Source organism: Delftia sp. DLF01, assembly GCF_014852125.1.
Lineage (GTDB): Bacteria > Pseudomonadota > Gammaproteobacteria > Burkholderiales > Burkholderiaceae_C > Comamonas > Comamonas acidovorans.
The window spans coordinates 736374-794044 of the sequence record NZ_JACVAZ010000003.1 but is presented as its reverse complement, the minus strand read 5'-3'; the positions used below and the strand labels follow the sequence as shown (position 1 = coordinate 794044).

The 57671-nt window shown below is 68.2% G+C and carries 45 protein-coding genes (2 of these 45 cut by a window edge); 21 read left to right on the top strand and 24 right to left on the bottom strand.

From position 1 onward, the window contains the following. Positions 1 to 1507, bottom strand: the 5' portion of a protein-coding gene (locus IB269_RS18785) for a 4-hydroxyphenylacetate 3-hydroxylase family protein (RefSeq protein WP_192367961.1). 8 nt of this gene lie to the left of the window's left edge; 1507 of the gene's 1515 nt are visible here — the first part of the coding sequence; the start codon lies at positions 1505 to 1507; its stop codon lies off the left edge, out of view. Then, positions 1507 to 2655 carry a branched-chain amino acid ABC transporter substrate-binding protein gene (locus tag IB269_RS18780; RefSeq protein ID WP_192367960.1) on the bottom strand — a complete coding sequence of 383 codons (1149 nt, stop codon included), beginning with the start codon at positions 2653 to 2655 and terminating at the stop codon, positions 1507 to 1509. The genes IB269_RS18785 and IB269_RS18780 overlap by 1 nt, the downstream gene beginning before the upstream one ends. Positions 2656 to 2941: 286 nt before the next feature. Between IB269_RS18780 and IB269_RS18775 the strand changes: the two genes are divergently transcribed. The 7 genes from IB269_RS18775 to IB269_RS18745 all read left to right on the top strand — a co-directional run bounded on the left by IB269_RS18775 (position 2942) and on the right by IB269_RS18745 (position 9166). After that, positions 2942 to 3859, top strand: coding sequence for a branched-chain amino acid ABC transporter permease (locus tag IB269_RS18775; protein WP_013802992.1), 918 nt, complete (start codon positions 2942 to 2944; stop codon positions 3857 to 3859). Beyond that, entirely contained in the window at positions 3859 to 5040 is a 1182-nt protein-coding gene (locus IB269_RS18770; protein ID WP_192367959.1) for a branched-chain amino acid ABC transporter permease, read from the top strand. Before IB269_RS18775 ends, IB269_RS18770 begins: the two co-directional genes overlap by 1 nt. Next, a complete protein-coding gene (locus tag IB269_RS18765) occupies positions 5030 to 5857 on the top strand; it encodes an ABC transporter ATP-binding protein (RefSeq protein ID WP_192367958.1) in 828 nt (275 codons plus the stop codon). Before IB269_RS18770 ends, IB269_RS18765 begins: the two co-directional genes overlap by 11 nt. Beyond that, a complete protein-coding gene (locus tag IB269_RS18760; protein WP_016448200.1) occupies positions 5850 to 6548 on the top strand; it encodes an ABC transporter ATP-binding protein in 699 nt (232 codons plus the stop codon). The genes IB269_RS18765 and IB269_RS18760 overlap by 8 nt, the downstream gene beginning before the upstream one ends. A 115-nt stretch (positions 6549 to 6663) precedes the next feature. Beyond that, the gene (locus tag IB269_RS18755) at positions 6664 to 7947 is read left to right on the top strand and encodes a flavin-containing monooxygenase (RefSeq protein ID WP_192367957.1); all 1284 of its coding nucleotides are present in this window, start codon (positions 6664 to 6666) and stop codon (positions 7945 to 7947) included. A 53-nt stretch (positions 7948 to 8000) separates the two neighbouring features. Continuing rightward, positions 8001 to 8435: a RidA family protein gene (locus IB269_RS18750; protein ID WP_012204875.1), complete on the top strand. Its 435-nt coding sequence runs from the start codon at positions 8001 to 8003 to the stop codon at positions 8433 to 8435. 53 nt (positions 8436 to 8488) lie between these two features. Continuing rightward, positions 8489 to 9166 carry a DUF1028 domain-containing protein gene (locus IB269_RS18745; protein ID WP_192367956.1) on the top strand — a complete coding sequence of 226 codons (678 nt, stop codon included), beginning with the start codon at positions 8489 to 8491 and terminating at the stop codon, positions 9164 to 9166. A gap of 67 nt (positions 9167 to 9233) precedes the next feature. On the opposite strand, the gene IB269_RS18740 is transcribed toward IB269_RS18745, so the two are convergent. Continuing rightward, positions 9234 to 12203: a diguanylate cyclase gene (locus IB269_RS18740; protein ID WP_192367955.1), complete on the bottom strand. Its 2970-nt coding sequence runs from the start codon at positions 12201 to 12203 to the stop codon at positions 9234 to 9236. Positions 12204 to 12536: 333 nt separating this feature from the next. After that, entirely contained in the window at positions 12537 to 13508 is a 972-nt protein-coding gene (locus IB269_RS18735; protein ID WP_192367954.1) for a LysR family transcriptional regulator, read from the bottom strand. 118 nt (positions 13509 to 13626) lie between these two features. Between IB269_RS18735 and IB269_RS18730 the strand changes: the two genes are divergently transcribed. Together IB269_RS18730 and IB269_RS18725 are read left to right on the top strand one after the other, a co-directional pair. Further along, entirely contained in the window at positions 13627 to 14895 is a 1269-nt protein-coding gene (locus tag IB269_RS18730; protein WP_225614189.1) for a serine hydrolase domain-containing protein, read from the top strand. After that, on the top strand, positions 14892 to 16064 hold the full coding sequence (locus IB269_RS18725) for an MFS transporter (RefSeq protein WP_192367953.1): 1173 nt from the start codon (positions 14892 to 14894) through the stop codon (positions 16062 to 16064). The genes IB269_RS18730 and IB269_RS18725 overlap by 4 nt, the downstream gene beginning before the upstream one ends. Positions 16065 to 16118: 54 nt before the next feature. Here IB269_RS18725 and aspA read toward each other — a convergent pair whose 3' ends face one another. From aspA to IB269_RS18685, 8 genes are all read right to left on the bottom strand, one after another. After that, positions 16119 to 17537, bottom strand: a complete 1419-nt coding sequence (gene aspA, locus IB269_RS18720; protein WP_192367952.1) for an aspartate ammonia-lyase — start codon at positions 17535 to 17537, stop codon at positions 16119 to 16121. Between the two features lie 14 nt (positions 17538 to 17551). Next, on the bottom strand, positions 17552 to 18982 hold the full coding sequence (locus tag IB269_RS18715; RefSeq protein ID WP_192367951.1) for an amino acid permease: 1431 nt from the start codon (positions 18980 to 18982) through the stop codon (positions 17552 to 17554). 120 nt (positions 18983 to 19102) lie between these two features. After that, a complete protein-coding gene (locus tag IB269_RS18710) occupies positions 19103 to 20122 on the bottom strand; it encodes an amino acid ABC transporter substrate-binding protein (protein WP_192367950.1) in 1020 nt (339 codons plus the stop codon). A 22-nt stretch (positions 20123 to 20144) separates the two neighbouring features. After that, positions 20145 to 21461: a dicarboxylate/amino acid:cation symporter gene (locus IB269_RS18705; RefSeq protein ID WP_013802979.1), complete on the bottom strand. Its 1317-nt coding sequence runs from the start codon at positions 21459 to 21461 to the stop codon at positions 20145 to 20147. A gap of 114 nt (positions 21462 to 21575) precedes the next feature. Continuing rightward, positions 21576 to 22577 (bottom strand): C45 family autoproteolytic acyltransferase/hydolase, encoded by a 1002-nt coding sequence (locus IB269_RS18700; protein WP_192367949.1) that lies wholly within the window; start codon positions 22575 to 22577, stop codon positions 21576 to 21578. 9 nt (positions 22578 to 22586) lie between these two features. Beyond that, positions 22587 to 24044, bottom strand: a complete 1458-nt coding sequence (locus IB269_RS18695) for a biotin carboxylase (RefSeq protein ID WP_013802977.1) — start codon at positions 24042 to 24044, stop codon at positions 22587 to 22589. Further along, positions 24041 to 26944: an aminotransferase class I/II-fold pyridoxal phosphate-dependent enzyme gene (locus tag IB269_RS18690; RefSeq protein ID WP_192367948.1), complete on the bottom strand. Its 2904-nt coding sequence runs from the start codon at positions 26942 to 26944 to the stop codon at positions 24041 to 24043. Before IB269_RS18690 ends, IB269_RS18695 begins: the two co-directional genes overlap by 4 nt. Positions 26945 to 27035: 91 nt before the next feature. Then, positions 27036 to 27908: a carbon-nitrogen hydrolase family protein gene (locus tag IB269_RS18685; protein WP_013802975.1), complete on the bottom strand. Its 873-nt coding sequence runs from the start codon at positions 27906 to 27908 to the stop codon at positions 27036 to 27038. A gap of 232 nt (positions 27909 to 28140) precedes the next feature. On the opposite strand from IB269_RS18685, the gene IB269_RS18680 reads away from it, so the two are divergent. Further along, a complete protein-coding gene (locus tag IB269_RS18680; RefSeq protein ID WP_353175103.1) occupies positions 28141 to 29628 on the top strand; it encodes a PLP-dependent aminotransferase family protein in 1488 nt (495 codons plus the stop codon). A 35-nt stretch (positions 29629 to 29663) separates the two neighbouring features. On the opposite strand, the gene IB269_RS18675 is transcribed toward IB269_RS18680, so the two are convergent. From IB269_RS18675 to IB269_RS18655, 5 genes are all read right to left on the bottom strand, one after another. Further along, positions 29664 to 31913, bottom strand: coding sequence for a putative bifunctional diguanylate cyclase/phosphodiesterase (locus IB269_RS18675; RefSeq protein WP_013802973.1), 2250 nt, complete (start codon positions 31911 to 31913; stop codon positions 29664 to 29666). Positions 31914 to 31935: 22 nt separating this feature from the next. Further along, positions 31936 to 32676, bottom strand: coding sequence for a GGDEF domain-containing protein (locus IB269_RS18670; protein ID WP_192367947.1), 741 nt, complete (start codon positions 32674 to 32676; stop codon positions 31936 to 31938). Further along, on the bottom strand, positions 32676 to 33077 hold the full coding sequence (locus tag IB269_RS18665) for a DUF1987 domain-containing protein (protein WP_192367946.1): 402 nt from the start codon (positions 33075 to 33077) through the stop codon (positions 32676 to 32678). Before IB269_RS18665 ends, IB269_RS18670 begins: the two co-directional genes overlap by 1 nt. 68 nt (positions 33078 to 33145) lie before the next feature. After that, positions 33146 to 33718 carry a SiaB family protein kinase gene (locus IB269_RS18660; RefSeq protein WP_013802972.1) on the bottom strand — a complete coding sequence of 191 codons (573 nt, stop codon included), beginning with the start codon at positions 33716 to 33718 and terminating at the stop codon, positions 33146 to 33148. A 9-nt stretch (positions 33719 to 33727) separates the two neighbouring features. Continuing rightward, complete coding sequence (locus IB269_RS18655; RefSeq protein WP_192367945.1) at positions 33728 to 34960, bottom strand: SpoIIE family protein phosphatase; 1233 nt, start codon at positions 34958 to 34960, stop codon at positions 33728 to 33730. A 186-nt stretch (positions 34961 to 35146) separates the two neighbouring features. On the opposite strand from IB269_RS18655, the gene IB269_RS18650 reads away from it, so the two are divergent. Next, on the top strand, positions 35147 to 36109 hold the full coding sequence (locus IB269_RS18650; RefSeq protein ID WP_063326491.1) for a TauD/TfdA dioxygenase family protein: 963 nt from the start codon (positions 35147 to 35149) through the stop codon (positions 36107 to 36109). A gap of 9 nt (positions 36110 to 36118) precedes the next feature. Here IB269_RS18650 and IB269_RS18645 read toward each other — a convergent pair whose 3' ends face one another. Further along, the gene (locus IB269_RS18645; protein ID WP_012204886.1) at positions 36119 to 36376 is read right to left on the bottom strand and encodes a DUF2789 domain-containing protein; all 258 of its coding nucleotides are present in this window, start codon (positions 36374 to 36376) and stop codon (positions 36119 to 36121) included. Between the two features lie 209 nt (positions 36377 to 36585). On the opposite strand from IB269_RS18645, the gene IB269_RS18640 reads away from it, so the two are divergent. The 7 genes from IB269_RS18640 to IB269_RS18610 all read left to right on the top strand — a co-directional run bounded on the left by IB269_RS18640 (position 36586) and on the right by IB269_RS18610 (position 46189). After that, positions 36586 to 37626 carry a ligase-associated DNA damage response exonuclease gene (locus IB269_RS18640; RefSeq protein ID WP_192367944.1) on the top strand — a complete coding sequence of 347 codons (1041 nt, stop codon included), beginning with the start codon at positions 36586 to 36588 and terminating at the stop codon, positions 37624 to 37626. Further along, positions 37623 to 39314, top strand: coding sequence for an ATP-dependent DNA ligase (locus tag IB269_RS18635; protein ID WP_192367943.1), 1692 nt, complete (start codon positions 37623 to 37625; stop codon positions 39312 to 39314). Before IB269_RS18640 ends, IB269_RS18635 begins: the two co-directional genes overlap by 4 nt. A gap of 11 nt (positions 39315 to 39325) precedes the next feature. Next, a complete protein-coding gene (locus IB269_RS18630) occupies positions 39326 to 42226 on the top strand; it encodes a ligase-associated DNA damage response DEXH box helicase (RefSeq protein WP_192367942.1) in 2901 nt (966 codons plus the stop codon). A 16-nt stretch (positions 42227 to 42242) separates the two neighbouring features. Further along, positions 42243 to 42962 carry a ligase-associated DNA damage response endonuclease PdeM gene (pdeM, locus tag IB269_RS18625; protein WP_192367941.1) on the top strand — a complete coding sequence of 240 codons (720 nt, stop codon included), beginning with the start codon at positions 42243 to 42245 and terminating at the stop codon, positions 42960 to 42962. Positions 42963 to 43070: 108 nt separating this feature from the next. Next, positions 43071 to 43688, top strand: a complete 618-nt coding sequence (locus tag IB269_RS18620; protein ID WP_192367940.1) for a hypothetical protein — start codon at positions 43071 to 43073, stop codon at positions 43686 to 43688. A 145-nt stretch (positions 43689 to 43833) separates the two neighbouring features. After that, positions 43834 to 44877, top strand: a complete 1044-nt coding sequence (locus IB269_RS18615; RefSeq protein ID WP_012204892.1) for a transporter — start codon at positions 43834 to 43836, stop codon at positions 44875 to 44877. Between the two features lie 94 nt (positions 44878 to 44971). Further along, positions 44972 to 46189: a Fic family protein gene (locus tag IB269_RS18610; RefSeq protein ID WP_016453711.1), complete on the top strand. Its 1218-nt coding sequence runs from the start codon at positions 44972 to 44974 to the stop codon at positions 46187 to 46189. 10 nt (positions 46190 to 46199) lie between these two features. On the opposite strand, the gene IB269_RS18605 is transcribed toward IB269_RS18610, so the two are convergent. The 4 genes from IB269_RS18605 to IB269_RS18590 form a co-directional block, all read right to left on the bottom strand. Further along, complete coding sequence (locus IB269_RS18605) at positions 46200 to 47708, bottom strand: tripartite tricarboxylate transporter permease (protein ID WP_192367939.1); 1509 nt, start codon at positions 47706 to 47708, stop codon at positions 46200 to 46202. 27 nt (positions 47709 to 47735) lie between these two features. Then, positions 47736 to 48323, bottom strand: coding sequence for a tripartite tricarboxylate transporter TctB family protein (locus IB269_RS18600; RefSeq protein ID WP_192367938.1), 588 nt, complete (start codon positions 48321 to 48323; stop codon positions 47736 to 47738). Between the two features lie 11 nt (positions 48324 to 48334). Next, positions 48335 to 49372: a Bug family tripartite tricarboxylate transporter substrate binding protein gene (locus IB269_RS18595; RefSeq protein WP_034392278.1), complete on the bottom strand. Its 1038-nt coding sequence runs from the start codon at positions 49370 to 49372 to the stop codon at positions 48335 to 48337. 105 nt (positions 49373 to 49477) lie between these two features. Beyond that, positions 49478 to 50719, bottom strand: coding sequence for a pyridoxal-phosphate-dependent aminotransferase family protein (locus IB269_RS18590; protein ID WP_012204896.1), 1242 nt, complete (start codon positions 50717 to 50719; stop codon positions 49478 to 49480). A gap of 158 nt (positions 50720 to 50877) precedes the next feature. Between IB269_RS18590 and IB269_RS18585 the strand changes: the two genes are divergently transcribed. From IB269_RS18585 to IB269_RS18575, 3 genes are read left to right on the top strand one after another with little or no spacing between them, the layout of a single operon-like run. Continuing rightward, positions 50878 to 51567 carry a GntR family transcriptional regulator gene (locus tag IB269_RS18585; RefSeq protein ID WP_012204897.1) on the top strand — a complete coding sequence of 230 codons (690 nt, stop codon included), beginning with the start codon at positions 50878 to 50880 and terminating at the stop codon, positions 51565 to 51567. Positions 51568 to 51575: 8 nt separating this feature from the next. Next, on the top strand, positions 51576 to 54662 hold the full coding sequence (locus IB269_RS18580; protein WP_192367937.1) for an FAD-binding and (Fe-S)-binding domain-containing protein: 3087 nt from the start codon (positions 51576 to 51578) through the stop codon (positions 54660 to 54662). Positions 54663 to 54710: 48 nt separating this feature from the next. Next, complete coding sequence (locus tag IB269_RS18575) at positions 54711 to 55127, top strand: heme-binding protein (RefSeq protein ID WP_192367936.1); 417 nt, start codon at positions 54711 to 54713, stop codon at positions 55125 to 55127. A gap of 24 nt (positions 55128 to 55151) precedes the next feature. On the opposite strand, the gene IB269_RS18570 is transcribed toward IB269_RS18575, so the two are convergent. Continuing rightward, positions 55152 to 56405: a TolC family protein gene (locus tag IB269_RS18570; protein WP_192367935.1), complete on the bottom strand. Its 1254-nt coding sequence runs from the start codon at positions 56403 to 56405 to the stop codon at positions 55152 to 55154. 200 nt (positions 56406 to 56605) lie between these two features. Then, on the bottom strand, positions 56606 to 57671 hold the 3' end of the coding sequence (locus IB269_RS18565; RefSeq protein WP_225614187.1) for a peptidase domain-containing ABC transporter. Its footprint extends 1073 nt past the window's final position; 1066 of the gene's 2139 nt are visible here — the last part of the coding sequence; its start codon lies off the right edge, out of view — the gene reads right to left on this strand; the stop codon is at positions 56606 to 56608.

The following is a 57671-nucleotide window of genomic DNA, read 5'->3' as shown; positions in this document are numbered from 1 at the left end:
TGGCGTTGTGACTGCGAAACCATTGCGCCACCGCACCGTCGCCCTGGGCCGGCGCCTGCGTGGCCTTCACGCGGTCCGTCAGGCCGGCGGACTTGCCCACGAAGTCCAGCGGCGCATCCCAGTTGAAATGCCGGTACACGGCCGCCGTCTGGGCGTAGGGCGGGCATTGCGCAAACAGCTGGAAGCTGAGCCGGTGGCCGGCGTGGTCCGAGTCGAGCAGGTCACGCGCATAGGCCAGCAGCCTGCGGCGGTCGTCGGCCTGCGATTGCGGGCCGAGGGTGTAGAACTTGCGCAGCCAGGGGCCGGTGTCCTCGTTCTCGAAGCTGGCGTGGTCCGGCGTCAGGCAGACCTGGCCGCCGCACAGCTCGCGCACGGTGTTCATCATGTGGTGCAGCTGGCCGGTGGCCAGAGACCGTCCCGTGAACAGCAGCGACTGGTTGGGCATCATCAGCCCGGCCGGGCTGCGCTCGGCCAGCGCGATGGCGGCCGTGAGGTGGGCGTTGATGCCTTCGCGGTAGCAGGCCAGGCCGGCCAGCCTGTCCTGCACGGCCTGCAGCTTCTCCACGCCGGTCTGGCGCGCGTTGTGCAGGGCCGTGCCTATCAGCATGTCGGCCAGCTTGAGGCTGCGCTGCAGGAAGGTGAAGGCCGAGTAGCGGTGCAGCGTCTCGCGCAGGAAATGGGCGGCCCGGGTGTGGCGGTAGAACAGCACGTTCTCCCAGGGAACCAGCACGTCGTCGAAGACCACGATGGCATCCACTTCGTCGAAGCGATGGCTCAACGGATGGTCCTGGGCCGATGCGCGGGCGGCCAGGCCCGGACGGCAGATGAAGCGCAGGCCGGGCGCGCCCAGGTCGCAGATGAAGCCTATGGCGTATTCGGACTGCGCAGCGTCGCCCCAGTGCGCCAGCCCCGGCTTGGTGAAGGCCTGGTTGGCATAGGCGGCAGCGGTCTCGTACTTGGCGCCGCGCACGATGACGCCTGCATCGGTCTCCTTGACCACATGCAGCAGCACGTCGGGGTCCTGGTCCTGCGGCAGGCGCGAACGGTCGCCCTTGGGGTCGGTGTTGGCCGATACGTGGAACAGGTCGCCACGCACCACGCGGCGGATGTGGGTGCGGATGTTGGCGGAAAAGCGCGGGTCCAGCTCGTTGAGCACGTCCTGGCCGTCGAACAGCGACCACATCTCGCCCACGCTCTCGTCGCCCACGCGCATGACCACGCCGCCCATGTCCTCCAGCAGCAGGTCGGTGGCGCGGCGCTTGTCCCACCAGTCCTGGCGCGTCAGCGGCAGCTTGTGGGCGATGGGGTGGCGCTCGCCGTCGCCTTCGTCGTAGGTGAGCGCGTCGCGCAGCGCGGCTTCGTGCTGCAGGTCGTACATGCGCGCGCGGATGTCCACCAGCGGCTTGAACATGGGGTGGGTGGTCACATCCTTGACGCGCTCGCCGTTCATCCAGACCCGCCGGCCATCGCGGATGGAGTCGCGGTACTGGCTGCCTGTCCTGATCATCAGCGGCCGGCCCACTTGCCGTCTTTGACCTCGTGCAGCTGCAGCTCCACGGGCACCTGCGTCTGGCCGTTGGCGTCGAAGGTCACGGTACCGGTCACGCCGTCGTAGCGTATGGCGCGGATGGCCTTGGCCACGGCCTGCCGGTCCTTGGTGCCTGCCGTCTTGAGCGATTGCAAAAGGATGCCGGTGGCGTCGTAGGCGTACTTGGTGTACGGGCTCTCGGAGTCGGCATAGCCCTTGGCGGCATAGGCGCGGCTCATGGCGTCCAGCCGGGGGTTGGTCTGCGATTTGGGCGTGCCGACGATGGTGCCGTCCGCGGCCGGGCCGGCGATCTGGATGAGCTGCGGGTCGAAGATGCCGCTGATGCCCAGCATGGGCTGCTTCATGCCCAGCTCGGCCATCTGCTTGCGCACGATGCCGGCCTCGGTGATCACGCCGCCGAAGTAGACCGCGTCGGGGTTCAGGCTCTTGATCTTGGTGAGGATGGAGCGGAAATCCGTGGTGCCCACGGGGTAGCTTTCCTCGGCCACCACGCTGCCTTTTTCTGCCTTGTAGAAGCTGCCGAACGAGGCCAGGTTGGCGCGGCCGTAGTCGCTGGTGTCGGCAATGATGGCGATCTTTCTTGCGCCCAGGCCCGTGGCGGCCCAGGTGGCCAGGGGCTTGTTCTCGTTGACCAGGGTGGGCGTCACGCGCGTGGTGTTGGCGAAGTTCTGGTCGGTGATCTTGGGGCCGATGGCGCCCCAGACGATGAAGGGCATCTGCACGCGGTTGAACACCGGCAGCGTGGCCAGGGCCACGGGGCTGTTCCAGTGGCCGATGGCGCCCACCACGTCGCGGTCGTTGACCAGCTTGAGCGCGGCGGACACGCCGGTCTGCGGGTCGGAGGCATCGTCCAGCACCACGCCCTCCACCTTGAACGGCACGCCGGCCGTGGCATTCCACTGGTCGATGGCCAGCAGGAAGCCGTTCTTCGCGCCCAGGCCCTGCTGTGCGTTGCCGCCGCTGACGGGGCCGATGAAGCCCAGCTTCACGGTGGACTGGGACCAGGCCGCGCCGCAGGCCAGCGTGGCGGCGGCCAGCGCCAGGGCGGATGCGGCAAGGCGCCGGCGCGATGGCAGGAGGGCGGTGGTTGTCGTGAAGGCTTGCATGGTCGGTCGGTCCTGTTCAGGTGAAGACGAGGGGCAGCCATGGCGGCCCGGGGGGCCGGGGCGGCGGGGCGCCACGGTGTATGGCGGGCTGGCCGGCGCTGTCTGGCAACGCCGCCGGATCAATGTATCGCCGCACCTGCCCGGGGCTGGATCGCGTTTTCCGAAGCAGCGCCTCGGCAAAAGCGACGCAGGTTTTGCGCGGTTTCTTGCTTCAATGGCTGCGTGACATGGAGACAAGCGAAGCCCCGCCAACCCGGCCGAACCCGACACAAGAGGAACCCTATCGATGCATGACGCGCTGTTCCAGCAACTCATCAACTGGCTGACCCTGGGCTGCATCTACAGCCTGCTTGCCCTGGGTTTCAGCCTGTTGTTTGGCGTGCTGCAGGTGATTCACTTTTCCCATGGCGACGTGGCCATGGTCGCCCCCTTCATCGCCCTGGCGGCCGTGCAGGCCCTGGCCGCCGCGCTGGGCGGCTCGGCCACCTGGCTGGTGCTGGGCCTGGCCTGCCTGGTGGCCATTGCGGCCGTGGGAGGGCTGGGCGTTGCCCTGGACCGGCTGGTGATCAGCCGCTTTCGCAATGCGCCGGCCATGATGCCGCTGGTGGCCACGGTGGCGCTGGGCATCGTGATCCGCGAGCTGATCCGCCACCTGTACCCGCAGGGCAGCAATCCGCACGCGTTCCCGGCGATTGCGCAGGGGGCCGTTCCCACCCCGTTCGGGCCGCTGCCCCTGATCAGCGTGGTCTCGGTGCTGGTGGCGGTGGCGCTGGTGGGCGTGCTGCTCTATGTGCTGCACCACACGCCCATGGGCATGCGCATACGCGCCGTGTCGCAGGACCGCGAAACCGCGCGGCTGTTCTCCATTGCGCCGGGGCCGGTGTTTCGCAACACCTTCTTCATTGCCTCGGCCACCGGCGCGGTGGGCGGCATCTTCCTGGCCAGCTATGCGGGCGTGGTGCGCTTTGACTTCGGCGTGCAGGCGGGACTGATCGGCTTTTCCGCCGCGGTGGTCGGCGGCCTGGGGCGGCTGGGGGGCGCCATTGTCGGCAGCCTGCTGATTGCGGCCATCGAGACCATCGTGCAGGGCTATGTGCCCAACGGCACCTCGTACCGGCTGGTGTTCGTGTTCGCGCTGGTGATCCTGGTGCTGATCTTTCGCCCCGCCGGCCTGTTCGGCGTTCAGAAAATGGAGAAGGTGTGATGCAGACAACGACGATACAGGCGCCGCCGCAGGCGGCACCATGGAGTGCGGGCTCGGCCGCCATCGTGCTGGGCGTGGCCCTGGCGGGCGCCGTGCTGCTGCGCCAGTTCCTGCTGGCCGAAAGCTGGATCACGGTGCTGGCGCTGCTGGCCTGCTTTGCCGTGGCCCTGGTCGCGGTGCAAAAGCGCCCGGCGGTGGAGGACCGCATCGTGGCCGCCTTCGGCCAGTGCAGGCCGCTGGCCGTGGGCACGGGCGTGGTGCTGGCCCTGGTGTTTCCGTGGGTGCTGGGCGGGGACAGCTACGCCATGCACCTGATGATCATCGCCTGCCTGTACGCGGTGCTGGCGCTGGCGCTGAACTTCCAGCTGGGCAGCGCCAACATACCGAACTTCGCCACCGGCGCGTCCTACGGCATCGGCGCCTATGCGTCGGCCCTGCTGGCCATCCACTTCGGCGTGAGCTTCTGGATCTGCCTGCTGGTGGCCGCCGCCGTGGCCACGGTCTTCGGCTTTTTGCTGGGCCTGCCGTCCATGCGCACCCGCGACAGCTACCAGGCGCTGGTGACGATCGCCTTCGGCATCGTCGTGCACCAGCTGCTGATGAACCTGGAGTGGACGGGCGGCGCCAACGGCCTGGTGGGCATTCCTTCGCCCACATTGTTCGGCCATTCGTTCAACGACCCCATCACGCTGTGGGGCCACAGCCTGCCGGGCCAGGCCAACTTCTACTACGTGGCCGTCGCCCTGCTGGGGCTGGCCATCGTCTCGGCGCAGCGCCTGCACAGCTCGCGCGTGGGACTGGCCTGGAATGCCCTGCGCGACGACGAGATCGCCGCGCGCGCCTGCGGCATCAACGTCACCTGGTTCAAGGTCAAGGCCTTTGCTGTGGACGCCTTCCTGGCGGGCTTCGCGGGCACGGTGTATGCGTTCTATGTGAGCTTCATCTCGCCGGACAACTTCACCTTCCTGGTGTCCGTGACCATCATGACGCTGGTGATCGCAGGCGGCATGGACAACACGCTGGGCGTGATCGTCGGCGCCTTCCTGCTGACCATGCTGCCGGAGAAGCTGCGGGCGTTTTCCGACTACCGCATCCTGTTCTACGGCCTGGTGGTGATCGCCTTCCTCATCATCCGCCCGCGCGGCATCTTCCCCCAACGGGTGCGCAACCATGAGCATTGATTCCCATCCCACCCACCATGCCGCGCCCGCAGGTCCGCTGGTCCTGGAGGGGCGTGGCCTGACCATGCGCTTTGGCGGCCTGACGGCGGTGCAGGGCGTGGACATCCACCTGGCGGCGGGCGAGGTGCTGGGCATCATCGGGCCCAACGGCGCGGGCAAGTCCACCTTGCTGAACCTGCTGACCGGCATCTACCAGCCCACCGAGGGCGAGGTGCTGCTGCAAGGCCGCTCGCTCAGGGGCATGGCCGCGCACGACATCGCGGGCGCCGGCATTGCGCGCACCTTCCAGACCAGCCGGCTGTTCGGCTCGCTGAGCGTGCTGGACAACGTGATCATCGGCATGCACGCGCGCACCCGCTGCGGCGTGCTCACCGCGCTGCTGCGCCCGGCCGTATCGCGCGCCGAGATGAAGCGCTGCGCCGAGCGCGCCTGCGCGCTGCTGCAAAGCGTGTCCAGCGACCTGCACCAGCGCCGCAACGTGCTGGCCAGCAGCCTGCCGCAGGCCGACCGCCGCCGCCTGGAGATTGCGCGCGCCCTGGCCGCCGAGCCCCGCATCGTGCTGCTGGACGAGCCCTCCAGCGGCATGGACGACCGCGACACCGATGCGCTGATCGCCGACATCCAGCGCCTGCGCGAAGGCAATCCGGCGCTGGGCTTCATCATCATCGAGCACGACATGCGGCTCATCGCCACCTTGCCGCACCGCGTGATGGTGCTGGACTACGGACGCAAGATCGGCGATGACAGCTTCGAGGCGGTGCGCCGGCTGCCGCGCGTGCAGGAAGCCTATCTGGGCAGAAAGGCCAGCCATGCTTGAACTGGACTCCATCAGCACGCGCTATGGCGTGGTGAACATGCTCAACCAGGTCTCGCTGCAGGTGCCCGAGCACAGCATCGTCTGCCTGCTGGGCCCCAATGGCGCGGGCAAGACCACCACCTTCAAGGCGATTGCGGGCCTGCTGCCCGTGCACCACGGCGCCATCCGCGTCATGGGCCAGCCGCTGGCGCGCATGCGCACCGAGGACCTGGCCGGCCTGGGCGTGGGCTTCGTGCCCGAAGGGCGGCGCCTGTTTGCCGAGCTGACCGTGCAGGAGAACCTGAAGATCGGCCACGACGCGCTGCGCCCGCAGCAGGGCTTTGCCCAGGCGCTGGAGCGCGTGGTGGCCCTGTTCCCCCGGGTCGGCGAGCGCCTGTCGCAGGCAGCGGGAACCCTGTCCGGCGGCGAGCAGGCCATGGTGGCGCTGGGCCGCGTGCTCATGGGCGAGCCGCGCCTGGTGGTGATGGACGAGCCCACGCTGGGGCTGTCGCCCAAGCTCATCGAGGAGTACTTCGAGACGGTGCAGCGCATCCACAGCCAAGGCATCACCGTGCTGCTCATCGAGCAGAACGCCGAGGCGGCGCTGTCCATCGCCCACACCGGCTATCTGCTGCTCAAGGGCCAGCTGGTGGCCTCGGGCACGGCCAGCGAGCTGCTGGCCAACGACGTGGTGAAGCACCTGTACCTGTAGCGCCGCACGGGCGGCCTTCACCTCCTTCCCTTTTTTGTTGCGGACCACACCAAGGCAGTCGGCACGGCGCCGATGCGGGACGGCCTGCGCCTTTTTTTCCTGAGAGACCCACACCATGACAGCTGAAATCCAAACCATCAACACGCTCGTGGTCGGCGCCGGGCAGGCCGGCATCGCGGCCAGCGAACACCTGAGCCAGCTTGGCGTAGAGCACCTGGTGCTGGAGCGCCAGCGCATCGCCCAGGCCTGGCGCACGGGGCGCTGGGACTCGCTGGTGGCCAACGGGCCGGCCTGGCATGACCGCTTTCCGGGCCTGCAGTTCAAAGGCGACCGCGACGGCTTTCCCGGCAAGGACGAGGTGGCCGACTACTTCGAGGACTATGTCCGCCAGATCAAGGCGCCCGTGCGCACCGGCGTGGAGGTCAGGCGGGTCACGCGCAACCAGGGCCGGCCGGGCTTCACGGTGGAAACGTCCGAGGGCGTGATCGAGGCCCGCAACGTGATCGCGGCCACGGGGCCGTTCCAGGTGCCGGTGATCCCGCCGATAGCGCCGGCTGCGCCCGCTGCACCCGCCGATGGCAGCCTGCTGCAGATCCATTCCGCGCACTACCACCGCCCCGCGCAGCTGCCCGAAGGCGCCGTGCTGGTGGTGGGCGCAGGCTCCTCGGGCGTGCAGATCGCCGATGAACTGCAGCGCGCGGGCCGCAAGGTGTTCCTGTCGGTAGGCGCCCATGACCGGCCGCCGCGCGCCTACCGCGGCCGTGATTTCTGCTGGTGGCTGGGCGTGCTGGGCGAATGGGATGCGGCCATTGCCAAGCCCGGCCGCGAGCATGTGACCATTGCCGTCAGCGGCGCGCGCGGCGGCCACACCGTGGACTTTCGCGCGCTGGGACACCAGGGCATCACCCTGGTGGGGCTGACCGAGTCCTTCGCCGATGGCCGGGTGCGCTTTAGGGACGACCTGGCCGAGAACATCGCCAACGGCGACGCCAACTACCTGGCCATGCTGGATGCGGCCGACGACTACATCCGCCGCAACGGCCTGGACCTGCCCGAGGAGCCCGAAGCGCGCAGGCGCCTGCCCGATCCGGAGTGCGTGACCCATCCGCTGCGCGAACTCGACCTGGCCGCCGCAGGCATCACCTCCATCATCTGGGCCACGGGCTACAGGGTGGACTTCGGCTGGCTGCAGGTGGACAGCTTCGAGCCCGGCGGCAAGCCGCGCCACCACCGCGGCGTGGGCCATGAGCCCGGCATCTACTTCCTGGGCCTTCCCTGGCTGTCGCGCCGTGGCTCGTCCTTCATCTGGGGCGTGTGGCATGACGCCAAGTTCGTGGCCGACCACATCGCCAAGCAGCGCCGCTACAGCGACTACGACGCCGCTGCCCGCAGCAGGTAGCAGGTAGCGCGCTCTGAGACACCTTCCCATCCACCCCCTGCAGGAGCCAGACCATGCCCACCCATACCCGCATCCGCATGTTCAACACCAAGGACACCTATCCCAACCAGTCGCTGGACAACGACCTGTGCCAGGCCGTGCGCGCCGGCAACACCGTCTATGTGCGCGGCCAGATCGGCACCGATTTCGAGGGCAACCTGGTCGGCCTGGGCGATCCGCAAAAGCAGGCCGAGCAGGCGATGAAGAACGTCAAGCAGCTGCTGGAGGAGGCGGGCAGCGACCTGTCGCACATCGTCAAGACCACCACCTACATCATCGACCCGCGCTACCGCGAGCCCGTCTACCGGGAAGTGGGCAAGTGGCTCAAGGGCGTGTTTCCCATCTCCACGGGGCTGTGCATATCGGCCCTGGGGCAGCCGCAATGGCTGATGGAGATCGACGTGATCGCGGTCATCCCCGATGACTGGCAGCCGCCGGCCAGCGCCTGAGCGTCAACCACAGCAAGCACCTGGTACAGCCGCATCGGCAGGAGGAAGAAACCATGACTTTTTCGATTGTGGGGCGCTGCGAGCGCACCGGGCAGCTGGGCGTGGCCATCAGCTCGTCCAGCATTGCGGTGGGCGCGCGCTGCCCCTGGGTACGCGCGGGCGTGGGCGTGGTGTCCACGCAGAACATCACGCTGCCCGCCCTGGGCCCGCGCGTGCTGGACCTGCTGGAGAAGGGCGCCGACCCCCAGGCCGCGCTGCGCCAGGCGCTGGGCGACGGCAGCTGGCCCCAGTACCGCCAGGTCACCGTGGTGGACGCGCAGGGCCGTACCGGCGTCTTCAGCGGCAGCCAGGCGTTGGGCATCTTCACCAGCGCCGTGGGGCGGCAGTGCGTGGCGGCCGGCAACCTGCTGGCCAGCGAGCGCACCATCGAGGCCATGGTGCCGGCCTTCGAGCGCAGCGCCGACCTGCCGCTGGCCGAGCGCCTGCTGGCCGCCATGCGGGCCGCCATGGCCGCGGGCGGCGAGGCCGGGCCCGTGCATTCGGCCGCGCTCAAGGTGGCGGGCGAGCACAGCTGGCCCATGGCGGACCTGCGCGTGGACTGGTCGGAGCACGATCCCATCGGCGCGCTGCAAAGCCTCTGGGCCGCCTACGCGCCGCAGATGCAGGACTACCAGACGCGCGCCATCCATCCCACGGCCGCGCCCAGCTACGGAGTGCCCGGCGATGAGTGAGGCGGCCGGGTAGCTGACACATCGCCTTGCCCGGGCGCACGGGCGTGTCGCGGCACTGGCATCGCGCTCACTTGGCGTCCGAAATCACGGGGGTATCGGGCGTCCAGCACGTGGTGCGGTTGCGGCCATTGCGCTTGGAGAAGTACATGGCGGCGTCGGCCCGCTCCAGGCAGCGCTCGACCGATGCCTCGCCCTCGTCCATGAGGCATACGCCCAGGCTCACGGTGAAGCGGATCGGGCTGTCCTGGCCCTGTACGGACACGGCCAGCGCTGCCACGGCCTCACGCAGGTTCTCCGCGCGCCGCAGTGCGGTGGGGGCGTCCACGTCCGTCAGCAAGACGGCGAATTCCTCGCCGCCCAGGCGGCCCAGCATGTCGCCCTGGCGCAGCTGCTTGGACACCGCGATCACCAGATGCCTGAGCACCTCGTCGCCCACGCCATGGCCGAAGCTGTCGTTGACGCGCTTGAAATGGTCGATATCCAGCATGATCAGTGCCGACGGATGGCTCAGTCCCAGGCGCAGGTGCTCCAGCTCCGACTCCATGCGCGTGATGAAGGCCCGCCGGTTGCTGGCACCCGTGAGCGCATCGGTCAATGCCAGGGCTTCGAGCTGCGTTTCGCGCCTCTTGTAGTCGGTCACGTCGTGGAATACCCAGCAGTAGCCAAGCAGCCGCTCCTGCCTGCGAAGCGGCAGCAGCTCCGTTTCTATATGGCGGCCGTTGGACAGGGCAAAGATCGTTCGTTGCGACAGGGCACCTGCCCCCGGTTGCGGCGCAGGTTGCAAGGCCCTTGCCATGGCCGGGGGCAAATAGGACAGCAATGTCTGCAGGCTTTTCCCCACAAGGTCCGCGGCGGACAGCGGCAGCTCGAACAGGTCCACCAGCATTGCGTTGCTTGCCCTGATGCACTGCCCCGCATCGTCGGTCACCAGGATGCCCGCCGGAAATTTCTCGATGATGGCCTCCAGCCGTTGCTGGACCTCGTGCAATGCGCTTTCCGCCTGATGGCGGGCATCTACGTCGAACAGTGTCCAGATCACATTGCCCTGGGGATCTTCGGGGTCCAGCAGTGCGCCCTGCATGTCGAACCAGCGCATGTGTCCACCCTTGACCTTCAGTGCCCACTCGGTACGCACCGTGCCCTTCAGGCTCAGGCGCTCGTACAGCGATGCGAAGCTGTGGAAGCTGTCGCTGGACGGATGCAGTTGCTGGAATGAGCACTGCGGCTCCAGTGCGCCCGCCGCAAGACCAAAGCACTCGGCTGCCTGGGCATTGGCGTAGACGATGCTGCGGCGATGGCTGGCGACAAGCACCAGGGCGCTTCCGCGCTCCAGCAGGGCGCCCACCATGTGGGTCTGCTCCACCCGTTCCTGGATATCGGTGTGCATTCCGAGCATGCGCAGTGCCTTGTTGTCGGCATCGCGCAGGGTGACCTCCCCGCGCGATTCGATCCATCGCCAGGAGCCATCGGCCTGCCTTATGCGCATCTCGACACGGAATGGGTCGCCGTGTTCGATGTGGCGCCTGAGCCGTTCCTGGACGCGAGGCTGGTCCAGTGGGTGCAGCAGATGCATGAAGCCGGCCACGGTGAACGAACCGAGTGCCTGGTCCGGCATGCCCAGCATCTGGTAGCAGCGGGCATCCCACAGCACCTGGTCCTGTTCGCGGTCCCACTGCCAAAGTCCGTCACGCACGGCGCCGATGGTCAGCCGCAGACGCTCCTCGCTCTCGTGAAGCGCCTTGCGCAGGCCTTCGTCCTGGGTGACATCGAGGATGTAGCCATGCCAGAGCACGGTTGCGTCTTCGGTGCGTTGCGGGCGTGCATGGCCCTGCAGCCAGCGCACGGAGCCGTCGGCGGACTGCACGCGGTACTTGCAGGCCCAGTCCCCATGGCTGCGCATCGCTGCGTCGATGGACTGCCGGAGCGCGGAGATATCTTCCGGATGAACCCGCTGTGCCAGGTCCTGCAAGGCAGTGCCTGCCGTATCCGCATCGATGCAGTGCATGGCATAAAAGCCGGGGTTGGCAAACGACAGGGTGTAGTGTCCGGCAGGGTCCCAGCTGTACTGGAACAGGCCGCCCGGGACTTCCTCGGACAGGAGATGAAAGCGCTCTTCGGACTGGACCCGCTGGTCCTCCTCCCACCAGCGCTGGAACGCCAGCCAGGCCGTCAGCATCCCGCCCAGAAAAATCAGCAGCGTGCCTATCCCGTTGCGCCACAGGCTCTGCCGTATGGTCTCGTTGAGCGGGCCGAACACGGCCTCGTGGTCCAGCCCCGTGCTCACCAGGATCGGAAAGCCGCTCACGCGGCTCCAGGCATACATGCGCTGTATGCCGTCAGTGCTCGCCAGCGCCTCGTAGGTGCCATGCGTGACGTCGGGGGCAAACAGCGCCACCCGCGCCGCGGGCAGCTGGCGCCCGAGCACCCGATCCTGGTTCTGCGAGCGTGCAAGATAGGTGCCGTCCTCGCGCAGCAGCAAGATCACGTCGCGCGGGCTGTCGAAGATGGCCTGCAGCTGCCGCGACAGGTACTGCGGCGACAGCGACACCACCAGCACGCCTGCAAACGCGCCTCGGTGGTGCAGGGCGCGGCTCAGCTGGATACCCCATTGCCCGGAAACCCGTCCCTGCACCGGACGGCCGATGAAGGTTCCCTGCGTCAGGCCCTTCAGATGCGCCTGGAAATGTTCGCGGTCGAGAATGGACACGCCCTGCGCAGGCGGCTCCGAGGCTGCCAGGCTCGAATACACCACCTGGCCCTTCGCATCGGCCACTGCCACCTGGACGATGGTGCCGGGCGGATAGGCCTCCTGGACGCTGGCGACGGCCCGCCCGAACGCCTGCGAGTCACCCGACTCGTAGTCCCGGGCCAGGTCCCGCAGGGAATAGTTCAGGCCCGACAGCATGGTCCCGGCCTGCGCGGAAACCGCCTGGGACATCTGCGAGACGCGCAGCCATGCCTGATCCCGTGTGTAGCGTTGCATGTACTGGTGGCTGGCCAGCAACGCGGCCCAGTACAGCCCCGCTGCGAGCACCATCAAGCAGACGCCTGCAATGACGGCCAACGATGTTCTTGCGTGCGAGCGCGAGGAAAGGGCGGGACGATGGATAGCGGTGGAACGAGAAGACATGCAACGCAGCGAGACAAGAAAAGAGATCTGCAACGCCAGCCGTCAACCGCAATGGCCCACCGATACAGCGCCCCGCACGCCACAGCGCTCGAGACGCAGGTCCTGCCTGCCGGTGGGCCAGAGCAACCGATATGACTCTGTGAATACGTCGCTCTATAAGCATGCTAACTCAGATGGGGGCCCGCGCGATAGTCAGCAAGGCAGGGCAGGGCCTGCAGGCTGCAGCAGCCGGCGGGCAGCCTATCTGCGCGTCCCGGATGTCTGGGGTGTCTTGGGTGTCTTGGGCGCAGCGGTCCTGGCAGCGTCCTGGGCCTGCCCGGGCTGCGCCTGTGGAAACACCCGCGCGCACAGGAAGTCCACCAGTGCCCGCAGCTTGGGCGAGGGGTGCCTGCTGGCGGGCCACAGCACATGGAAGACATTGGTGTGCTCCATGCAGTCCGCCAGCACGGGTTGCAGCCGGCCGTCGGCCAGCGGCTCGCGGATGGAAAAATCCGGCAGGTAGGCGATGCCCAGGCCCTGCAGCGCAAAGCACAGCCGGGTTTCGATGTTGTTGCAGATCATGGAGGTGGGCAGCTGCAGCTCGGGCGCGCCCGCTGCGCGCCGCAGCACCCAGGGCTCCAGCTTGCCGCTGTGGGGGTAGCGGTAGTGCAGGCAGCTGTGCTGCAGCAGATCCTCGGGCACCCGGGGCGTGCCGCGCTGCGCCAGGTAGCCGGGCGAGGCCACCAGCAGGTAGCCGAAGGCGCCCAGCCGGCGCGCGGACAGGCGTGAGTCGGCGGGCGCGCCCGTGCGCACCACGGCGTCGAAGCCGTCCTCGATCACATCGACCAGCTGGTCGGTGAAGTCCAGGTCCAGCTCGATCTCGGGATAGGCGCGCATGAACTCTCCCAGCACCGGCAGCACCAGCGAACTGACCAGGGGCAGGCTGACCCGCAGCCGGCCACGCGGCGCGGTGCTGGCCTGCGACAGCTCCAGCTGCGCGGCCTCGATCTCGGCCAGGATGCGCCGGCTGCGCTCGAGGAACAGCGCGCCCTCTGCCGTGAGCGTGATGCTGCGCGTGCTGCGGTGGAACAGGCGCACGCCCAGCCGGTCCTCCAGCCTTGCCACGCTCTTGCCGATGGCCGATGCCGAGATGCCCAGCAGCCGGCCGGCCGCCACGAAACTGCGGGTCTCGGCGACCTGCACGAACACCACGAAACCGTTGAGGCTGTCCAAACGCCGCTCCTTCATTGCGGACGCCCAGTTCCGCATAAACCGGAAATCTACCCCACTTTTTCTTTAATCGTGGTCTTTCTATCGTCGGAACCCTGTTCATTTGATCCCGGGAATTCCCATGACGATTGCCCTTTCTGCAGCGCCTTCAGCACCTGCTGCACCCGCTGCACCCGCTGCACCCGCTGCGCTGCCTGCGACCCTGTTGTCCTCGCCCCTGTCCGACCGCATCCAGGCCGTGGTCCGGCAGGCGATTGAGGCGCAGCGCCTGGTCGGCGCCGTGGTGCTGGTGGCGCGTGGCGGCGCGCTGGTCCACCGCCAGGCCGCAGGCTGGGCCGACCGCGAGCGCGGGCTGCCCATGGCCGTGGATGCGGTGTTTCGCCTGGCCTCGGCCAGCAAGCCCATCGTCTCGGCTGCCGCGCTGGTGCTGGTGGCGCGGGGACTGCTGGCGCTGGACGAGGGGGTGGAGCGCTGGCTGCCCCGGTTCCGCCCCCGGCTGGCCGATGGCGAGCCCGCCCGCATCACCGTGCGGCAGCTTCTCAGCCACACGGCGGGGCTGGGCTACCGCTTCTTCGAGGCCGATGCACAAGGCCCCTATGCGCGCGCGGGCGTATCGGACGGCATGGACCGCCAGGGCATCGGACTGGAAGAGAACCTGGAGCGCATCGCCAGCGTGCCGCTGCTGTACGCGCCGGGCACGGCCTGGGGCTACTCGCTGGCCACTGATGTACTGGGCGCCCTCATTGAACAGGTGCATGGCAGGCCGCTGGACCAGGCCGTGCGCGAGCTGGTGACCGGGCCGCTGGGCATGACCGATACCGGCTTTGCCGTCACCGATGCGCTGGCCGCGCAGCGCGTGGCCAAGGCCTATGTCAGCGATGTGCCGCAGCCCCATCCGCTGGCCGAGGGCGAGACCGTGTCGCCCTTCGAGGGGAGCATCGGCATTGCCTTCAGCCCTTCGCGCATCTTTGACGCCCAGGCCTTTGCCTCCGGCGGCGCCGGCATGGCGGGGACGGCAGGCGATTTCCTGCGGCTGCTGGAAGCCCTGCGCCAGGGCGGCAACACCCTGCTGCCCGATGCCCTGGTCGCCGAGATGGCGCGGGACCAGACCGGCGGGCTGGCCCTGCCCAATGCGCCGGGCTTCGGCTTTGGCCTGGGCTTTTCCGTGCTGCGCGATGCGGCGCAGGCGGCATCGCCGGAGTCGGTGGGCACCTGGCGCTGGGGCGGAGCCTATGGGCATTCCTGGTTCGTGGACCGGGCGCAGGAGCTCAGTGTCGTGGCCTTCACCAACACCTTGTACGAGGGCATGTCGGGGCGCTTCGTCAACGATTTGCGCGACGCGGTCTACGGGGGTTGTGAGGTCCAAGGGGTTTCGGGAGCGCCGCAATGACCGGAACACGCCAGGACCGCCTGCCCGTTGCCTCCCTGCTGGCGCTGGCCATGGCGGCCTTCATCACCATATTGACCGAGGCGCTGCCGGCCGGCCTGCTGCCGCAGATGGCCCAGGGCCTGGCCGTGACCGAGGCCTGGGTGGGCCAGACCGTCACCCTCTACGCCATAGGTTCCCTGGTGGCCGCCATACCGCTGACGGCCGCCACGCAGGGCATGCGCCGCCGCCCCCTGCTGCTGGCGGCGATCGCGGGCTTTGTCGTCGCCAACACGGTCACGGCCTTGTCCACGCACTTTGCGCTGACCCTGGTGGCGCGCTTTCTGGCGGGGGTCTCGGCCGGGCTGCTTTGGGCGCTGCTGGCCGGCTACGCGGCACGCATGGTGCCCGGCCATCTCAAGGGCCGCGCCATCGCCATTGCCATGGTGGGCACGCCGCTGGCGCTGTCGCTGGGTGTGCCGGCCGGCACCGTGCTGGGCCAGTGGGTGGGCTGGCGGCTGTGCTTCGGCCTCATGAGCGTGCTGGCGCTGGCGCTCATGGTCTGGGTGCGCGCCCGCCTGCCCGACTTTGCGGGGCAAGCGGCAGGCAGCCACCTGCCGCTGCGGCGCGTGTTCACCCTGGCGGGCGTGCGCCCCGTGCTGTTCGTGGTGCTGGCCTTCGTGCTGGCGCACAACATTCTCTACACCTACATCGCGCCCTTCCTGGCGGTGGCGGGCATGGCCGCGCGCACGGACCTGGTGCTGCTGGTGTTCGGCGCCACCTCCGTGCTGGGCATCTGGATCACCGGCGTGCTGATCGACCGCCACCTGCGTGCGCTCACGCTGGCCAGCATTGCGCTGTTTGCCTTGTCCACGCTGATGCTGGGCGTGGCCGGGGATGCACCGGCCCTGGTGTATGCGGCGGTGGCCGTCTGGGGCCTGGCCTTTGGCGGTGCCGCCACGCTGCTGCAGACCGCCATTGCCCACACGGCGGGCGAGGCCGCCGACGTGGCGCAGTCCATGCTGGTCACGGCCTGGAACATGGCGATTGCCGGCGGCGGCATCGTGGGCGGCCTGCTGCTGGCGCGCATGGGCGTGGGCGCCTTCACGCCCGTGCTGCTGGCGCTGCTGGGCGCATCGCTGGCCGTGGTGTGGGCGGCCAGGCGGCATGGGTTTCCTGCGGTGTGCAGGTAGGGCAGGCCGGACATTCAGGTGGCTGCCAGCCGGGGTCGGCCTTGTGGATGCCCCTCAGGCGAGGTTCAGCGCCGTGGGCCGCGTGAGGATCTCGGGCCGCAGGATGGTGTCCAGCTGCGTTTTGGTCAGCAGGCCCCGGGCCAGCACGATGTCGTAGACGCTGCCGCCGCTGGCATGGGCCTGCTGGGCCACGGAAGTGGCGTTGGCGTAGCCGATGTAGGGGTTGAGCGCGGTCACGATGCCGATGGAGTTCTCCACCGCCGCGCGCAGGTGTTCGCGGTTGGCGGTGATGCCCTGCACGCAGCGCTCGGCCAGCGTCAGGCAGCCGTTGCGCAGGTGGCTCACGCTTTTGAAGATGCTGTGGGCGATGATGGGCTCGAAGGCATTGAGCTGCAGCTGCCCGGCCTCGGCCGCGAAGCTGACGGTGATGTCGTTGCCGATGACCTCGAAGGCGATCTGGTTCACCACCTCGGGGATCACGGGGTTGACCTTGCCCGGCATGATGCTCGATCCCGCCTGCATGGCCGGCAGGTTGATCTCGCCCAGGCCTGCACGCGGGCCGCTGGACAGCAGCCGCAGGTCGTTGCAGGTCTTGGACAGCTTGACGGCCACGCGCTTGAGCACGCCCGACAGCTGCACGAAAGAGCCGCAGTCCTGGGTGGCCTCGATCAGGTTGGGCGCGGTCTGCAGCGCAATGCCGGTGATCTCCTGCAGGTGCTTGAGCACCAGGGGCGCGTAGTCGGGATGGGCGGTGATGCCCGTGCCTATGGCGGTGGCGCCCATGTTGATCTCGCAGATCAGCAGCACGGCCTCGCGCAGCCGCGCCTGGTCCTCCTCGATCATCACGGCATAGGTGCTGAATTCCTGGCCCAGCGTCATGGGCACGGCATCCTGCAGCTGGGTGCGGCCCATTTTCAGCACATCCTGGAACTCCTCGGCCTTTTGCGCGAAGGCCAGGCGCAGCGAGTCCATGGCGTCGATCAGCCCGTGGATGCCGAACCAGGTGGCGATCTTGAGCGCGGAGGGGTAGACATCGTTGGTGCTCTGGCCGATGTTCACCTGCTCGTTGGGATGCAGGTACTGGTACTCGCCCTTGTGGTGGCCCAGCAGCTCCAGCGCGCGGTTGGCGATGACCTCGTTGGCGTTCATGTTGGTCGAGGTGCCGGCACCGCCCTGGATCACATCCACCACAAACTGCTCGTGCAGCCGTCCGCCCTGCACCTCCTGGCAGGCGCATACGATGGCATCGCAGCGCCGCTGGTCCAGCAGGCCCAGTTCATGGTTGGTCAGGGCCGCCGCCTGCTTGATGCTGGCCAGGGCGCGGATCAGTTCGGGGTAGATGGAGATGGGCGTGCCGGTGATGCCGAAGTTCTCCCGGGCACGCAGGGTGTGCACGCCGTAGTAGGCGTCGGCGGGAACCTCGCGGTCTCCCAGCAGGTCGTGTTCGATGCGGACGGATGGATCGGTGCTCATGCTTGTGTCTCCAGTTATTCGGACTTGACGATCAACGGACCCAGGCCTTCCTGAACGGCCTGCTCCTGCTCCACGCGGCCGGGTTTCGGGCGGCCCCAGTGGAGCTTTTGCGCCAGCATGCCCAGGGCGACCAATGCACCGCCCAGCACGCTGGTGTAGAGCACTTCCTTGCGGTAGGTGCCCTCGGCCACCATGACCACCATGGAGGCGACGATGAAGAAGATGGTGGCGTAGGTCAGCGCCGGAAAGCACCACATCTTCAGGCGGATGGGCGTGCCGCTGGCTTCGAGCTTGCGGCGCATGTGCAACTGCGACACGGCGATGCACAGGTACACCAGCAGCGCGATGGAGCCGGTCGCGGCCATGAGCACATCGAACACGTCCATCTGGCCGGTGGCGGTGAGGGCGACCGTCAGCAGGGCCAGCGCGCTGGAGGCGATGACGGCCATGTAGGGCGCGCTGGTGCTGCGGCCCAGGGTCGTGAACAGGCGGGGGGCGTCGCCGCGGCGCGCCAGCGAGAACAGCATGCGGCTGGAGGTGTAGAGCGCCGAGTTGAAGCAACTGCACACGGAAGTCAGCACCACGAAGTTGACGATCTGGCCGGCGAAGGGAATGCCCAGGTGCTTGAGCGCGACGGCGTAGGTGCCTTCGGTGGAGAGGATCAGGCCCGGGGTGTCGTACGGAATCAGGCAGACCACGATGAAGATGGAGCCCACGTAGAACAGCGAAATGCGCCAGACCACGGACCGGGTGGTCCGCACGATTTCCTTGCCCGGGTCCTGGGATTCGGCCGCCGCCACGGTGACGATCTCGGCCCCGATGAAGGCGAACATCGCGCCCAGCAGCGCCACCACCACGGCGCCGGGGCCGTTGGGCATGAAGCCCTTGCTGGTCAGGTGCGCCATGCCTGCGACATCGCCCGCAGGCCAGAGCCTGGCGATGGCCAGCGCTCCGATGGCGATGAACAGCACAATGGCCACGACCTTGATCAGAGCGAACCAGAACTCGAACTCGCCATAGTTGTGCACCGGCAGGAAGTTGACGGCCATCAGGCCGAAGACCACCACCAGCATGTAGCCCCAGATGGGAACGGCCGGCATCCAGGCGTTGAGGATGGCCCCGGCCACATAGGCCTCCCAGCCCATCAGCAGTGTCCAGAAGCACCAGTACAGCCAGCCGATCGTGAAGCCGGCCCAGCGCCCGATGGCGCGGTCTGCGTAGGTGGAGAACGAGCCGCTGTCAGGCTGCGCCACGGCCATCTCGCCCAGCATGCGCATGACCAGCACCACCAGGATGCCCCCGCCCATGTACGCCAGGATGGCTGCGGGGCCGGCACTGGCAATCACCTTGCCGGAGCCGACGAACAGCGCACCGCCGATCACCCCCGCAATGGATAGCATGGTGAGGTGCCGCGGCTTCAGCCCACCTTCGAGTTGCTGACTCATTTCCTGTCTCCTTGTGTTTGCTGTTGCAAAGGGGGTGCGGCCCGCGTGCTGCGTGCCCTGCGCAGAGCAAGGCCGGGCGAGGCGCCATCCGGCGCGCAATGGGTGCAGGCAGCAACCGCCTCAACGGGGTTGGGCGGCCAGGGTCTCGATGAGGGTCTGCAACTGGGCGCTCATCGGCAGGTCCAGGCTGGTGCCCGAAGGCAGGCGGCGCAGGAACCAGCGCCTGTACTGGCGCTCGATCTCGCCGTCCTCGGCCAGCGCCTGGAAGCTGGTTTTCACCACCTGGGCCAGCTGGGGGTCGTCCTTGCGGAACATGATGGCGTAGGGGTCGTAGGAGAGGTAGTCGCCCACCACCTGGAACCTGGCGCCCTGGCTCGCGCCCGTGCCGCCGTTGCCATCCGCCTTGCCGGCGTTCTCCGCGATCAGGCCGTACAGCAGCACGTCGTCGGTGGCGAAGGCGTCGGACTGGCCACCGGCCACCTGGGCAAAGCCCTGGGAATGGTCGGGCACCACCTGCAGCTGCATGCCCAGGTGAAATTTCCTGTCCAGGTCGCGCATGGCTTTTTCATTGGTGGTGCCGGCCGTCACCGCCACCTTCTTGCTGGCCAGGTCGCGCAAGGAGCGGATCTGCGCGTCCTGCCGGACCATGACCTTGGTGCCGGCCACGAACATGATGGGCGAGAAGGCCACGCGCTTTTGTCGCTCCAGGTTGCTGGTGGTGGAGCCGCATTCCAGGTCCACCTGGCCGCTGGCCACCGCGTCCACGCGGTTGTCGGCCGTGACGGGCACCCAGCGGATGGCCAGGCTCCTGTTGACCGCATCCTCGATGCTGGTCACCAGTGCCTTGCACAGCTCGATGGAGTAGCCGATGGGCTCGTTGCGCGCGTTCAGGTAGGAAAACGGCACCGAGGCCTGGCGGTAGCCCAGCGCAATGGAGCCGCTGGCGCGCACCTTGGCCAGCGTGCCGCTGAGCGTGGCGGGCGCGCGGCTGGCGGCGGTGCGCTCTGGCGTGTCGGCTTCCTGGGCGCCGGCCGTGGCGGCCAGCAGCGCAAGGGCCGCCACGCCCGCTGCCGCTGCCGCCCGCGCCGGCCCCCGCAGCGCCCATGGCTGCCCGTGCCGTGATCTGGGTTCGGGTTTCATGGCGTGTTCCTTGTGCGGGTTGTCAGGAATGGGCCGGGGAGGCGGGATGGGCCAGCGTGGCCCTGGCCTCCGAATCCAGCCGTGCGGCGTTGGCAGCGGCTTCGGTCTCGGGCAGCAGGTCGCCCTCCCACTTGGCGACGACGGCGGTGGCGATGGAATTGCCCACGGCGTTGGTGGCCGAGCGGCCCATGTCCAGGAAGGTGTCCACGCCCAGGATGAGCAGCAGGCCGGCCTCGGGGATGTTGAACTGGTTGAGCGTGGCGGCGATCACCACCAGCGAGGCGCGCGGCACGCCGGCCATGCCCTTGGAGGTCAGCATCAGGATCAGCAGCATGGTGATCTGCGTGCCCAGCGACAGGTGGATGTCGTAGGCCTGGGCAATGAACAGCACGGCGAAGGTGCAGTACATCATGGAGCCGTCGAGGTTGAACGAGTAGCCCATGGGCATCACGAAGCTGGAGATCTTGCGCTTGACGCCGAAGCGGTCCAGCGCGTCCAGGATCTTGGGGTAGGCGGCCTCGGAGCTGGCGGTGGCGAACGACAGCATGAAGGCCTCCTTGATCAGCACCAGCAGCCTGAAGATGCGCGGGCCCAGGAACAGGAAACCGGCGATCACCAGCACGCCCCACAGCAGAAACAGGCCCAGGTAGAAGTCCCCCATGAAAACGGCGAACTTCAGCAGGATCTCCAGGCCGTTGACCGACACGGTGGCCGCCATGGCCGCCAGCACGGCCAGCGGCGCGAGCTTCATCACATAGCCGGTGATCTTGAGCATGACGTGGGACAGCTCGTCGATGGCGGCCACCAGCGTCCTGCCCTTTTCACCGAGCGCGGCCAGGGCCACGCCGAAGAACATGGAGAACACCACGATCTGCAGGATCTCGTTGTTGGCCATGGCCTCGGCAAAGGACTTGGGCACCAGGTGGCTGACGAAGTCCTTGAGCGTGAACTTGGCGGTGGCGAGGTTGGCCGAAGCGCCGATGTCCGGCAGCGGCAGCCCCAGGTTGTGGCCCGGCTGCAGCAGGTTGGCCAGGACCAGGCCCATGACCAGCGACACCAGCGAGGCGGTGACGAACCAGCCCATGGCCTTGAGGAACACCCGGCCCACCGAGGCCGCGTCGCCCATGTGCGCGATGCCCACCACCAGCGTGGAGAACACCAGCGGGCCGATCAGCATCTTGATCAGCCGCAGGAACACGTCCGACATGATGGAGATGTAGCCCGCGATCTGCGCGGCCGCCTTCTTGTCGGGGAAGTTGATGAACACCATGTAGCCGATCACGATGCCGAGCACCATGGCAACCAGAATCCAGATGGCGGGCGGAAGTCTTCTTGTCATTTCCATGTCTCCTTCGGAACCTGTGGGGAAGGCCGGGGCTGCCGTGTGTGGCACGTGGTCCCCGGGCGTCGGATGCAAACGCTGAATGCAGGCGCGGGATGCTGGGCGGGGCGCTCAGGGGCCCTGGCTCAGGTAGGCGATCTCCCGGTGGCCCTCCTCGAAGGCCGCCAGGGTCTGCGGCCAGGCCTGGCCGGGCCAGGACAGTTCGAGCCGGCCCGACCGAGGGGCGTAGGCCGCCGTGTACAGCGTGCCGTAGCCGCGCCGCCAGGCGGGCTGGTACAGGGGCTCGAGCAGCAGCGCGGCCTGGGCGTCACGGGCCGGCGTGCCGGCATCGATCTGCTGCTGCAGGGCGGCCAGCCGCTCGCAGGCGCTGGTGGCGCGTGCATGCTCGGGCCATTCCACCGTGTGCTGGAAGTTGGTCACCGCCCGGCGCCGGGTCACTTCCACGGGACGGTCGGGGTTCAGGAACACCGTGGCCCATTCGCCCCGGGCATCCAGCAGCGTGACGCTGTAGCACATGTGCACGGGCACGCGCTGCAGGATGGCCACGGCCGATGCGGTGTCCTGCGCGATCTCCAGCACATAGCGCAGCACCAGCGGAATGCCGAAGCCGTCGCCATGGGCCGTGCGGCCGCCGAAGGACAGCGAGGCGGCCAGGCCCGACTCGTTCATGCCGTCCAGCGCGCCCCACAGGCAGTCGCCCATGGCGGCCACGCGCTGCCCGCTCCAGCGCGTGGCCAGCCAGTGGCCCTCCAGCAGCGCGGGCGCGAAGTCGTAGTTGCGCAGCAGCATGGGTTCCTGCTGGCCGGCCGCATCAAGCCAGACCGCTTGGGAGCAGCCGGTGATGTAGGGCGGCGGGCACCACAGCGACAGGAAGCGCGCCTCGATGTCGCCGCCGCCGGCCAGTTCCACCAGCCGCTCCCAGGTGGGCACCAGCTCCGGCATGTGCTGGCGCAGGGCGCGGCGGCACTCCAGGAAGCCGGCGCGCGCCACGGCGCCCTGGCGCAGGAACCAGGCCCGGTAGTAGGGCCAGGCCTGCTCGCACAGGGCCTGCCATTTCCGGCCGGGCAGGTCTTCGGCGATGGCCTGGAAGCGGATGCGGGTAGGCAGGGGCATGGGAGGCCTTCAGAGGATCTTGAACGAGCCCGGCGCCGGCGCTGCGCCGGGCTGGGTGGCCAGGATGGGCTTGCCCGCGTAGTAGTTCTTGATGCCGCGTATCCAGTCGCGCGCCCGGATGTTGAGCTTGAAGTTGTCGTCCATCGAGCGGCCGCGCGTGATCAGGATGCCCAGGTCGGCGCCCTCGTAGCGGTAGTCGCCGGGGCCGGTGATGCGCAGGAAGAAGGCCTCGCGCTCGGTGTCTATGGCCTTGCGGTTGTAGTCGAAGCGCTGGTAGGCCACGCTGCCGTCCTCGCCCATGCGGTAGATGCCGGTGGCCGGAGCATGCGTGACCTGGTCGATGCGGTCCTCGTTGAACTTGAGCACCACCTGAGACCAGGAGTCGATGAAATGCGGCTGTGCCCAGCGCTCGTTGATCTCCTTGACGTTCAGGTCGAACGGCACGCCCGAGAATTCGAGCAGGTGGAACAGGAACAGCGGCGCATCGGCGTAGGCGAAGGCGGCATGGTTGGTCATGGGGCTGGCGCCGCAGATGCGCGGGTTCAGCTCGCCCAGGTAGACCTCGCCGGTGTCGGTGTCGATCAGGAAGTCCAGGTCGAAGTAGCCGCGGTAGCCCTCGGCCAGCAACTGGTTGCCGAAGCGCTCGGCCATGTCGCGCGCCCTGGCGCGCACCTCCTCGGAGAAGGCGCCCGGGAACACCTCGTTGCCGCACCAGCCGCCCTTGTAGGGCGTGAGTTCGCGCGCGCCCACCACCTCGGTCAGCAGCGGCCCGACCAAGGTGCCCGACTGGGTGGCGCAGGCCTCCAGCGTGGCGCCGCGGCAGTTGATGCGCTTCATGATCTTGACCTCGGGGTCGTTGACGATCTCGTCCTTGTGCTTGTCGAAGTCCTCGCGCGAGGCGATGAAGAAGGTGGTGTGGCCCGAGTCGCCGAAGGCCGACTGCACCACCAGGTCCTTGCCCAGGCCGTGGCGTTCGGCGATCTGCATCAGGTGCTCGTAGCTGTCCACCTTCTCCAGGGCGTTGGGCACCGAGTACACGCCGGCCTTGTTGCCTATGCGCACGGTCTCCATCTTGTTGTCGCAGCGCTGGCGCAGCGCGGCTGGCGGAAACCAGACCTCCATGCCCAGCTCCCGGGCCAGGGCCTCGGTCTTCTCGTCGAACATCAGGAAGGTGGCGACCGGCTTGCCGCCGCGCCGCTCGATCAGGTCCACCACGTCCTTGTGCTGCAGCAGGTAGTTGTTGATGTCCTCGATGGACTCGAAGGGCTCGTGCGGCAGCTCCTGCGGCACGAAGGCGTTGGGGTGGCGGCCGTCGAAGCAGTCGATGTAGTTGATGTAGCGGAAGCGGTTGACCCAGCGGTCCATGCCCAGCAGGTTGAAGTTGGTGGCGCTGATGAAGTAGATGGGCCGCTCGTTGCGGTGGAACATCAGCAGCAGGTCGGCAACGCTTTTGACTTTGTTGTTCACTTCTTGCTCCTCGTCGTGGTCTTCTTCGGGGTGGGGGAAAGCGTGATCAGTTCAGGTTCGGGCTCGGGTCGGACCAGGCCCAGGCCTTCGTCGCCCGCCTGCGGCTGCGCCGCGCGGCCCGACAGCGCCAGCGCGGCGCGCGCGGCCGTGGCCTGGGCGGCGCGGTCCAGCGCGGCCCGGCTGAAGATGCGAAAGCCCAGCTCGGGCCGGAAGCCGTGGATCTCGCGCACATCGAGCGCGGCCATGAACTGCAGGATCTCGGCGCTGATCACCTGCCCGGGCACGAGGATGGGAAAGCCCGGCGGGTAAGGAATCACGAAGAGCGCGGACACCAGCTCGCGCCCCTCGGCAATGGCGCGCGCGGCCTCGGCCATGTCGATGTATTCGCAGTTGGTGTCGTCGTACGAGAGGAAGAAGGCGCTGCGGATGTCGCCGTCGCGCGTGCCTGCGCGGCCTTCGACGCTGCGGCCCCGGAAGGCGAAGTGGAAGCTGGAGAAATTGGGCAGCGGCGGCTGCTCCAGCGTGAGCGAGCGCACGCGCCTTTCATGGATGCGCCGCTCGATGGCGCTCAGGTCGGCCACGCGGGCGTCCACGTCGCGGGCAATCTTGATCAGCACCTCGATCAGGTAGGCGATGGCCGAGCGCGTGCTGCCGATGTTGGTCATGAACAGCACGGTGTTGCGCGAGGTCTTGTTGATCTGGATGCCGTACCTGTCCATCAACTCCTTGTTCTTGAAGGTGTCGCCGTCCATGCCCGTGGTGCCGATGACCAGGGTGGCGCGGCTGGGGTCGAGCACGAACTCGTCGCTGCGCCATGCCACCTCCAGGTTGTCCCAGCCCGTCTCGTCGTTGTAGTAGTTGTCCACGCCCGACTCGCGGTAGGCCAGCGGCACCAGGTCGCCAATGCGCAGGAAGCGGAAGTAGCGCCTGAGCAGGGGGTGGTGCAGCACCTGCTCGCGCAGGCTCATGGCCAGCTCCAGCTGGCGCTGGATCAGCTCGTAGCCCTCCAGCTCCACCTGGCGGCGGCCCACGTCCAGCGAGGCGAGGATCTGGTAGTTGGGCGAGGTCGAGGTGTGCGTCATGTACGCCTCGTGGAAGGACTCCTCGGCCTTGTCCTTGAAGTCCTGGTCCCAGATATGGATCATCGAGCCCTGGCGCAGCGCCGTCAGCGTCTTGTGCGTGGAATGCGTGGCGTAGACCCGGATGCGGGCCTTGGCGGGGTCGGGGATCAGCCGGGTCTCCAGCAATTGCTGGTCGTCCTCCCAGTCGATGCTGGCGGCGAACTCGGCGTGGCGCCTGGCGTAGGCCGGGTCCTTGAAGGTCTCGCACAGCCTGGCGGCGCTGGCCATGGCCGTGCGCGGGCGGTAGATGGGATGGCAGCGCGCGAAGGCGAACCAGGCCTCGTCCCAGAGGAAGACCAGGTCGGGCTTGATGGCCAGGCATTCCGTCATCACGCGCTCCACGTCGTAGACGATGCCGTCGAAGGTGCAGTTGGTCAGCAGCACCATGCGCACGCGCTCCAGCGTGCCCGCGCGCCGAAAGCCCAGCAGGGTCTCCTTGATGTGGCGCAGCGGCACGGCGCCGTACATGGAGTACTGGTCCAGCGGATAGGAGTCCAGGTAGGCCACCTGGGCGCCGGCCAGCACCAGGCCGTAGTGGTGGGACTTGTGGCAGTTGCGGTCCACCAGCACGATGTCGTCGGGCCGCACCAGGGCCTGCACCACGATCTTGTTGCAGGTGGAGGTGCCGTTGGTGGCGAAGTAGGTGCGCCTGGCGCCGAAGGCGCGGGCCGCGTACTCCTGGGCCAGCTTGAGCGGGCCCACGGGATCCAGCAGCGAGTCCAGCCCGCCCGAGGTGGCCGAGGTCTCGGCCATGAACAGGTTCATGCCGTAGAACTGGGCCAGGTCGCCGATCCAGTTGCTGTTCATGATGGACTTGCCGCGCGCCAGCGGCAGCGCATGGAACACGCCCGTGGGCTGCTTGGCGTAGTCGCGCAGCGCGTGGAAGAAGGGCGTCCTGTGGCGCTCGCCCACGCCTTTCATGATGGCGCTGTACAGCTCGATGTGGTCTTCCTCGCCGAAGAAGATGCGCTTGAAGACCTCGCCCACGCGCGCGGCGATCTCCTCGACGCTGACATCGGTGACCAGGTACAGGTCCAGCTCGGGGCGCAGCTGCGCGATCTGGCGGCCCAGCAGCGGGCCGCGCTCGAACTCGGGCATGGCCTCGCTGTTGTCGTCCATGCCTTCCAGGAAGCGGCGCAGCATGCCGTTCCTGTTGACCGAGCGGAATGGAAAGCCATGGCGTATCACCACGGCCTGCAGGTTGAAGTTGACCAGGGTGGCGATCAGCGCATCCTCGAAGCTGGGCACCACCACGATGTCGAACACGAAATCGTCGTCGGCGCTGCGCTTGCGCTGCACGCGGCGGCGCAGCGCGTCTTCCTCGCTGGCCGACATCTCGTCGACGATCAGCACCTCGAAGTAAGGCCGCGTCAGCTGTGCCTGGCGCTCGCTGTCGGTCTCTATCTGCGAGGGCAGCTCGTTGTCGTTGTCCAGCGTGTTGGCGTCATGGCGGTAGGTGCGCGCAGCCAGCACGCGGTGGATGCGCCGCGCCGCCTGGTGGGCGCGTGCCAGCTCCTCGCGCTCTATCCACTGGCACAGCTCACCGAAGACCCGGCCCCCGGGAAAGGCCCAGTAGCTTTCGACCGGCGCCAGCGCGTCGATGATGGTCTGCACATGGGCCAGGCGGCTGGCACGCTCGGGGTGCTCGGGCGCCAGGATGGCCAGCCGGCTGAGATCGTCCACCAGGCTGATCCAGCCATCGGCACGCATTTCCCAGACGCTGCGGTGGCGGCTGAGGGAGGCACGGGCGCGCGTTTCGGTCGGGGGGCGGGATGTCATCGTTGTCTCCTGGTTTTTTGCCGCATCGCCCGGTGGCTTGCGGCTTTGTGGTGCTCTTGATGTCGATCGCTGGGAAAAGGGGCGTGTCAGGTCATTGGGGCTTGTCCAGTGCTCCCAGGCTGTGCAGGTAGGGGAAGTCGGTGCCGTCCTTGCGGTAGACGGTGAAATCGCAGTCGCGGTCGCGGAAGCTCTTGAGCGGCTGGCCCAGGTTGCTGCGCAGGCCGTGTTCGCGCTCGTGCCGCAGCCGGGCGAAGTCGACCTCGATGGGCATGATCTGGGCGCCGCTGTCGGCCTGGTGGAGCACGTAGCCCGAGGGGTCCACGATGATGGAGCGGCCCACGCCGCCGTCGCCCACGCCGTTCACATCGAAGAAATAGACCTGGTTGGTGACGGCCGAGGCGCGTGCGATGCACAGCTCCACATCGCGGTCGATGGTGTCCGTCATGGTGGGGTGCAGGATCACCTCGGCGCCCATGGCCACCAGCGTGCGCGTGGTTTCCGGAAACCACATGTCGTAGCAGATGGACACGCCGAAACGGCCCGCTCCAGGCACGTCGAACACGCAAAAGCCGGTGCCGCCGGCCACATCGCGCTCATAGGGCCTGAAGGGGAAGAGCTTGCGAAAACGCGTGACGACCTCGCCCTGCGGGTTGATGACGGGCGTGGTGTTGTAGACCACCGTGCCATCGGGGCCGGCCACGCTCTCGAACAGCGAGCCGGGAATCAGCCACAGGCCGGTTTCCCGGGCCAGCCCGCACAGCCGGTCCTCGGTGGGGCCGGGCAGCGGCTCGGCCCTGTCGTGCTTGGGGCCTAGCGCCGCCAGCTCGGAGAACAGCACCATGCGGACCCAGGGAAAACGCGAGCGGATGTGGCGCAGGTAGCCGGCCATGCGCTCCAGGTTGCTGTCGAAGGCGCAAACCTCCATCTGGACGCCGGCAATGCCGAAGGTGGTGGCTGTGCTCATGGCTGCACCTCCTGGCAGGCGGCTTGCCGGGCCGGCAGGGTGCCGCAACGAAAAGCTTTCAACTTCAAGGACATAGGCTGACTGAGGGGCGGAGGGAACCAGGCGGTACGCACAGGTCTTTGAAGTGTCTGGAGGCGGATCATTGAAAAAATATTCGGCTTTCACGCCTTCGATAGCTATACATGGGGGCGAGTCTATGTTCACATTGATCCCAACAAAAGAACCAAATACCGTGAACAAGAGAGAACCAATTTCCCGCGTTGGAAGCGCCACGCTGCCGGACTTTGTCAATCGGCATTTCCAACGTAGCGATGCCGAGTACAACCACCGCCAGCTCTACCGCATCGTCAAGGAAGGCATCCTGCGCAAGGCCCTGCCGGCGGGCTCGCGGCTGCCCACCAGCCGCGAGCTGGCGCAGACGCTGGGCATTGCGCGCAACACCATCGTCCAGGTCTATGAGCAACTGGCGCTGGAGGGCCTGGTGCAGGCCGGCGTGGGGCGGGGCACCTATGTGGCCGAGGTGGCGCCGGCCTTCGTGAGCCAGCCGCCGTTGCCGCGCCGCCGTGGCACGCCGCTGTCGCGGCGCGGCAGCGCCATCGTGGGCGGGGCGCGGGCCAGCCACCTGCAGTGGGGCGCCTTCGCGCCGGGCGTGCCCGAGCTGCGCCAGTTTCCGGCCGCGCTATGGAGCCGCCTGCACGCCCAGGCCTGGCGCGATCACAACCCGCTGCAACTGAGCTATGCCACGGGTGCGGGCCATCCCGCGCTGCGCGAAGCCATTGCCGAGCACTTGCAGGGCACGCGCGGCGTGGCCTGCAGCGCGGACCAGATCCTGGTGACCAGCGGCGCCCAGCAGGCGCTGCACCTGATTTCCCAGCTGCTGGCCGATCCTGGCGACACCGTCTGGCTGGAGGACCCCGGCTACTGGGGCGCACGCAGCGTGTTCCGCATGGCCGGCCTGCAACTGCAGCCCATCGCGCTGGACGGCGAGGGCCTGGCGCCCACGCCGCAGCAACTGAAGACACCGCCGCGGCTGATGTTCATCTCGCCCTCGCACCAGTACCCCAGCGGCGTGCTCATGGGCCATGGCCGAAGGCGCCAGCTGCTGGACTACGCGGTGGCCCAGCGGGTCTGGATCGTCGAGGACGACTACGACAGCGAGTTCCGCTTCACCTCGCGCCCGCTGCCGGCGCTGCAGGGCCTGGACGAGCACGGCCGCGTGATCTACCTGGGCACCTTCTCCAAGACCATGTTCCCCTCGCTGCGTCTGGCCTACCTCGTGCTGCCCAGCGACCTGGCCGACAGCTTTGCGCGCGCGCTGAGCGAGCTGTTCCGGGAGGGGCAGATCATGCAGCAGATCGTGCTGGCGCAGTTCATGCGGCAGGGCCACTACGTCAACCACATCCGCCGCATGCGCCAGGTCTACGGAGAGCGCCGGCGCGTGCTCATCGACGAGATAGGCCAGCGCCTGGGCACGGCGGTAACCGTGCAGGGCGGAGACGCGGGGCTGCACCTGGTGCTGGGCCTGCCGCCCGGCTCGGACGATGACGCCATTGCGCGGCAGGCACGCAAGCTGGGCGTTCTCACGCGGCCGCTGTCCCTGTACTCGCTCAGGCCCGATCCGGCCCGGGGCCTGGTGCTGGGCTACGGAGCCGTGACGGAGCAGGAGATCCGCCACAGCTTCGGCCTGCTGGCCGAGGTGATCGCGCCCCATCTGCCGTGAACGGGCGACAGGGCGTCTTCACTCCGGCGCGCCATTCACTCCGGTGCGCCAGTGCGCCGGTGCAGCCAGCCCAGCAACTGCGCCTTGTCCATGGGCCGGGCAACGTGATAGCCCTGTCCCTCCTGGCATCCCATGGCGCGCAGGGCCTGCCAGGCGCTGGCGTCCTCTATGCCTTCGGCCAGGACCTGCAGGCCGAGCTTGCGGCCCAGCTGGGCGATCATTTCGGCGATGCGCGCCTCCTGTGATTCGCCAAGCTGGCGCACGAAGCTGCGGTCGATCTTGATGCGGTCCAGCGGCAGGCGCTCCAGGTAGCTCAGCGAGGAGTAGCCGGTGCCGAAGTCGTCGATGGCAATGGTCACGCCCAGCGTGCGCAGGGCGCTGAGCGTGGCCTGCAGCAGCTGGGTGGGCAGCACGGCCACCGACTCGGTGATCTCCAGCTCCAGTTGCGCGCCCTGCAGGCCGTGCTCTGCCAGGGCGTTGCTCACGGTCTGCAGAAAGCCCGGGTCCTGCAGCTGCACGGTGGAGACATTGACGGCCATGCGCCGGGGGGCGCGGCCGGCGTCCAGCAGTTCGCGCATGGTGCGGCAGGCCGTGGCCAGCACCCATTGGCCCAGCGGCACGATGAGGCCCGAATGCTCGGCCACCGGAATGAAGCGGTCGGGCGGCACGAAGCTGCCGTCCTGCCGGCGCCAGCGCAGCAGGGCCTCCAGGCCGACCAGGGCATGGGTTTCCAGGTCCACCTGGGGCTGGTAGACCAGGAAAAGCTGGGCGCCGTCGATGGCGGCGCGCAGATCGGACAGCAGCAGGGCGCGGTCGCGCGCCTCCATGCCCATCTGCTCGGAGTACTCCAGCAGCTGGCCGCGGTGATCGCGCTTGGCGCGCTTGAGGGCGATGGTGGCGTCCTTGACCAGGTCAGTGCCGGCCTGGCGTTCATGGGGCAGGTACACGTAGCCGCAGGTCAGCGAGACCTTGTGCGGCACGCCGTCCACGGCCAGCGGCTGGCGGGCGCAGTCCAGCAACTGGGCCAGGGCCACCTCGTCGGTGGGGCCCAGGATGCCGAAGGTGTCCGATCCCACGCGCGCCAGCAGCACGCCTGCGGGCAGCGCGCTGGCCAGGCGGCGGGCCATGGCTTCGAGCAGGCGGTCGCCGAAGCGGTGGCCCATCACGTCGTTGGTGGCGCTGAAGTCGTCGATGTCCACCAGGGCCAGCACATGGTCCCGCGTGCCGCGCCACACGCATTCGTCCACTTTTTCCACGAAGTGGGCGCGGTTGGGCAGGCAGACCAGGGGGTCGAAGTAGGCGGACTGGTGCAGGCGCTCCAGCAGGCCGCGGTTGTGCAGCAGCGTGCGCAGGTTGGCGCAGAAGACTTCGAGCAGCTGGCGGTCCAGTGCGCTGTGCGAGGCCGGCGCGTCGATGAAGACGGCCATGTCCTGCTCGTCGCCCCGGCCGATGTACAGCGCCACGCCGCGCTGCACGCCGTAGATGTTGCGGCGGGTCTGCAGCGCCTGGCGCAGCAGGCGTAGCCCGCGCGAGGCCAGCACGGTGGCGATGGGCTGGTCGATGAGCCGGGCGAATGGCCCCGTGGCCGCGAGCACGCGGTAGGGCTCGGCCGGGTGCGTGCCCTCCGAGCAGACCAGGCCTTCGCTGGCCACGCCCAGCAAGGTGGCCAACTGGGTGATCACGCCCCGCGCGAAGGCGTGCAGATTGGTTTCCTCCAGCAGCGAGGCGCTGGAGCGCACCATCAGCTCCAGGCTGCGGCGGTTGGCCTCGATGGCGCACAGCTGCTCGTAGGAGCGCACGGCGGTCACCACGATGGCCAGCAGCCGGTCGGGCGTGAGTTCGGTCTTGGTGCGGCAGTCGTTGATGTCGTAGCGCAGCAGGGTTTCCAGATCGGGCGCCTGGCCCGGGCGGCCGGTGCGCAGCACGATGCGGCTGTTGCGCAGGCCGGCCGTGTAGCGGATGAAGTCCACCAGGTCCAGCCCGGCGCCCGTGCCATCGGTCACGGCGTCGAGCACCACCACGGCCAGGTCCTGCTCGCTGCGCAGCAGATTGCGCGCCTGTGTGCCGGAGCGGGCGTAGAGGAACACCAGCGGCCGGCCGAACAGGGTGTGGCCTTCCAGCGCCAGGCGGAAGGCGGCGTGTACGTCGGGGTCGCTGTCCACGATCAGCACCCGCCATTCAGGCCCGGGCACGGGCGATGGCGGGGGCGGCTGCAGAGCCGGCTGCAGGAGGGCGGAAGCAGGGGCGGGCGCCCTGGGCGCCCGTGCGCGCATCACGAAACTCATGCCTCAGCCCTGTCCGCGCCGCTCAGGCCGTGGCATGGTCTGCCGCGCGCACGACCTGGTTGCGCCCGCTGCGCTTGGCGGCGTACAGCGCCTCGTCGGCCAGGCTGTAGGCGTCGTCGAAGCGGCCGCCGCTCGGGCGCCAGCTCACGCCGAAGCTGGCCGTGATGCAGCTGGCGTCGGGCAGGCCGAAGGGATGGGCCTCGATGGCAGCGCGCACCTGCTCGGCCACGCGCACGGCGCCGTCGCTGTCGTGCTGGGGCAGCAGCACGGTGAATTCCTCGCCGCCCACGCGGCCGATGTGGGCCGTGGCCGGCACGGCGGCCTTGAGGCAGCGCACCACGCCCAGGATCACGCTGTCGCCCACGGGGTGGCCGAAGCTGTCGTTCACGCGCTTGAAGTGGTCTATGTCCAGCACGATCAGGGCCAGCCCCTGCTGGGTGAAGTGGCGGTTCACGCGCTCGATGATGGCCGCGCGGTTGAGCACGCCGGTCAGCGGGTCGTGCGTGGCGCGGTATTCCAGCTCGCCGGCCAGCTCCTGCAGGCGCTGGTTGAGCTGGGTCATCTCCAGCTCGGCCCGGTCGCTGCGGCGCACCAGCCGGCGCGTTTCGCGCAGCAGGCGCTCATAGGCGGTCAGCAGCACGCCCAGGGCCTGGTGGCAGGCCTGGGCGCCGGCTTCTTCGCCTCGGTCGTGGGCGGCGCGGGCCGCCAAAAGGGCCTGGTGCTCGGCATCGAAGAGGTCCGCGGGAGCGGCCACGGTGTCCATCACGCCGCCTTCACGGGGTGGCCGCTGAAGGCGATGGCGGGAAAGTCGTCGCGCAGCTCCTCGCCAAACTCGCAGATGGTGTCGTCTTCCTCGTCGTGGTACCAGTGCAGGGCCACGGGGCGGCCGGCCTCGGCGGCGCCGCTCAGTGCCTCGATCAGGTTGAACAGCATCTTGGTGCTGGAGCTGTTGAAGTAGGCCAGCGCGATGTGCACCTCGATACGCGCCTGCTGCTGCGCCGGCTGCGGCTGGGCCAGGTAGTCCTTGAGGCGGGCCAGGATGCCGCCGTAGAAGGCGGCGGCGTTCTCGGGATAGGACTCGCCACGCAGGTGCAGCGTGTGCGTGTCGAACTGGAAGTCCACTTCCGGGGAACTGGGAGTCGGTGCGATGTAGAGGTTGTCCATGCGTGATCTCGGTGCGTTGTCCGTGCCTGCGGGCCGGGCCTGTCCAGGCCTGGTGCCGGAGCGACGGCTCAGAGCGTGGCTTTCAGGTAGAAGACGGGCCGGCCGTCCACGGTCTGGGCGGGATCGAAGTCGAACTGCAGCGGCTCGCGCGCATCGCGGGCCAGGGTCAGGAAACCCATGCCCGCGCCCTTGCTGCCTTCGGGCGCGTCATCGCGCAGCGACTGGCGGCAGGCCTTCTTGATCTCGTCCAGCGTCATGCTGCGCAGGGCGTCGAGCTTGGCGCGCAGTGCCTCGCCCATGCCCGGCTCGATGGGGTTGGCGCACAGCAGCACGAAGCTGCCGTCGTCCTCGCGGCGGATGCAGACCGCGCCGTGGCGCAGCTCGCCATCGTCCTGGTGGGGCGGAGTCAGGGCATCGGCCGAGTAATGGATGATGTTCTGCGCCATCTCGACAAAGGACGAGAACAGCTTGCGCCGCGTGGGGCCCGGCACGCCGGCCACTTCCAGCTGCAGCCGCACGGCCTCGGCCATGGCCGCGACGATGTTCTGCGAGAAGTAGCCCACGTAGTAGAAGATCACCTGGTGCTGGCGCGCCAGGTGGAAGAAACTGCCGTACTTGTCGGCGATCTGTGCGGAGGGCATGGGAGGCATTCAGGTTCTGAAGCAGAAAAAGGTCAGGTCGTCGCGGCGGTGGTGCTCGCCCTGCCAGGCCTGCAGGGCGGCCAGCAGGGCGCGGTTGATCTCGGCGGGCGTGCGGCCTGCCTGCTCCAGCAGCAGCTCGCGCACGCGCTTCTTGCCGAAGGTGATGCCGCGCGGGCCGCCGACCTGGTCGATCAGGCCGTCGGTGGTGATGAAGACCAGGGTGGCGGCGGGCAGCTCCAGGTCGATGTTGTTCCAGGCGAAGTCGAACTCGCTGTCCACATAGCCCACGCCCTTGCGCTGGCCATCGAGCACCTCCACCGCCTCGGCGCCGGGGCGCAGCACGAACAGCGCAAGGCGCGCGCCCGCAAAGCGCAGGCGCCGGTGCGCGGGCTCGAACCAGAAGCAGGCCGCGTCCAGCCCGTCGTCGGAGCCGGGCGTGCCATCCTTGCCATCGAGCTGGCCCAGCATCTGCTTGACGCTGCGGTTCACATGGCCCAGCAGCGCGGCCGGGTCGCGCGGGCCGTGTTCCTTGATGGCCTGGCTCAGGCTGCTGGTGGCGATCAGCGTCATGAAGGCGCCGGGCACGCCGTGGCCCGTGCAATCGGCCACGGTGGCAAACCAGCCATCACCGTCCTGGCTGAACTGGTAGAAGTCGCCGCCGACCACATCGCGCGGCTCCCAGACCAGGTCGGCGCCGGGGCAGGCGCGGGCCAGGGAGTCGCGCGAGCTGCGCAGCAGCGACTGCTGGATCACGCTGGCGTATTCGATGCTGTGCATGATCTGGCGGTTGCGCGCCACCTGCATGTCCGCCACCGCGCGCATCAGCTGCAGACCGTTGCCCACGCCCGCGAACAGGCCCTCGCGCGTGATGATGAAACCATCGGTCAGCGCCTTTTCGCCGTACTCCACGGTCTTCACGGTCAGGGTGTCTATGTCGGTGGAGGCATCGACCACCAGCGGCTCCTTGTCCATGAAGGCGATGCAGCTCTTCTTGCCGTACAGCTCCATGCGAAACGGCTTGCTGAACTGGGACAGGAAGATGCTGCGGTTGATCAGGCCGATGGGGCGGTTGCCCTCCACCACGGGCAGGCTGATCAGGTCCCGGTGGCGCGTGAAGACCTCGAGCACCTTCTCGTTGGTCTCGTCGGCGGTCATGCAGGGAACGGGGGTACACAGGTCCGCTGCGCTGGGTGGGCGGAAACGTGGCCTGGAATCGCTCAGGTAGGCGCGGGACTCATCCATGGAAGGCACATCGCAAAATTGTTAAGGAATGTTACGTCTTCCTTGTTGCAGTTTTGTGACGCGCACGGCCCTGGTTGGCATGCACTTGTCTTGCGCATAACCATGCGCCAAAAGCTTCGTTGTGGCGTGGCAGGGCGGTTCCTAGCATGGGGGCTTCCACCCATGCAAGCACTGAGGAGAGACGCCGTGAACGCTGTCACCGAAGCCAGCCACCTGAGCACCGTGGCCCAAGACCTGGAGCAGGACCGGCAACAGCCGCTGCAGATCCAGCCCCTGTCCGGCCGCATAGGCGCCGTGGTCCACGGCGCCAGGCTGTCGGGCGAGCTGGCGGCCGAACAGTTCACGCAGATCCATGCGGCCCTGCTGCGCCACCGCGTGCTGTTCTTCCGGGGCCAGCACCATCTGACGGATGCATCGCACCAGGCCTTCGGGCGGCTGTTCGGCGAGATCGAATCGCACCCCACCGTGCCTGCCCCGGACGGCACGGCCTTTCTGGAGCTCAATTCCCAGCATGGCGGCCGCGCCGATTCCTGGCATACCGACGTCACCTTCAAGGCGGCCTTTCCCAAGGTCTGCGTGCTGCGCGCCGTCACGCTGCCCGGCCATGGCGGCGACACCGTCTGGGCCAATACCGTGGCCGCCTATGAGGGCCTGCCCGAGCCGCTCAGGCAACTGGCCGAGCAGCTGTGGGCCGTGCATGGCAACGACTACGACTACGCCGAGAACTTCCGCCAGAACGCGGCCAGCCAGACCGAGACCGCAGGCCGCGCCAGCTACCGCAAGGTGTTCACGCGCAAGACCATCGAGTCGGAGCAGCCGCTGGTGCATGTGCACCCCGAGACCGGAGAGAAGGCGCTGCTGCTGGGCCACTTCGCCAAGCGCATCAAGGGCCTGCGCGCCAATGAATCGACGGCGCTGCTGCAGCTGTTCAACGAACGCATCATCCGGCTGGAGAACACCGTGCGCTGGCAGTGGGCGCAGGGCGACGTGGCCATCTGGGACAACCGCGCCACGCAGCACTACGCCATCAACGACTACGGCGATGCCCACCGCGTGGTGCGCCGCGTCACCGTGACCGGCACCGTGGCCACCAGCGTGGACGGCCGCCACAGCGTGGACATCACGGTGCCCGAGCCGCTGGCGGCCTGACTGCCCGTGCTATCGGGCAGCGCGCTGCCTGACCGCGTCTTCGTGCAGCGACTCGCTGAGCTGGTCCACGACGATGGACCACGACGCATCGGCCTTGAGCTGCTCGGCCAGGAACTGGCGCTGCGCATCGCTCCAGTAGGGCGCATCCACCACATCCACATCGGCGGCCAGCTGGTGCGCGCGGATGAAATCGGCAATGGCCTGGTCACTGGCATCCAGGCCCAGCTGCAGGAAGAGATTGGACATGCGTACGACGGAATTGTTCATGAAGGCGTGTGGATGTGTGTGGGTTGAGAGGGCGCTATCTTCCTCGATTTGACCGGCCCTGCGGACCGGTTGTGTCGCGGTTGTCCCGCGGTTGCAGCCTGGTTGCGGGGGTAGGTGCAGGCTGACAGCCTGCCGCGCTCCGGGCCAGCGTGCGCGCGGCGACCGCCCCACTAGCATGGGGCCATGAGCATTCCCGCCCCTGATCCCGCATGGCCGCCGACCTGATCGTGGCCCGCCCCGAAGGCCTGTACTGTGCGGCCGGCGACTTCTACATCGACCCCTGGCGGCCCGTGGACCGGGCCGTGATCACGCATGGCCACTCCGACCACGCGCGCGCCGGCCATGCCCATTACCTGGCCCATGACGACAGCGAGGGCGTGCTGCGCGCACGGCTGGGCGCGGACATCACGCTGCAGACCCTGCCGTATGGCGAAGCCATCGATCACCACGGCGTACGCATCTCCCTGCACCCGGCCGGCCATGTGCTCGGATCGGCCCAGGTGCGGCTGGAGCATGGCGGCCAGGTCTGGGTGGCCTCGGGCGACTACAAGACCGAGGCCGATGGCACCTGCACCCCCTTCGAGCCCGTGCGCTGCGACACCTTCATCACCGAATCCACCTTCGGCCTGCCCATCTACCGCTGGCCCCGCCAGCCCGAGCTCATGGCCGACATCAACGCCTGGTGGCAGGCCAACGCCGCCCAGGGCCGGCCCTCGGTGCTGCTGTGCTATGCCTTCGGCAAGGCCCAGCGCATCCTGCACGGGGTGGACCGCCGCATCGGCCCCATCGTCGTGCATGGCGCGGTGGAGCCGCTCAATGCCGTGTACCGCGCAGCGGGCGTGGACCTGCCGCCCACGCTGCGCGTGACCGACCCCGGCGTGGATGCACAACTGCTCAAGACGGCCCTGGTGCTGGCGCCACCTTCGGCGCAGGGCACGCCGTGGATGCGCCGCTTTCCCGGCCATGCCGATGCCTTTGCCAGCGGCTGGATGCAGCTGCGCGGCACGCGCCGTCGCCGTGGCGTGGACCGGGGCTTTGTCATGTCCGACCATGCCGACTGGCCCGGCCTGCAGTACGCCATAGGCGCCACGGGCGCCGAGCGTGTCTTCGTCACGCATGGCAGCGTGGCGGTGCTGGTGCGCTGGCTGCGCGAGCAGGGGCTGGATGCGCAAGCCTTCCAGACCGAATACGGCGATGAGGACGAGGCTGCCGCCGCCCAGGCTGCACCGGATGAGGCACCCGCCCCATGAAGGATTTCGCCGCCCTCTACCGCGCGCTGGACGCCAGCACCGCCAGCCGCGACAAGCAGGCCGCGCTGCAGGCCTATCTGCGCGCCGCCGCGCCTGCCGATGCGGCCTGGGCCGTCTACTTCCTGGCCGGCGGCAAGCCGCGCCAGCTGGTGCCCACCAAGGTCTTGAAGGAGCTGGCGCGCGAGGCTGCCGGCCTGCCCGAATGGCTGTTCGACGAAAGCTACGAGGCCGTGGGCGACCTGGCCGAAACCATTGCGCTGCTGCTGCCGCCACCCGGTGACGCGCACGACCTGGGCCTGGCCGCCTGGGTCACGGACCACCTGCTGCCGCTGCGCGGCATGGCGCCCGAGGCGCTGGCGGACACGCTGCGCACGCAGTGGGCGCGGCTGGCGGCCGATGAGCGGCTGGTCTACTTCAAGCTGATCACCGGCGCCTTCCGGGTCGGCGTGTCGCGGCTGCAGGTCACGCAGGCGCTGGCGGCCGTCAGCGGGGTGGATGCCAAGCGCATCGCCCAGCGGCTCATGGGCTACACCCACATCGGCGCGCGGCCCGGGGCGGCCGACTACCTGCGGCTGGTGGCGGGAGAGGAAGAGGGCGATGACGCGCATTCGGGCGAAGCACGCGGCCACCCCTATCCCTTCTTCCTGGCCCATCCGCTGCAGTTGCCGCTGGAGCAGTTCGACGCCGTGCTCGGCCCGCCGTCCCAATGGGTGGTGGAGTGGAAATGGGACGGCATACGCGCCCAGATCGTGCGGCGCGGCAGCGGTGACGCGCTGGGCACCTGGATCTGGTCGCGCGGCGAGGAACTGGTGAGCGAGCGCTTCCCCGAGCTGCAGGCCATGGGCGATGCCTTGCCTGCGGGCACCGTGATCGACGGCGAGATCGTCGTCTGGGCCGCGCAGCAGGGCGAGGCGCCCGCCCATGTGCGCCCCTTTGCCGACCTGCAAAAGCGCATAGGCCGCAAGACCCTGGGCCCCAAGCTGCTGCGCGAGCTGCCCGTGGTGCTGCTGGCCTATGACTTGTTGGAGGAGGGCGGCCAGGACCTGCGCGCGTTGCCCCAGCATGAACGGCGCGCGCGGCTGGAACGGCTGGTGGCCTTGGTGGCGCACCCGGCGCTGCTGCCCAGTCCGGTCCTTGCGGGCGATAGCTGGCAGGCCCTGGCCGAACTTCGCGAGCAGGCCCGTTCCCTGGGAGTGGAGGGCATGATGCTCAAGGCCCGCGATGCCGCCTACGGCGTGGGCCGCACCAAGGACAGCGGCGTGTGGTGGAAGTGGAAGATCGATCCGCTGAGCGTGGACGCCGTGCTCATCTATGCACAGCGTGGCCATGGCCGTCGCGCCAGCCTCTACAGCGACTACACCTTTGCCGTCTGGAACGCGCCGCCCGGCACCGAGGGCCGCGCCCTCGTGCCCTTCGCAAAGGCCTATTCGGGCCTGACCGATGCCGAAATGGCGCGCGTGGACGCCGTCATCCGCAAGACTACGGTGGAGAGCTTCGGCCCCGTGCGCAGCGTGCGGCCCACCCTGGTGTTTGAGCTGGGCTTCGAGGGCATTGCGCGCAGCGCACGCCACAAGAGCGGCATTGCCGTGCGCTTTCCGCGCATGCTGCGCTGGCGCGAGGACAAGCCTGTGCAGGAGGCCGACTCCATCGACACGCTGGCCGCCCTGCTGCCGCATTCCGACCCGTGACGCACCGCGCCATGGCCACCCGTTCCGCCCACCCCCTCGCCACCGCCTGGCTTGCCGCACGGGGCTGGAAGCCCTTTGTCTTCCAGCGCGCCGTGTGGAAGGCGCTGGCCCAGGGCCACAGCGGCCTGCTGCATGCGACCACGGGCGCAGGCAAGACCTATGCGGTCTGGCTGGGCGCGCTGCAGGCCTTTGCGCAGGCCTCCAAGGCGCCTGCACAGGCCCCTCTCCAGGCCCCTGCCCAGGCCCCACCCAGCAGGAGAAAACCCGCCGCCGCACCCCTGACCGTGCTGTGGATCACGCCCATGCGCGCCCTGGCGGCTGACACGCTCAAGGCGCTGCAGACGCCCTTGCAGGCGCTGGCCCAGGGCCATCCCGAGCTGGCGCGCTGGACCGTGGGCGCACGCACGGGCGATACGGGAAGCGCCGAGCGCAGCGCGCAGTCGCGCCAGCTGCCCACCGTGCTGGTCACCACACCCGAGAGCCTGTCCCTGCTGCTGGCGCGGGCCGATGCGCGCGAGCTGCTGGGCTCCGTGCGCCTGGTGGTGGCCGATGAATGGCACGAGCTGCTGGGCAACAAGCGCGGCGTGCAACTGCAGCTGGCCCTGGCGCGGCTGCGCGGCTGGAGCCCGCAACTGAGCGTCTGGGGCATGTCGGCCACGCTGGGCAATCTGGACGAAGCCATGCAGACCCTGCTGGGCCTGGACGACCAGGGCCAGCCGCGGCCCGGCGTATTGGTCCAGGGCCAGGTGGACAAGCGCCTGGTGGTGGACACCTTGCTGCCCGACCGGCCCGAGCGCTTTTCCTGGGCCGGCCACCTGGGGCTGGCCATGCTGCCGGCCGTGGTGCGCGAGCTGGAGGCCACGGCAGGCTCCACCCTGGTCTTTGTGAATGTGCGCTCGCAGGCGGAGCTCTGGTACAAGGCGCTGCTGGAGGCCCGGCCCGACTGGGCCGGCCTGCTGGCCATCCACCATGGCTCTCTGGACCGGGGTGTGCGCGAATGGGTGGAGGCCGGGCTCAAGGCCGGCACGCTCAAGGCCGTGGTCTGCACCAGCAGCCTGGACCTGGGCGTGGACTTCCTGCCCGTGGAGCGGGTGCTGCAGATCGGCTCGGCCAAGGGCATTGCACGGCTGCTGCAGCGCGCGGGCCGCTCGGGCCATGCGCCGGGCCGGCCCTCGCGCATCACCCTGGTGCCCACGCACAGCCTGGAGCTGGTGGAGGCCGCCGCCGCCCGCGCCGCCGTGCGCGCGCAGCAGGTGGAAATGCGCGCCAGCCCCCGCCAGCCCGTGGACGTGCTGGTGCAGCACCTGGCCACCGTGGCCCTGGGCGGCGGCTTCGTGCCCGATGAGCTGTATGCCGAAGTGCGCCGCACCGTCGCCTACGCCGGGCTGGCGCCCGCGGTCTGGCAGTGGTGCCTGGACTTCGTGCACCGCGGCGGCCCCTCGCTGGCCGCCTATCCCGACTACCAGCGCGTGCGGCCCGACGCGGAGGGCATCTGGCGCATGCCCGACGCGCGGCTGGCGCGCAGGCACCGCGCCAACATCGGCACCATCGTCAGCGACGCCAGCATGAGCGTGCAGATCCTGCACGGCGCGCGGCTGGGCAGCATGGAAGAGAGCTTTCTGTCGCGCCTGTCGCCCGGCGATGCCTTTGTCTTCGCGGGCCAGGTGCTGGAGCTGGTGCGGATCGAGGACATGACCGCCTACGTGCGCCGCGCCGCCAGAACACGGCCCACCGTGCCGCGCTGGGCGGGCGCGCGCATGCCGCTGTCCACCGTGCTGGCCGACTTCGTGGTGCAGCAGTTGGCGCTGGCGGCAGCGGGCGACTACCACTCGCCCGAGCTGCGCTGCGTGCGCCCCCTGCTGGAGGTGCAGCAGCGCTGGTCGGCCCTGCCCACGCCCGGCACGCTACTGGCCGAAACCCTGCGCACGCGCGAAGGCTGGCATCTCTTCCTCTACCCCTTTGCGGGCCGCCATGCCCATACGGGGCTGGCCAGCCTGCTGGCCTGGCGCGCCGCGCAGGGCGAGACGGGCACCTTTTCCATCGCCGTCAACGACTACGGGCTGGAGCTGCTGAGCGCCACCGAGCGTGACTGGGCCGCCATGCTGCCCGAACTGCTGCGCGCCGAGCCGGTGCAGGCCGTGGCGGCGCCCGGACGTGTCTCTGCCACGGAGGCGGGCGCCATGCGCAACACCGCCAATGCCGACCGCCACTGGGACCAGGCCGCCGACGACGCCCACCTGGCGGGCGATGACGCCCGCCACGCCCTGCTGCACGAAGTGCTGGCCAGCCTCAACGCCACCGAGATGGCAAGGCGGCGCTTCCGCGAGATCGCCCGCGTCTCGGGCCTGATCTTCCAGAGCCACCCGGGCGAGCGCCGCAGCGCGCGCCAGCTGCAGGCCTCGGCCCAGCTGTTCTTCGAGGTCTTTCGCAAATACGACGACATGAACCTGCTGCTGCGCCAGGCCGATGAGGAAGTCCTGAGCCAGGAGTTGGATGTGGCCCAGCTGCTGGCCGCGCTGCGCCGCATGCAGGCCCAGCAGCTGGTGGTGAGCGCGCTGCGCCGGCCCAGCCCGTTTGCCTTTCCGCTGATGGTGGAGCGCTTTCGCGAAAAGCTCACCAACGAGCACCTGGCCGACCGCATCGCGCGCATGCTGGCTCAACTGCACGAGGCGGCAGACGCCGGCGGTGCAGCCAGCGAGCCGCGCACGCAGGACCTGGTCCCGCCCGATCCGCCGCTGCGTCCACGGAAAAAACCCAAGGCAGACCAGCCCCCCGCCGTGGACGAGGACACGGCCGCCGTGCGCCGCACGCTGGATTTCTCGCTGCAGGCCACCGATGGCCCCGAGGCCGATGCCGCCAGCCGCCGCCCGCGCCGCGTGCGCAAGCCCTCGCGGCCCTTGCCGCTGCTGTAGAACCATTGCACCGCTGATGAAAGGCCACGCACCGTTGCCAAGTCCTTTTTCCCCCGACGCCCTGGCCGGCAGCCTGGGCATCCTCCTGGCGGGCGAGCCCGTCCACCTGCTGGCCCAGCACGCCCTGTGGTGGCCCGCCCAGGGCACGCTGTTCATTGCCGACCTGCACCTGGGCAAGGCCGCCACCTTCCGCGCGCGCGGCATTCCCGTGCCGGCCGGCACCACCCAGGGCAACCTGGACCGGCTGTCGGCGCTGCTGCAGGGCCTGTCGGTGCGCCGGCTGGTCGTTCTGGGCGACTTCCTGCATGCCGCGCAGGCCCGCACGCCGTCCGTGCTGGCCGCCCTGGCCGACTGGCGACTCCGCCACGCGGCGCTGGAGGTGGTCCTGGTGCGTGGCAACCACGACAGCCATGCGGGCGACCCGCCGTCCGCGCTGGGCATCAGCGTGGTGGACGAACCCTGGCGCCTGGGGCCATTCGCGGGCTGCCATTACCCGCAGGAGGCTCCTGCCTGCCATGTGCTGGCCGGCCATGTCCACCCCGCCGTCGTGCTGCGCGGCCCCGGGCGAGATGCCCTGCGCCTGCCGTGCTTTGCCGTGCACCCGGGCTTCACCCTGCTGCCGGCCTTTGGCCTGTTCACCGGCATGGCCAGCCTGCCGCCCGGTCCTGGCCTCCAGTGCTTTGCCGTGGGCGGCGGGCGGGTCTGGGCCGTTCCCGGTGGAGGGGACGGGATGTAATCAGGCGTAATTTTCTGAAGGATCGTTGTTCCCTACAGTGCGCTTGCGCCCGCACGGCGGGGCAGCAGAAAGCGCCGCAGCGCTTTTTTGATCCATCAGGAGAGATGCATGGGCGTTCAACTCAACTTCGTCAATCAATCGAACGACGCAAACAACTCGCAGATCGTCATCTTTCAGAAAAACGTGGCCAGCGATTTCGAGGAGCTGGCCGTGGCCTGGCGGGTCATCAAGTACTGCGGCCAGGGCGACAACCACCCGTTCACCTTCCCGCTGGGCCTGCAGGTCGGTGCCAGCGACAGCTATGGCAACCACACGCCCCAGCTGGAGGCGCAGTTCGGCCAGCAGTTCCAGCTGTCCCTGAGCAGCAGCGGCGATCGCCTGGCGCCCGCAGGCTATGGCGCAAGCTCCAACGAAGTGCAGGTGCTCAACTCGCTGCCCCGGGGCGCCATCAATGCCAGTTGCTACAAGGACGGCCGGCTGCTGGCCGTCAAGACCGCGATTGCCCCCCAGCAAAAGGCCGTGTTCGAATTCAAGCCCTCCATCTGGATCGGGGTGGTCTCGCAGATAGAACAGGGCCAGGTCATGAACTCGGCCATCCTGAGCGACATCAACACCGAGATCTCCCTGCTGGGCATCTCGCGCGCCGACATCGTGATGCGAGGCGGCGGTGCGGGCGCCGGGTCCACGCCGTTCTCGTTCACGCTGGAGAACGTCGTGATGTGCTGAGGCCTGCCCCGCACCCCCGACTGGGGGGCAGGCACATCGGATGACGACTCCGTGACAGTTGTCACACCTCTGTCATGGAGGCGGCCAAGAATCCCGCACTTGTCCGGCCCGCGCAGGCCACTCCCCGCAGGTGCCCCACCCATCCATGACTGACGCAGCCTCCCCCCTGGCCCAGGCCAATGAAGACGCAGGCCTGATCTGCGGCTGGCGGTTTTTCTGCGACACGCAGCGGCGTGTGGAGGCCATGACGGCGCAGTCGGCCGCGCAGTGGCTGGGCGCAGAGCGTCCGCTCACCGAGCCGGGCCGGCGCGACTTCCTGTGGCTGCACTTCAACCTGGCCAATACCCAGTCCCTGCGCTGGCTGCAGCGCCACGCCGCGCTGCCCGAAGTCTTCTACACCACGCTGCGCGAGGGCCTGGCCTCCACGCGCATCGAGCGCTCCGATGACTCCCTGGTCGCCGTGCTCAACGATGTGAATTTCGAGTTCAACTTCGAGTCGGCCGACATCGCCACGCTGTGGATCTGCCTGGACGAGCGCCTGGTCGTCACCGCGCGCACCCAGCCGCTGCGCTCGGTCGATGCGCTGCGTGCCGGCGTGCGCCAGGGCGACAGCCCCGCCAGCACGGCCGAGCTGCTGGAACACCTGATGCGCACCCAGGCCGACGTGCTGGTCAAGGTGGTGCGCGAGACCACGGCGCGCGTGGACGACATCGAAGACGCCATCATCGCGCAGCGCTACCACCATCCGCGCGCCCACCTGGGCCGGCTGCGCCGGCTGCTGGTGCGCCTGCAGCGCCTGCTGGCGCCCGAGCCGGCCGCGCTGTTCCGCCTGCTGCAGCAGCCCCCCGCCTGGATGGGCGAGGACGACCGCCGCGGCCTGGCCGCCGCCAGCGAGGAGTTCTCGCTCATGCTGCGCGACATGCAGACCCTGCAGGACCGCATCAAGCTGCTGCAGGAAGAAGTGGCCGCCGCCGTGAACGAGGACAACAGCAACAGCCTCTTCGTGCTGACCGTTGTCACCGTGCTGGCCCTGCCCATCAACATCCTGGCCGGCCTGTTCGGCATGAACGTGGGCGGCATACCGCTGGCAGAGCACGAGCACGGCTTCTGGATCGTGGTGTCCATCGTGATCGCCTTCACCGTCATCGCCGCCTGGCTGGCGTTTCGCAAGAAGCGGTACAGGGATTAGGGGACGTGTTAGGGAATCTTGCAGAAGAACTCGCAAAATATCTCGCACCAAACGGATTTCATCTATATAAATCAGCTGCTTATATAGGTGATCAATGTCGCAAAAATTCCTGCTCTACGACCATCCTGCCCAGATGGAGCCGCTGCTGCCGGGGGAACACAAGCTGGGCCCTTTGCTGGAGCTCTCCCATGACCTGATCAGGTTGGGTGAGCGGCTGGCCGGCCGCTACCGACCAGACACATTGCCAGGCCTGCGCCGGCTGCTTCGGGCCATGAACTCGTATTACTCGAACAGGATCGAGGGGCAGCACACCTTTCCGCTGGATATCGAGCGCGCCCTGCACAACGACTATGCGCAGGACGAAGATCAGGCCCGCCGTCAGCGATTGGCGCTGGCGCACATGGCCACTGAAGAGCAACTGGAGTACAGGTCCACGCAATGGACGAATGCGCAGGTCTGGACCCCCCAGATGCTGGCCGATATCCACCAGGATCTCTTCGCCCGTCTGCCCCAGGCCGATCTGGAGGCCGGCGCCCTTGGCGACGATGCCATCGAGCCGGGTCGATGGCGCACGCGGGAGGTTAGCGTGGGCAGGCATGCGGCGCCTGCAGCGGGGCAGTTGCCATTTTTTCTTGACCGCTGGTCGAGCTTCTACTCCGGCGTGCGCCGTGGCGAGTTGCAGTTGGTGGCCATGGCCGCTGCGCACCAGCGCCTGGCGTGGATCCATCCGTTCCGGGACGGCAACGGGCGTGTGGCCCGGCTGCATTCACATCTCGTACTAACCCACATGGGCCTGAGCAATGGTCTGTGGTCCCCCCTGAGGGGGTTCGCACGGTCGCAGGAGCGCTATTACGCCTTGCTTGCCGCCGCAGACGAGCCGCGCCGTGGTGACCTTGATGGCCGTGGCAATCTGACCGAACTGGGGTTGATCGACTGGATCGCATACGTGCTGGAACTGTGCATGGACCAAGTGAGCTTCATGGAGGGACTTCTGTCGCTGGACGGCATGAAGGAACGCATGGCGGCATGCCTTGCCTATGAGGAACGGGTGGTGCGCCAAGGCGTGCGCAGCGAGGCATTGCGCGCATTGCACTATCTTTTTGCGGCCCAGGCGGAGATGGATCGGGCCGACTTCAAGGCCATGCTGGGGTTGGGTGACCGGCTGGCCACCGCCCAGGTATCGGCACTGCTCAAGCGCGGCCTGCTGGAGACGGATTCACCGTATGGAAGAGTGCGCCTGGGCGTGCCGCTGCACGCCCTGCGTTTTTACTTCCCTCGCCTCTGGCCGGAAGCGGAGGCTGATTCGCTGTAGACGGCTCCTCTCAGGCCGCCACAGCCCTCGCCCCGAACGCCATCGCCCGCAGCCTGCCCAGCAGCGGCCACACCAGCATCAGCAAGGCCAGCGTGGTGATGGTGCCCGACAGGCCGTTGTGCCAGAAGATGCCCAGCGCGCCCTGGCTGGAGAGCATGCTCTGGCGGAAGGCGTCTTCCATGCGGTCGCCCAGCACGATGGCCAGCACCATGGGCGCCAGCGGATAGTCGAGCTTCTTGAACACATAGCCGACCACGCCGAAGACCAGCATGAGCCAGATGTCCGTGGCATTGCCGTGCACGGTGAAGGCGCCGATGGCGCAGACCATGAGGATCATGGGCGCGACGATGGAAAACGGCACGCGCAGGATGGCGGCGAACAGCGGCACGGTGGCCATGACGATGACCAGGCCGGCGATGTTGCCCAGGTACATGCTGGCGATCAGGCCCCAGACGAAGTCCTTTTGCTCGGTGAACAGCAGCGGGCCGGGCTGCAGGCCCCAGATCATCAGCCCGCCCAGCAGCACGGCCGCCGTGGCCGAGCCCGGAATGCCCAGGGCCAGCATGGGCAGCAGAGCCGAGGTGCCGGCCGCGTGGGCGGCGGTCTCGGGGGCGAGCACGCCTTCGGGGTTGCCCTTGCCGAAGCTGTCGGGGTCGCGCGAGAACTTCTTGGCCAGCCCGTAGCCCATGAAGCTGGCCGCCACGGCGCCGCCCGGCGTCACGCCCATCCAGCAGCCCACCAGGGCCGAGCGCAGCATGGTCAGCCAGTAGCGCGGCAGCTGGGCCCAGGTCCTGAACACCACCTTGAGGTCGATGGAGGCCTTCTTGCCCTTGAAGGCCAGGCCTTCCTCGATGGTCATCAGGATCTCGCTGATGCCGAACAGGCCGATCACCACCACCAGGAAATCAAAGCCGCGCAGCAGCTCGGTGGAGCCGAAGGTCATGCGCAGGTCGCCTGAGATGGTGTCCATGCCCACGGCCGCCAGCAGCAGGCCCACGGCCATGGCGGCCACGATCTTGGCCTTGGGCTCCTTGCCCATGCCGATGAAGGAGCAAAACGTCAGGAAGAAGACCGCAAAGAACTCCGGCGGCCCGAACTGCAGCGCGAACGAGGCCACGACCGGCGCCAGGAAGGTGATCAGCATCACGCCCGAGATGGCGCCGATGAACGAGCCCGTGAAGGCCGTGGTCAGCGCCGCCCCGGCATGGCCCTGCTGGGCCATGGGATAGCCGTCGAAGGTGGTGGCCACCGACCAGGCCTCGCCCGGGATGTTGAACAGCACCGAGGTGATGGCGCCGCCGAACAGCGCCCCCCAGTAGATGCAAGACAGCAGGATGATGGCCGAGGTGGGCGACATGCCGAAGGTCAGCGGCAGCAGGATGGCCACGCCGTTGGGGCCACCCAGGCCCGGCAGCACGCCGACCACGATGCCCAGCAGGATGCCCGTGAGCATCAGCCCCGTGTTCTGCCAGGTGGTGACGGCCGCGAAGCCGTGCGCGAGGTATTGGAGTTCGTCCATGGTGTTGCTCCGTGGCGGCGACAGGGGTCAATAGCCGAGCCAGGCTTCAAGCGGACCCTTGGGCAGGGGCACCTTGAACTGGATCTCGAAGACGTAGAACAGCAGTACGCTGGTGAAGCCCGACAGCGCCACGGCCTTCCACCAGGGATAGCGGCCCGCAAACACCATGAAGCCCGTGATGAACAGCACCGAGGCCGCGTAGATGCCCAGCGGCGCGATCACGGCAATGTAGGCCGTCAGCGGCAGCAGCACCTGGGCCACGCGCTTTAGCTGCAGCCAGCTGGCGAACTGCTCCTGGCTGCGGCTGCGCAGCGCCTGCACGAAGACGGCGATGGCGCAGATGCCCAGCACGGCGCCCACGCGCAGCGGGAAGTAGCCGGCCTGCGGGCCGGTGTCGCTCCAGCCCGCGCCAATGCGCTGGTTGTCCCAGACCACGAGCACGGCCAGCGCCAGCAGCACGGCGGCCACGCCGTACTCCACATGGCGGCGGGACAGGCCGGGGGCCTGGGCTTCGGCGGCGGGGATGGATTCGGTGGCCGCGCTGGAGGGCTGGGCCGGGGCTGCTGCTGCTGCTGCATTGGAGGAGGGCGGGGCAAGGTGGATGGCGGTGTCCATGGCGCGGCTCCTCACTTGGCGGCGGCGGCCACGCTGGCCGACAGGAAGCCGGCCTTCTTCATGATGTCGAGGTGGCGCGTCTCGTCCTTGGCCAGGAAGTCCACGAAGGCCTGCCCCGTCATGTACTCGGGCTTGAGCGCGTTTTTCTCCAGGTACTCCTTCCACTCGGGCGTGGCCACCACCTTGTGCATCACGCCCGCATAGAACTGCGCCTGCTCGGGCGTGGTGCCGGGCGGCAGGAAGAAGCCGCGCAGCATGGTGTATTGCACATCCAGGCCCTGCTCCCTGCAGGTGGGGATGTCCGACAGCGCCTGGCTGCCCGTGACCTTGGCCGTGTACTCGATGCGCTGCGTGTCGAACACGCACAGCGCCCGCACCTGGCCCGCGCGCCACTGCGCCATGGACTCGCTGGGGTTGTTGACGTTGGAGTCGATGTGCTTGCCCACCAGCTGCGTGCTGGCCTCGCCGCCGCCCTTGTAGGGGATGTAGGTGAACTTCACGCCGGCGGCCTGTTCCATGTTGGCCGTGATGATCTGGTCCTCGCGCTTGGAACTGGTGCCGCCCATCTTGAACTTGCCGCCGGCCTGCCGCGCTGCGGCCAGGTAGTCGGCAGGTGTCTGGTAGCCGGTCTCGGCATTGACCCAGAGCACGAACTGGTCCTGGGCAATCATGGCCACGGGATTCAGGTCGCGCCACTGGAAGGGCAGGGCCGTGGCCATGGGCAGGGTGAAGATGGCCGTGGAGGCCACCAGCAGCTTGTGCGGGTCGCGCGCCGAGGCCTTGACGTCCAGAATGCCCTCGGCGCCGGAGGCGCCGGCCTTGTTGAGGATGACCACGGGCTGCTCGATCAGCTTGTGTTTGGTGACGATGGCCTGGATCACGCGCGCCATCTGGTCCGAGGCGCCACCGGCCGAGAACGGCACGACGAGTTCGACGGACTTGGCGGGCTTCCACTGTGCCCAGGCGGCAGGGGCTGAGAGGGCGCAGAGGGCGGTGGCGGCGAGGGTGGCGACGGCAGTTGCCGCCAGGCGGTTGCGGGGCGATGTCATGTCTCTTGTCTCCTGTTATTTCCTGGTATTGGTGCAATCCACGATCAAGGGGGCGAGCCATGTGCTCCGGCTCTGCCAAGGGTTTTCGGCGCGGGGCCGGTGGGTTCAGGCGGCCTTGCGCAGCGCACCGGCTGCGGCGTGGGCAGCGAAGTAGTCCATGGACGCCTGCACGCCGCTGCCGGCCAGTCGGATGCCGGACAGCTTCAGCCCCATCTCCACGCCCGCCACCATGGCCAGCAGCGTGAGGTCGTTGCTGTCGCCCAGGTGGCCCATGCGGAACATGCGGCCCTTGAGCTTGCCCAGGCCCGCGCCCAGCGACAGGTCGAACCGCGTGTGGATCAGGCGGCGCAGGGCGTCGGCATCCACGCCTTCGGGCGTGATCACGCCGGTGAGCACGGGCGAGTAGACCTGCGGATCGGCGCACTGGATGGGCAGGCCCCAGGCCTGGACGGCGGCGCGCACGCCGGCCGCCCAGCGCTGGTGGCGCGCAAAGACCGTATCCAGCCCTTCGGCCAGCAGCATGTCCAGCGATTCGGACAGGGCGTACAGCAGGTTGGTGTTGGGCGTGTAGGGCCAGTAGCCGGTCTGGTTCATCTCCACGATCTCGTCCCAGGCCCAGAACGACTTGGGCAGCTTGGCGCTTTTGGCGGCCTCCAGCGCGCGTGGCGACAGCGCGTTGAAGCTGATGCCGGGCGGCAGCATCAGGCCCTTTTGCGAGCCGCTGATGGTCACGTCCACGCCCCATTCATCGTGGCGGTAGTCGGCGCTGGCCAGGCCCGAGATGGTGTCCACCAGCAGCAGGGCCGGGTGGCCCGCCGCGTCGATGGCGCGGCGTACGGCGGCGATGTCCGAGGTCACGCCCGTGGAGGTCTCGTTGTGCACCACGCACACGGCGCGGATCCGGCGCTCCGTGTCCTTGCGCAGCCGCGCCTCGATCAGGCCGGCCTGCACGCCATGGCGCCAGCCCGGCGCCTGGGGCAGGTGCTCGTCGCTGCCGCCATAGGACAGGAATTCGGTGGACAGGCCCAGGCGCGTGGCCATCTTCTGCCACAGCGAGGCGAAGTGGCCGGTCTCGAACATCAGCACATGGTCGCCAGGGCTGAGCGTGTTGATCAGGGCCGCCTCCCAGGCGCCGGTGCCGGAGGCCGGATAGATCACCACCGGATGCCGGGTCTTGAAGACCTGCTGGATGCCGGCCAGCACCTTGAGGCCGAGCTGGCCGAACTCCGGCCCCCGGTGGTCGATGGTGGGCAGGCTCATGGCCCGCAGGATGCGGTCGGGAACCGGGCTGGGGCCGGGGATCTGGAGGAAGTGGCGGCCCGTGGGATGGTTGTCGAGCGTGAGCATGGTGCGTCCCTTTCAAGGAAATGCCAGGTCGGTCTGCGGGGGAGGGTGTTTGCGAATTTTTGCATTCAAAATTCATAAATGCCTTGGTGATAACCATGAATGCCTTGAGAAATGCTTGCGTAAAAATGAATGCAAAATTCATTCGACCAGGAGAATCCATGGCGGAGATCATCGAGATTTCGCGGCTTGCCCTGCATGACCAGGTGGCGGCGCGGCTGCGCACCTGGCTGGTGGAGGGGCGCATACCGCCCGGTGCCAAGCTCAACGAGCGCGCGCTGTGCGAGCAGCTGCGCGTCTCGCGCACGCCGCTGCGCGAGGCCATCAAGCTGCTGGCCTCCGAAGGGCTGGTGGACCTGGTGCCCAACCGCGGCGCCGTGGCCGTTCGCCTGGGCGAGGCCGATGTGCTGCAGACCTTCGAGGTGCTGGCGGGGCTGGAGGGCATGTCGGGCGAGCTGGCCGCGCAGCGCATCAGCGAGCAGCAACTGGCCGAGGTGCGGGCCCTGCACTTCGAGATGCTGGCCAGCCATGCGCGCCAGGACCTGTCCGGCTACTACCGGCTCAATGCGCTGATCCACTCGGCCATCAACCGCGCCGCCGCCAACCCCGTGCTGGCCGAGACCTATGGCCGCATCAACGCCCGCGTGCAGTCGCTGCGCTTTCGCACCAACCAGGACGCGGCCAAGTGGAAGCGCGCCGTCCAGGAGCACGAACGCATGCTGGAGGCGCTGCAGGCGCGCGACGCCGCCGCGCTGCGCCAGGTGCTGGTCGCCCACCTGGAGCACAAGCGCGACACCGTCATCGCCCTGCTCAAGGCAGGCCAGATCTACCCACGAACCATGAACGAATGAGAGCCGCCATGCTGATGGAATCCACGCACCGCCTTGCCGCTTCCCCCGACGACACCGTGCCCGCCCCCGGCACCGTGCTGCCGCCCGACGATGTCTGCCAGGCGCTGGCGCGCCGCCTGCGCTCGGACACGCGCGGCCAGGTCCTGTTCGACGCCGCCTCGCGCGGGCGCTATGCCACCGACGCCTCCATCTACCAGATCATGCCGGTGGGCGTCTTCGTGCCCACCTGCGAAGAAGACATTGCCACGGCCCTGCAGATCGCCCGCGAGCTGAAGGTGCCCGTGCTGCCGCGCGGCGGCGGCACCAGCCAGTGCGGGCAGACCACGGGCGCGGCCCTGGTGATCGACAACAGCAAGCATTTGCGCAACATCCTCTCGGTGGACCCTGATGCAGGCACGGCCGAGGTCGAGCCCGGCCTGGTGCTGGACCACCTCAACGCCCGGCTCAAGAAGCTCGGCCTGTGGTATCCGGTGGACGTATCGACCAGCGCCCAGGCCACGCTGGGCGGCATGGCGGGCAACAACTCCTGTGGCTCGCGCTCCATTGCCTACGGCAACATGGTGCACAACGTGCGCGGCGCCCGCGCCTGGATGGCCGATGGCGAGCTGCTGAACTTCGGCCCCGTCGCCCAGGCCACGGGCCGCGCGGCGCGCATTGCGCAGTTCGTGCACGGGCTGGCGCAACAGCACCGCGAGGACATTCACGCCCACTGGCCCAAGGTCATGCGCCGCGTGGCCGGCTACAACCTCGACATCTTCGACAACCAGAGCGAGCGGCCCTACACGGCCGACGGCAGCGTCAACCTGGCCCATCTGCTGATAGGCGCCGAGGGCACGCTGGCCTACACGCGCTCGCTCACCCTGCAGCTCAGCGCGCTGCCGCGCGCCAAGGTGCTGGGCGTGGTCAACTTCCCCACCTTCCACGCGGCCATGGACTCGGCCCAGCACATCGTGAAGCTGGGCCCCACGGCCGTGGAGCTGGTGGACCGCACCATGATCGAGCTGGGCCTGGCCAACCCGGCCTTCAAGCCCACCATAGAGACCGCCCTCATCGGCCGCCCGGCCGCCATCTTGCTGGTGGAATTCGCCGGCGACGACCGCGCCGCGCTGCTGGCGCGTCTGCGCCAGCTGGTGGAGCTGATGGGCGAGCTGGGCCTGCCCGGCAGCGTGGTGGAAATGCCCGAGGAAGGGGCCCAGAAAAACCTCTGGGAAGTGCGCAAGGCGGGCCTGAACATCATGATGAGCCTCAAGGGCGACGGCAAGCCCGTGAGCTTCATCGAGGACTGCGCCGTGCCGCTGCAGCACCTGGCCGAATACACCGACGCGCTCACCGAAGTGTTCGCGCGCCACGGCAGCCGGGGCACCTGGTACGCCCATGCCTCCGTGGGCACGCTGCATGTGCGGCCCATCCTGGACATGCGCACCGACGGCGCGGCGCGCATGCGCGCCATTGCCGAGGAAGCGGCCGAACTGGTGCGCAAGTACAAGGGCGCCTTCAGCGGCGAGCACGGCGACGGGCTGTGCCGCGGCGAGTGGATTGCCTGGCAGTTCGGGCCCGCCATCACCGAGGCCCTGCGCGCCATCAAGCAGGAGTTCGATCCCCAGGGCCTGTTCAACCCCGGCAAGATCATCGATACGCCGAAGATGGACGATGGCCGGCTGTTCCGCTTTGCGCCCGCCGACACCCCCCAGCCCTACCGGCGCATTCCCATCACGCCCGTGCTCGACTGGTCGGCCTGGAACGTGCAGGCCGACCCGGTCACCGAAGTCACCACGGCGCCCGGCACGGGCGGCGACGTCACCGGCGGCTTTGCCAAGGCCGTGGAGATGTGCAACAACAACGGCCACTGCCGCAAGTTCGACGCCGGCACCATGTGTCCCAGCTACCGTGTCACGCGCGACGAGCAGCACCTGACGCGCGGCCGCGCCAACACCCTGCGCCTGGCCATCTCGGGCCAGCTGGGGCCTGACGCCTTCACCAGCGAGGCCCTGCACGACACCATGGACCTGTGCGTGGGCTGCAAGGGCTGCAGGCGCGACTGCCCCACGGGCGTGGATATGGCCCGCATGAAGGTGGAATTCCTGGCCCACTACAAGGCCCGCCATGGCCACACGCTCAAGGACCGGCTGGTCGCCCATCTGCCGCGCTACGCCGCCACGGCCAGCCGCATGCCCTGGCTGCTGAACCTGCGCAACCGCCTGCCCGTGCTGCGCCAACTGAGCGAAAAACTGCTGGGCCTGTCCGCCAGGCGCTCGCTGCCGTCCTGGCGCAGCGACACCTTCTGGCGCGCGCCCGAAGCACATGCCTTTCTTGACCGCGACCAGGCCCTGGCCCGCGCGGCGGCCGGCGAGCGCGTGGCCGTGCTTTTCGTGGACACCTTCAACGGCACCTTCGAAAGCGAAAACGCCCTGGCCGCCGCCCGCGTGCTGCAGGCGGCCGGCTATGCGCTGCACACCGCCAGCAAGTCCGCCAAAGAGGGGGGCGGCCACCACTGCTGCGGCCGCACCTACCTGGCCACCGGCATGGTCGAGCAGGCCAAGGCCAGCGCCGGTGCGCTGATCAACGCCCTGGCGCCCCTGGCCCGCGCCGGCATCCCCATCGTCGGCCTGGAGCCCTCCTGCCTGCTGACCCTGCGCGACGAAGCCCTGGTCATGGGCCTGGGTGAGCCTGCGCAGGCCGTTGCCGCCCAGGCCCTGCTGTTCGAGGAATTCATTGCCCGTGAAGTCAAGGCCGGCCGCTTCGCGCTGCCGCTGCGCGCCGCCGGGGCGCCCATCCTCGTGCACGGCCATTGCCACCAGAAGGCCTTCGGCGCGGTCAGCCCCATCCTCGAGGTGCTGCGGCTGATTCCCGGCGCCCAGCCCGAGCTCATCGAAAGCTCCTGCTGCGGCATGGCCGGCAGCTTCGGCTACGAGGCCAGCCACCACCAGGTCTCCATGGACATGGCCGAGGCGGCCCTGCTGCCGGCCATACGCCAGCGCCCCGAGGCCATCGTCGTGGCCGACGGCACCAGCTGCCGCCACCAGATCGCCGACGGCACGGCGCGCGAAGCCGTGCATGTGGCGCGGCTGCTGGAAAGCCTGCTGGACGCCCGCTGACTGCCCGCTGACCGCCATCCTCCCTACCGCACAAGACAAGGCACTCCCATGAAGCACAAGCCCTGCCTGGACCTCCAGGACATCAAGACCATCGCCCAGGCCGCCGAGGCGCATGCCACGGCGCGCGGCTGGGCCGTCAGCATCGCCATCGCCGATGACGGCGGCCACCTGCTGTGGCTGCAGCGCCTGGACGGCGCGGCACCGGCCTCGGCCCACATCGCGCCAGCCAAGGCCCACGCCGCAGCACTGGGCCGCAAGGAAAGCCGGCTCTATGAGGAAATGATCAATGGCGGCCGTACCGCCTACCTGAGCGTGCCCGCGCTGCAGGGCCTGCTGGAAGGCGGCGTGCCCATCACCAGTGAGGGCCACTGCCTGGGCGCCGTGGGTGTCAGCGGGGTGAAGCCGGCCGAGGATGCGGAGGTGGCGCGGGCCGGCGTTGCGGCGCTACAAGTTCTAAAGGAGTAAGGGCGCTGGCGGGCGTAGAACGCTTCAATCCAGCGACCAAAAGCCCAATCGGCCCAGGCTGCCGGCCAAGCCTATCCGAGAGATCCTCCAACTGTTCAACGTCGAGATATGCAGTTCTTGCGCATCAGTGAAGGCATTCATGGCGTTGAGCAATTCCGTCATGTTGCCCACGCCGGCACGGTACCGGCCTCGAACGACTTCAAGCGCCTGTCGCGACTGGTCTTCGATCTCACTGGTGCGTTGAAGGCTTTCGGTCTCGGTTTTCAGCGTTTGGTAGTTAAGCCATACGTCGCGTGAAATCCGTTGAAGTGTGTCTTCCATGGCTGCTGTGCTTTCAGCTGCACGGGCTTGCGCATCGCGTATGCGGTATTCGCGCTCCATCCCGTCAAACAACGGGATGTTCAGTTGAACGCCCAGGCTGCTATCCGATTGGCGGAAGTCAGAGCCCAAGGCCGGCGGCTGCATGCTGCGCGAGCGGTTGATGCTCCCTGTCAGCGCGACATTGGGGCGACCATAGGCCCGGCTTTCTCGTACAGCCGCCTGCGCGGCACTCAGTCTGGCCTGCGCGGCCATCAAAGTGGGGTGTGTCTGCCGCGCGATTGCCAGCAGTTCTTCCAGCGCATCAACGAAGCCCGAGTCTGGCCGAGCAGTAGCAAGAGGCTCGACGCGCAGTGCAAGATGGGCAGACTGCCCCATCAACAGGGCTATGTCGCCCAGCACCTGCTCAAGCGAACCTTGCACGCGCGTCACTCTGAGACTGGCTCTAGATAGCGCGGTCTTCGCCTGCAGCATGTCGGACAACGCGGCTGCACCCGCCTGGTACCTGGCGTTTGCCGCTTGGTGGTTTTCATCCGCCAGATCCAGAACCTGCCGCGCCGCTTGTAAGCGTCCTTGGAGCGACTGCGCCTGATAGTAAAGCTGCACCGAGCGCAGGAAGGCTTGCTGCACGGCGGCTTGCCCGGAGGCATTTGCGGCGCGCAACAGCTGTCGTGCAGTCTCCAGCGCTGCTTCGCGGGCTCCGAAATCCAGCACCACCCAATGGAGGTTGACGGCGCCCGTGTAGGTTTGCCTGCTGCCGCCTGAGCCACCGCTTGTGCGCTGGATCTCGCTGTGTGCCTGTCTGGCGTCCAGTTGTGCGTTCAGCCTTGGCAAGTAAGCCGACTGTATGAGCCCGACCTGGGCTGCTTGCGCGCGGGTTTGCGCCCATGCCAGACGCACGTTGGGGTCATTGCAAAGCATGCGCTCCACGGCCTCGGCGACAGGCAAAGGGTCGGGCATCGCAGCAAAGCTGCAGGGTGTTGGCGATCCAGGCCGTGCGATGGCTGTTAGGGGCTGAACAACCCTCTCCTCAGCCTGAAAGATGTCCGTCGATGCCAGAGTGCACATCGGTACCACGCTCAGTAGCGCGGCCAGGCAGCCAGCTATACAGAGCAGCAAGCATCGCCATGGGCAGTTGCAGAGCAAGACGGGAGGTCGGCTCATGGAGCGGCTGCCTCCACGGCAATGGCACTTGCATGCAATCGTGTGATGTCAATCACGCGCTCAGCCATGGCAATCGTGTCAGGACGATGTGCAATCGTGATACGTGTCACAGGCAGTCGGCCAATGGATTCGTTGACCTGCTGTTCGCGCTCCACATCCAGGTGGCTGGTGGCTTCGTCCAGCACCAGCACACAGGGCTCACGGTACAAGGCCCTGGCCAGCAGAAGGCGTTGCTTTTGGCCTCCGGACAAGGTGTTGCCCATGTCCCCATTGAGCGTGTCGTAACCCATCGGCATGGCAAGAATATCGTCATGGATGAAAGCTGCCCGTGCTGCAGCTTGGACCCGCCCCATGTCGATCACGCCATCCAGTCCCGCAATATTTTCCTTGAGGCTTGCAGAGAACAACTGATCGTCCTGCATCACGACGCCAATGCGCCGCCTCCAGTTCGACAAGCCAAGGTAGTTCAGCGGCTGCCCATCTACCCGAACGGTTCCCGAGGTCGGCTCCAGCAAGCCCAAGATGATCTTGGCCAGTGTCGTCTTGCCGCATCCGGTCGGGCCAACGATGGCTACATGTTCCCCTGCATGCAGCTTCAGGTCGATATCCTTCAACACCCATGGACCGCCTTCGGCGTACCGGAAGCTCACCTTGTCCAGATGGATTTCAGGGGGTGCCCAGCCGCTGGAGTCGAACTGCTCAGGTAAGGTGCCTGCGGTTTTTTCAGGCTCGGTCAGCACGATGTCGGACAGCCTCTCCACGTGCAGCCGCAGCATGCGCATCGACATCATGTTGTCGATGAACCGCTGCATCCTGGAGGAAAACTCATTTTTGTAGGCAATGAAAGCCATCAACATGCCAACCGTCAATGCACCCTCGATGGTCATGTACGCACCTGCCGCAAGCACGGCCACGGTTTCCAAGCCAAACAGCAGGCTGTAGCTCGACCCGAAGGTCAGCGTCATACGGTTGCTGAGCATGCGCCTGTTGGACGCCTGCACCATGCGGTTGGCCCAGTCGGATGCGCGATGTGCCTCCAAGCCCGCGATCTTGACGCTCTGC

Excerpts from the sequence above, each read along its gene's own strand:
- IB269_RS18780 (WP_192367960.1), bottom strand. The coding sequence starts at position 2,655 with ATGCAAGCCTTCACGACAACCACCGCCCTCCTGCCATCGCGCCGGCGC.
- IB269_RS18775 (WP_013802992.1), top strand. The coding sequence starts at position 2,942 with ATGCATGACGCGCTGTTCCAGCAACTCATCAACTGGCTGACCCTGGGC.
- IB269_RS18770 (WP_192367959.1), top strand. The coding sequence starts at position 3,859 with ATGCAGACAACGACGATACAGGCGCCGCCGCAGGCGGCACCATGGAGT.
- IB269_RS18765 (WP_192367958.1), top strand. The coding sequence starts at position 5,030 with ATGAGCATTGATTCCCATCCCACCCACCATGCCGCGCCCGCAGGTCCG.
- IB269_RS18760 (WP_016448200.1), top strand. The coding sequence starts at position 5,850 with ATGCTTGAACTGGACTCCATCAGCACGCGCTATGGCGTGGTGAACATG.
- IB269_RS18755 (WP_192367957.1), top strand. The coding sequence starts at position 6,664 with ATGACAGCTGAAATCCAAACCATCAACACGCTCGTGGTCGGCGCCGGG.
- IB269_RS18750 (WP_012204875.1), top strand. The coding sequence starts at position 8,001 with ATGCCCACCCATACCCGCATCCGCATGTTCAACACCAAGGACACCTAT.
- IB269_RS18745 (WP_192367956.1), top strand. The coding sequence starts at position 8,489 with ATGACTTTTTCGATTGTGGGGCGCTGCGAGCGCACCGGGCAGCTGGGC.
- IB269_RS18740 (WP_192367955.1), bottom strand. The coding sequence starts at position 12,203 with ATGGTGCTCGCAGCGGGGCTGTACTGGGCCGCGTTGCTGGCCAGCCAC.
- IB269_RS18730 (WP_225614189.1), top strand. The coding sequence starts at position 13,627 with ATGACGATTGCCCTTTCTGCAGCGCCTTCAGCACCTGCTGCACCCGCT.
- IB269_RS18725 (WP_192367953.1), top strand. The coding sequence starts at position 14,892 with ATGACCGGAACACGCCAGGACCGCCTGCCCGTTGCCTCCCTGCTGGCG.
- aspA (WP_192367952.1), bottom strand. The coding sequence starts at position 17,537 with ATGAGCACCGATCCATCCGTCCGCATCGAACACGACCTGCTGGGAGAC.
- IB269_RS18715 (WP_192367951.1), bottom strand. The coding sequence starts at position 18,982 with ATGAGTCAGCAACTCGAAGGTGGGCTGAAGCCGCGGCACCTCACCATG.
- IB269_RS18710 (WP_192367950.1), bottom strand. The coding sequence starts at position 20,122 with ATGAAACCCGAACCCAGATCACGGCACGGGCAGCCATGGGCGCTGCGG.
- IB269_RS18705 (WP_013802979.1), bottom strand. The coding sequence starts at position 21,461 with ATGACAAGAAGACTTCCGCCCGCCATCTGGATTCTGGTTGCCATGGTG.
- IB269_RS18700 (WP_192367949.1), bottom strand. The coding sequence starts at position 22,577 with ATGCCCCTGCCTACCCGCATCCGCTTCCAGGCCATCGCCGAAGACCTG.
- IB269_RS18690 (WP_192367948.1), bottom strand. The coding sequence starts at position 26,944 with ATGACATCCCGCCCCCCGACCGAAACGCGCGCCCGTGCCTCCCTCAGC.
- IB269_RS18685 (WP_013802975.1), bottom strand. The coding sequence starts at position 27,908 with ATGAGCACAGCCACCACCTTCGGCATTGCCGGCGTCCAGATGGAGGTT.
- IB269_RS18675 (WP_013802973.1), bottom strand. The coding sequence starts at position 31,913 with ATGAGTTTCGTGATGCGCGCACGGGCGCCCAGGGCGCCCGCCCCTGCT.
- IB269_RS18670 (WP_192367947.1), bottom strand. The coding sequence starts at position 32,676 with ATGGACACCGTGGCCGCTCCCGCGGACCTCTTCGATGCCGAGCACCAG.
- IB269_RS18665 (WP_192367946.1), bottom strand. The coding sequence starts at position 33,077 with ATGGACAACCTCTACATCGCACCGACTCCCAGTTCCCCGGAAGTGGAC.
- IB269_RS18660 (WP_013802972.1), bottom strand. The coding sequence starts at position 33,718 with ATGCCCTCCGCACAGATCGCCGACAAGTACGGCAGTTTCTTCCACCTG.
- IB269_RS18655 (WP_192367945.1), bottom strand. The coding sequence starts at position 34,960 with ATGGATGAGTCCCGCGCCTACCTGAGCGATTCCAGGCCACGTTTCCGC.
- IB269_RS18645 (WP_012204886.1), bottom strand. The coding sequence starts at position 36,376 with ATGAACAATTCCGTCGTACGCATGTCCAATCTCTTCCTGCAGCTGGGC.
- IB269_RS18640 (WP_192367944.1), top strand. The coding sequence starts at position 36,586 with ATGGCCGCCGACCTGATCGTGGCCCGCCCCGAAGGCCTGTACTGTGCG.
- IB269_RS18635 (WP_192367943.1), top strand. The coding sequence starts at position 37,623 with ATGAAGGATTTCGCCGCCCTCTACCGCGCGCTGGACGCCAGCACCGCC.
- IB269_RS18630 (WP_192367942.1), top strand. The coding sequence starts at position 39,326 with ATGGCCACCCGTTCCGCCCACCCCCTCGCCACCGCCTGGCTTGCCGCA.
- pdeM (WP_192367941.1), top strand. The coding sequence starts at position 42,243 with ATGAAAGGCCACGCACCGTTGCCAAGTCCTTTTTCCCCCGACGCCCTG.
- IB269_RS18620 (WP_192367940.1), top strand. The coding sequence starts at position 43,071 with ATGGGCGTTCAACTCAACTTCGTCAATCAATCGAACGACGCAAACAAC.
- IB269_RS18615 (WP_012204892.1), top strand. The coding sequence starts at position 43,834 with ATGACTGACGCAGCCTCCCCCCTGGCCCAGGCCAATGAAGACGCAGGC.
- IB269_RS18610 (WP_016453711.1), top strand. The coding sequence starts at position 44,972 with ATGTCGCAAAAATTCCTGCTCTACGACCATCCTGCCCAGATGGAGCCG.
- IB269_RS18605 (WP_192367939.1), bottom strand. The coding sequence starts at position 47,708 with ATGGACGAACTCCAATACCTCGCGCACGGCTTCGCGGCCGTCACCACC.
- IB269_RS18600 (WP_192367938.1), bottom strand. The coding sequence starts at position 48,323 with ATGGACACCGCCATCCACCTTGCCCCGCCCTCCTCCAATGCAGCAGCA.
- IB269_RS18595 (WP_034392278.1), bottom strand. The coding sequence starts at position 49,372 with ATGACATCGCCCCGCAACCGCCTGGCGGCAACTGCCGTCGCCACCCTC.
- IB269_RS18590 (WP_012204896.1), bottom strand. The coding sequence starts at position 50,719 with ATGCTCACGCTCGACAACCATCCCACGGGCCGCCACTTCCTCCAGATC.
- IB269_RS18585 (WP_012204897.1), top strand. The coding sequence starts at position 50,878 with ATGGCGGAGATCATCGAGATTTCGCGGCTTGCCCTGCATGACCAGGTG.
- IB269_RS18580 (WP_192367937.1), top strand. The coding sequence starts at position 51,576 with ATGCTGATGGAATCCACGCACCGCCTTGCCGCTTCCCCCGACGACACC.
- IB269_RS18575 (WP_192367936.1), top strand. The coding sequence starts at position 54,711 with ATGAAGCACAAGCCCTGCCTGGACCTCCAGGACATCAAGACCATCGCC.
- IB269_RS18570 (WP_192367935.1), bottom strand. The coding sequence starts at position 56,405 with ATGCCCGACCCTTTGCCTGTCGCCGAGGCCGTGGAGCGCATGCTTTGC.